Annotated in this window: 43 protein-coding genes, 1 tRNA gene and 2 riboswitches (1 of these 46 running past the window's edge); of the genes, 33 read left to right on the top strand and 11 right to left on the bottom strand. The window is 37.1% G+C overall.

From position 1 onward, the window contains the following. Positions 1–1,134 carry the 3' portion of a pyridoxal-phosphate-dependent aminotransferase family protein gene (locus FG383_RS00220; protein WP_142604840.1) on the top strand. Its footprint begins 141 nt before the window's first position, so the window shows 1,134 of its 1,275 coding nt (coding positions 142–1,275); its start codon lies off the left edge, out of view; the stop codon is at positions 1,132–1,134. A 79-nt stretch (positions 1,135–1,213) separates the two neighbouring features. Here FG383_RS00220 and FG383_RS00215 read toward each other — a convergent pair whose 3' ends face one another. Next, the gene (locus tag FG383_RS00215; RefSeq protein ID WP_142604839.1) at positions 1,214–2,083 is read right to left on the bottom strand and encodes an alpha/beta hydrolase; all 870 of its coding nucleotides are present in this window, start codon (positions 2,081–2,083) and stop codon (positions 1,214–1,216) included. Positions 2,084–2,624: 541 nt separating this feature from the next. Between FG383_RS00215 and allW (FG383_RS00210) the strand changes: the two genes are divergently transcribed. The 9 genes from allW (FG383_RS00210) to FG383_RS00170 all read left to right on the top strand — a co-directional run bounded on the left by allW (FG383_RS00210) (position 2,625) and on the right by FG383_RS00170 (position 16,512). Next, positions 2,625–4,070 (top strand): allantoin permease, encoded by a 1,446-nt coding sequence (allW, locus tag FG383_RS00210; RefSeq protein ID WP_221887493.1) that lies wholly within the window; start codon positions 2,625–2,627, stop codon positions 4,068–4,070. Positions 4,071–4,101: 31 nt separating this feature from the next. After that, on the top strand, positions 4,102–5,457 hold the full coding sequence (gene allB, locus FG383_RS00205) for an allantoinase AllB (RefSeq protein ID WP_142604837.1): 1,356 nt from the start codon (positions 4,102–4,104) through the stop codon (positions 5,455–5,457). Positions 5,458–5,499: 42 nt separating this feature from the next. Then, positions 5,500–6,834, top strand: a complete 1,335-nt coding sequence (locus FG383_RS00200; RefSeq protein ID WP_142604836.1) for an allantoinase — start codon at positions 5,500–5,502, stop codon at positions 6,832–6,834. A 104-nt stretch (positions 6,835–6,938) separates the two neighbouring features. Further along, entirely contained in the window at positions 6,939–8,591 is a 1,653-nt protein-coding gene (locus tag FG383_RS00195; protein WP_246096760.1) for a PucR family transcriptional regulator, read from the top strand. Between the two features lie 37 nt (positions 8,592–8,628). Further along, the gene (locus FG383_RS00190; protein WP_221887492.1) at positions 8,629–9,009 is read left to right on the top strand and encodes a Rid family detoxifying hydrolase; all 381 of its coding nucleotides are present in this window, start codon (positions 8,629–8,631) and stop codon (positions 9,007–9,009) included. 1,443 nt (positions 9,010–10,452) lie between these two features. Continuing rightward, positions 10,453–11,850 (top strand): NCS1 family transporter, encoded by a 1,398-nt coding sequence (locus tag FG383_RS00185; RefSeq protein ID WP_142604834.1) that lies wholly within the window; start codon positions 10,453–10,455, stop codon positions 11,848–11,850. Positions 11,851–12,189: 339 nt separating this feature from the next. Next, complete coding sequence (allW, locus tag FG383_RS00180; protein WP_142604833.1) at positions 12,190–13,659, top strand: allantoin permease; 1,470 nt, start codon at positions 12,190–12,192, stop codon at positions 13,657–13,659. An 81-nt stretch (positions 13,660–13,740) separates the two neighbouring features. After that, positions 13,741–15,096 carry an allantoinase AllB gene (gene allB, locus FG383_RS00175; protein WP_142604832.1) on the top strand — a complete coding sequence of 452 codons (1,356 nt, stop codon included), beginning with the start codon at positions 13,741–13,743 and terminating at the stop codon, positions 15,094–15,096. Between the two features lie 75 nt (positions 15,097–15,171). Then, on the top strand, positions 15,172–16,512 hold the full coding sequence (locus tag FG383_RS00170) for an allantoinase (protein ID WP_142604831.1): 1,341 nt from the start codon (positions 15,172–15,174) through the stop codon (positions 16,510–16,512). Between the two features lie 51 nt (positions 16,513–16,563). On the opposite strand, the gene FG383_RS00165 is transcribed toward FG383_RS00170, so the two are convergent. After that, complete coding sequence (locus tag FG383_RS00165; RefSeq protein ID WP_142604830.1) at positions 16,564–18,237, bottom strand: PucR family transcriptional regulator; 1,674 nt, start codon at positions 18,235–18,237, stop codon at positions 16,564–16,566. A 613-nt stretch (positions 18,238–18,850) separates the two neighbouring features. On the opposite strand from FG383_RS00165, the gene FG383_RS00160 reads away from it, so the two are divergent. The 10 genes from FG383_RS00160 (at position 18,851) to FG383_RS00115 (ending at position 31,524) form a co-directional block, all read left to right on the top strand. After that, complete coding sequence (locus FG383_RS00160) at positions 18,851–20,227, top strand: uracil/xanthine transporter (protein WP_246096759.1); 1,377 nt, start codon at positions 18,851–18,853, stop codon at positions 20,225–20,227. A gap of 234 nt (positions 20,228–20,461) precedes the next feature. Beyond that, the gene (gene allC, locus FG383_RS00155) at positions 20,462–21,721 is read left to right on the top strand and encodes an allantoate deiminase (RefSeq protein WP_246096757.1); all 1,260 of its coding nucleotides are present in this window, start codon (positions 20,462–20,464) and stop codon (positions 21,719–21,721) included. A gap of 56 nt (positions 21,722–21,777) precedes the next feature. Further along, a complete protein-coding gene (gene allE / locus FG383_RS00150) occupies positions 21,778–22,542 on the top strand; it encodes a (S)-ureidoglycine aminohydrolase (protein ID WP_142604829.1) in 765 nt (254 codons plus the stop codon). A gap of 24 nt (positions 22,543–22,566) precedes the next feature. Continuing rightward, positions 22,567–23,619 carry an ureidoglycolate dehydrogenase gene (gene allD / locus FG383_RS00145; protein ID WP_142604828.1) on the top strand — a complete coding sequence of 351 codons (1,053 nt, stop codon included), beginning with the start codon at positions 22,567–22,569 and terminating at the stop codon, positions 23,617–23,619. 47 nt (positions 23,620–23,666) lie between these two features. Continuing rightward, entirely contained in the window at positions 23,667–24,716 is a 1,050-nt protein-coding gene (gene allD / locus FG383_RS00140) for an ureidoglycolate dehydrogenase (RefSeq protein ID WP_142604827.1), read from the top strand. 191 nt (positions 24,717–24,907) lie between these two features. Further along, a complete protein-coding gene (gene fdrA, locus FG383_RS00135) occupies positions 24,908–26,653 on the top strand; it encodes an acyl-CoA synthetase FdrA (RefSeq protein ID WP_142604826.1) in 1,746 nt (581 codons plus the stop codon). Between the two features lie 68 nt (positions 26,654–26,721). Then, entirely contained in the window at positions 26,722–27,996 is a 1,275-nt protein-coding gene (locus FG383_RS00130) for a YlbE family protein (RefSeq protein ID WP_142604825.1), read from the top strand. Between the two features lie 114 nt (positions 27,997–28,110). After that, complete coding sequence (locus FG383_RS00125; RefSeq protein WP_185907798.1) at positions 28,111–28,890, top strand: oxamate carbamoyltransferase subunit AllH family protein; 780 nt, start codon at positions 28,111–28,113, stop codon at positions 28,888–28,890. A 36-nt stretch (positions 28,891–28,926) separates the two neighbouring features. Further along, the gene (gene arcC / locus FG383_RS00120; RefSeq protein ID WP_142604823.1) at positions 28,927–29,862 is read left to right on the top strand and encodes a carbamate kinase; all 936 of its coding nucleotides are present in this window, start codon (positions 28,927–28,929) and stop codon (positions 29,860–29,862) included. Between the two features lie 417 nt (positions 29,863–30,279). Next, on the top strand, positions 30,280–31,524 hold the full coding sequence (locus tag FG383_RS00115; protein ID WP_142604822.1) for a Zn-dependent hydrolase: 1,245 nt from the start codon (positions 30,280–30,282) through the stop codon (positions 31,522–31,524). A gap of 910 nt (positions 31,525–32,434) precedes the next feature. On the opposite strand, the gene FG383_RS00110 is transcribed toward FG383_RS00115, so the two are convergent. From FG383_RS00110 to FG383_RS00085, 6 genes are all read right to left on the bottom strand, one after another. Next, entirely contained in the window at positions 32,435–33,895 is a 1,461-nt protein-coding gene (locus FG383_RS00110; RefSeq protein WP_142604821.1) for a CoA-acylating methylmalonate-semialdehyde dehydrogenase, read from the bottom strand. Between the two features lie 29 nt (positions 33,896–33,924). Continuing rightward, the gene (locus tag FG383_RS00105; protein WP_142604820.1) at positions 33,925–35,124 is read right to left on the bottom strand and encodes an iron-containing alcohol dehydrogenase; all 1,200 of its coding nucleotides are present in this window, start codon (positions 35,122–35,124) and stop codon (positions 33,925–33,927) included. A gap of 147 nt (positions 35,125–35,271) precedes the next feature. Then, the gene (locus FG383_RS00100; RefSeq protein ID WP_246096755.1) at positions 35,272–37,044 is read right to left on the bottom strand and encodes a sigma 54-interacting transcriptional regulator; all 1,773 of its coding nucleotides are present in this window, start codon (positions 37,042–37,044) and stop codon (positions 35,272–35,274) included. A gap of 275 nt (positions 37,045–37,319) precedes the next feature. Next, positions 37,320–38,681 (bottom strand): FAD-binding oxidoreductase, encoded by a 1,362-nt coding sequence (locus FG383_RS00095; protein WP_142604819.1) that lies wholly within the window; start codon positions 38,679–38,681, stop codon positions 37,320–37,322. A 94-nt stretch (positions 38,682–38,775) separates the two neighbouring features. Continuing rightward, entirely contained in the window at positions 38,776–39,951 is a 1,176-nt protein-coding gene (locus FG383_RS00090) for an aminotransferase A (RefSeq protein WP_142604818.1), read from the bottom strand. A gap of 26 nt (positions 39,952–39,977) precedes the next feature. Beyond that, complete coding sequence (locus FG383_RS00085) at positions 39,978–40,715, bottom strand: IclR family transcriptional regulator (protein ID WP_142604817.1); 738 nt, start codon at positions 40,713–40,715, stop codon at positions 39,978–39,980. 393 nt (positions 40,716–41,108) lie between these two features. Between FG383_RS00085 and FG383_RS00080 the strand changes: the two genes are divergently transcribed. The 6 genes from FG383_RS00080 to FG383_RS00055 all read left to right on the top strand — a co-directional run bounded on the left by FG383_RS00080 (position 41,109) and on the right by FG383_RS00055 (position 47,479). Beyond that, positions 41,109–42,209: an ABC transporter ATP-binding protein gene (locus FG383_RS00080; protein WP_142604816.1), complete on the top strand. Its 1,101-nt coding sequence runs from the start codon at positions 41,109–41,111 to the stop codon at positions 42,207–42,209. 40 nt (positions 42,210–42,249) lie between these two features. Continuing rightward, positions 42,250–43,305 carry an ABC transporter substrate-binding protein gene (locus FG383_RS00075; RefSeq protein ID WP_142604815.1) on the top strand — a complete coding sequence of 352 codons (1,056 nt, stop codon included), beginning with the start codon at positions 42,250–42,252 and terminating at the stop codon, positions 43,303–43,305. A gap of 16 nt (positions 43,306–43,321) precedes the next feature. Beyond that, positions 43,322–44,224 carry an ABC transporter permease gene (locus FG383_RS00070; protein WP_142604814.1) on the top strand — a complete coding sequence of 301 codons (903 nt, stop codon included), beginning with the start codon at positions 43,322–43,324 and terminating at the stop codon, positions 44,222–44,224. Between the two features lies 1 nt (position 44,225). Beyond that, positions 44,226–45,008: an ABC transporter permease gene (locus FG383_RS00065; RefSeq protein ID WP_142604813.1), complete on the top strand. Its 783-nt coding sequence runs from the start codon at positions 44,226–44,228 to the stop codon at positions 45,006–45,008. Positions 45,009–45,058: 50 nt separating this feature from the next. Beyond that, positions 45,059–46,018: an L-lactate dehydrogenase gene (locus tag FG383_RS00060; RefSeq protein ID WP_142604812.1), complete on the top strand. Its 960-nt coding sequence runs from the start codon at positions 45,059–45,061 to the stop codon at positions 46,016–46,018. A gap of 300 nt (positions 46,019–46,318) precedes the next feature. After that, a complete protein-coding gene (locus FG383_RS00055) occupies positions 46,319–47,479 on the top strand; it encodes an iron-containing alcohol dehydrogenase (RefSeq protein ID WP_142604811.1) in 1,161 nt (386 codons plus the stop codon). A gap of 22 nt (positions 47,480–47,501) precedes the next feature. Here the strand turns inward: FG383_RS00055 and FG383_RS00050 are convergent, their stop codons facing one another. Further along, complete coding sequence (locus FG383_RS00050; RefSeq protein WP_142604810.1) at positions 47,502–48,503, bottom strand: LysR family transcriptional regulator; 1,002 nt, start codon at positions 48,501–48,503, stop codon at positions 47,502–47,504. Between the two features lie 137 nt (positions 48,504–48,640). On the opposite strand from FG383_RS00050, the gene FG383_RS00045 reads away from it, so the two are divergent. Further along, entirely contained in the window at positions 48,641–49,894 is a 1,254-nt protein-coding gene (locus tag FG383_RS00045; protein ID WP_142604809.1) for an MFS transporter, read from the top strand. Positions 49,895–49,944: 50 nt separating this feature from the next. Here FG383_RS00045 and FG383_RS00040 read toward each other — a convergent pair whose 3' ends face one another. Further along, positions 49,945–50,400 carry a GNAT family N-acetyltransferase gene (locus FG383_RS00040; RefSeq protein WP_142604808.1) on the bottom strand — a complete coding sequence of 152 codons (456 nt, stop codon included), beginning with the start codon at positions 50,398–50,400 and terminating at the stop codon, positions 49,945–49,947. A 57-nt stretch (positions 50,401–50,457) separates the two neighbouring features. Next, a tRNA-Val gene (locus tag FG383_RS00035) sits at positions 50,458–50,529 on the bottom strand. 188 nt (positions 50,530–50,717) lie between these two features. Between FG383_RS00035 and FG383_RS00030 the strand changes: the two genes are divergently transcribed. The 6 genes from FG383_RS00030 (at position 50,718) to FG383_RS00005 (ending at position 56,845) form a co-directional block, all read left to right on the top strand. Next, a complete protein-coding gene (locus FG383_RS00030) occupies positions 50,718–51,431 on the top strand; it encodes an EcsC family protein (protein ID WP_142604807.1) in 714 nt (237 codons plus the stop codon). A 320-nt stretch (positions 51,432–51,751) separates the two neighbouring features. Then, positions 51,752–52,018: a DUF1292 domain-containing protein gene (locus FG383_RS00025; protein ID WP_142604958.1), complete on the top strand. Its 267-nt coding sequence runs from the start codon at positions 51,752–51,754 to the stop codon at positions 52,016–52,018. A gap of 197 nt (positions 52,019–52,215) precedes the next feature. Next, the gene (locus FG383_RS00020) at positions 52,216–54,447 is read left to right on the top strand and encodes a YcdB/YcdC domain-containing protein (protein ID WP_142604806.1); all 2,232 of its coding nucleotides are present in this window, start codon (positions 52,216–52,218) and stop codon (positions 54,445–54,447) included. A gap of 82 nt (positions 54,448–54,529) precedes the next feature. Then, positions 54,530–54,859, top strand: coding sequence for a hypothetical protein (locus tag FG383_RS00015; RefSeq protein WP_142604805.1), 330 nt, complete (start codon positions 54,530–54,532; stop codon positions 54,857–54,859). A gap of 212 nt (positions 54,860–55,071) precedes the next feature. Continuing rightward, complete coding sequence (locus FG383_RS00010) at positions 55,072–55,716, top strand: GGDEF domain-containing protein (protein WP_142604804.1); 645 nt, start codon at positions 55,072–55,074, stop codon at positions 55,714–55,716. A gap of 412 nt (positions 55,717–56,128) precedes the next feature. Further along, positions 56,129–56,845: a 3-ketoacyl-ACP reductase gene (locus FG383_RS00005; RefSeq protein ID WP_142604803.1), complete on the top strand. Its 717-nt coding sequence runs from the start codon at positions 56,129–56,131 to the stop codon at positions 56,843–56,845. A 95-nt stretch (positions 56,846–56,940) separates the two neighbouring features. Further along, positions 56,941–57,048: riboswitch (SAM riboswitch) on the top strand. 83 nt (positions 57,049–57,131) lie between these two features. Beyond that, positions 57,132–57,310, top strand: a riboswitch (cobalamin riboswitch). The last annotated feature ends 361 nt before the right edge of the window (positions 57,311–57,671 follow it).

Here is a 57,671-nt window from a genome sequence, read left to right as displayed (position 1 = left end):
GAAACAATGGAAATGCTCCGAGCTGTATTTCAAACTGATAATCAATGGGCATTCCCGGTTGATGGAACTTCCAGAGCAGGTATCGAAGCTGTCCTATGCAGTATTATTGAACCTGGAGATAAGGTGTTAGTTCCAATATACGGTCGATTTGGCTATCTTTTAACTGAAATCTGCCAGCGTTATGGAGCAGAGGTTACGACAATGGAGGTTCCTTGGGGAGAGGTTTTTGACCCGGAAGTAGTTATCAAAAAGATACACGAGGTTTCTCCAAAAATTGTTGCCATTGTTCATGCTGAAACTTCAACGAGCTGCATGCAACCGTTAAAGGAAATTGGAGAAGCTTGCCGAAATGCAGATGTTCTGTTAGTTGTCGATGCTGTAGCATCATTAGGGGGAGTCGACCTCAAGGTGGATGAACTAAAGATTGATGCAGTTATTGGCGGTACGCAAAAATGTTTATCTGTTCCATCCGGATTAGCCCCAATTACTTATAACAATCGGATTGAAGAAGTGATAAATAAAAGGAAAAGTATTGAATTGGGTTTAAAAACGTCTCAGAGCGAGTTTTCGAACAATCGAATTATGAGTAATTATTTTGATTTAGCGCAGCTTCAAGATTATTGGAGTCCTGTCCGTCTTAATCATCATACGGAAGCGACAAGTATGCAATATGCTTTAAGAGAGGGTCTTCGTATTATTCTTGAAGAAGGACTTGAAAACCGATTTGCCCGTCATAAGTTAAATGAAAAAGCATTAGTTGCAGGAATTAAAGCAATGGGATTGGAATTATTTGGTGATCAAAAGCACAAGCTCCCTGTTGTTACTGCAATTGAGATACCTTCAGGAATTGATGGAGATGAGGTACGTTCCATGATGTTAGAAGACTTTGAAGTTGAAATTGCCAGTTCTTTTGGACCTCTTCACGGAAAAATTTGGAGAATTGGAGCGATGGGATATAGTTCCCGTAAGAAAAATATTCTTCATGTTCTTTCAGCATTAGAAGGGACGCTTATTCGTAAAGGCTTTAATGTTGATAGAGGAGAAAGCTTACAGGCGGCATTAAACGTATATGATGAATATAAACTACAGAATTTTGTCAATGTAAAAGTAGAAGCAGATAAAATAACTATTTAGAGCATGTAATATAGTTATAAATGAGTAACGAAAGAGGGTGTTCCACTAAAGTTAAGTGGACACCCTCTTTCGGTTTGGATCAATTGTCTTTTTGGAGGTGCTTTTTTAGAAACTGAATGACATCATCAAATGCATTTTGCACACTCGCACTTTGCCAATCTTCATCAAATACATGTTTGCCATTTGGAATAGTGATCAAGTGATTTTCTACGCCGGCTTTCGTCAATGCTTCGGACATGAATACCGATTGCTCGTATGGGACATCTTCGTCTATTGTTCCATGTAATAAAAGTGTAGGTGGATAATCCGCATTTACAGAATATAAAGGGCAAAAAGACTGAAGCTCTTTTATATCCATATCACTTATTTTTTCAATCCAATTACCATTTTGTCTTGCGTACAGATAGATGGCGTAACGTTTTTGAATCGGTCCAACGGTAATTACTTCATTTGATACGAGCATGTCAGCAAGTTCTTTTGGTACTGCTGTCATTTTTCGATAATGAGGGCTTGGTTTTAATGCCCATTCTCCTGTAATATCGCCGTACCCATAAAACGAGACAATGGCTTGTGGTTTTATTATATCGAATGTTCCAGATAAAAGGGCAAGATAGCCACCAGCAGAGCCCCCAATCACGGCTACTTTTTCTGGATTAAAGTCAAACTGTTGTGTACCTTCCTGCTTTAGCCAAGCAAGTGCATCTGAAATATCAGTAACGATCTCAGGAATTTTTGTTTCAGGTGCAAGACGATAATCAATCGAAAATACATTAAATCCTGCTTGCAAATAAAATTCTACTTGGTCAACTTTCATATCTTCTCTAGATCCCCAAAATAGACCCCCACCATGAATATAAATAATGACAGGAGCAAACTGTATAGAGGCGGGATAAAAATCTGCTTTTATTTCAAATTGTTCATTTTTTTTATAAACGACAGTTGTTTTCATTTGTTGTGACACACACCTTTTATAAAAGAGTAATTTTTTCCATTACTATCTAACAAGTCTTTGAAATCATTCAATTTTATGATTTATTTTTATTAAATTATATCATAAAAGTAAATTACCCTAAAGTAAGCAGTAAATTAGGAGAATTACTTATAAACGTTGAACCGCTCATAAACTCCTGTTCCGCTCACCATTTAATTAACTGTTGTACTTCTTATGGAAAAATAACAATTGAAACACCAAACAATAAGTATTTGTTGAAAGCGTTCGATAGATGTTTCGTCATCTATAAAAGGGTGAATTTAGGGAATGACTAATTGTTAAGAAATGATTCTACTATTAGTTGAAAAAATCATGTTGAAAAATCCTAAATCCGAATAGCTCAAAATAGTTTGGGGAAAACAATAGATATTGGTGGAAGTATGGGAGAAAGTGAATCGATGAAATATCGATAATAATATTAGGCCAGTTAGAAGAAAACCCTAGAAAAATTAGTTTTTATTAAGTTAACAGAAAAAAATATCTTTAGGGGGCGAGTCCTATAGAACAGGTAAAGACTCCACCAGATCAAGAACAAACTATTAGTAATGACTTAATGCCAATTAAGTCAGAGGACCGAAAGTGGGGTATGGGGAACTATTTTACCCTTTGGATGGGGTCTGTACATAACGTACCCGCCTATATAACAATTGGAGGTTTTTTTGCACTTGGGTTATCCGTTGGTCAAGTATTTTGGTCCATTATAATTGCAGCCGTCATTTTAGGGGCAATTTTATCTATAGGCGGACATGCAGGAACAAAGTATGGTATTCCCTCTTCTATGTTACTTAAAACATCATTTGGTACAAGGGGATCAATCGTCCCTGGTGTAATTAGAGGAGTCATTGCAGCGATTATGTGGTTTGGTTTCCAAACGTATGCAGGTAGTCTTGCAGTAACGATTTTAATCGGGAAACTGTGGCCTGTATATTTATCATTAGGCGGAGATTGGAATATCTTTGGTTTAAGTTTACCCGGGTTAATTTCATTCCTATTATTCTGGGTCGTAAACGTTGCGTTTGTTTATGGTGGAATGGGAATCTTGGGGAAATTCACAAAAATACTTTCTCCAATTATTTATATCGTGTTTGGGGGAATGGCCATTTGGGCTATTAATTTAGCAGGAGGCATCACTCCGATATTACAATATGAACCTAAAGGAATTGAAGGAAAGGAGTTACTCGTTTTCTTAGGATGTGTCAGTGCTCTCTTAGCAACATGGGCGGCTCCTGCTGTTAGTATTTCCGATTTTACAAGGGAAGCAGTTTCCCAAAAGGTTCAAACAGTTGGACAAATTACAGGAACTCTTCTTTCATACTTATTATTTGCTTTTGCAAGTATTGCAGTAATCATTGGTTCAGAAATTGCATTTGGTACCCCTATTTGGAACGTGCTTGATGTAGTAGAAAAATTTGATAGCAAATTTGCCATTGCTGTCTCCGTATTAACAATTTGTTTAACAACTTTATCAGTGAATATTACGGGGAATATCGTTCCGGCAGGTTATCAATTAGCATCACTGTTCCCGAAAAAATTAACATTTAAAAAAGGTGCATTTATTGCAGCGGTAGCAGGAATAATCATAATGCCTTGGAAGCTCATGGAAGACTCCACAAGTATTTTCGTTTTCTTAGGAGTCATTGGTGGGTTATTAAGCCCGGTACTTGGTATTATGCTTTCTCACTATTTTGTTGTTGCAAAAAAGCGTATTGATATGAATGGGTTGTATCGTTCAAATAACACTTATAGTTATCAAAACGGATTTAACATGCAAGCGATTATAACGCTTATCATTGCTGGGGTTATTAGTTTAATTGGTCAATTTGTTCCTGTCTTTAAGCCGCTTTATGATATGTCGTTCTTCACGGGGACAATAATAGCTTTCATTTTATATTCACTAATTGCTAAAAAAGGGGTATCTAATCCAGTAGAGGATGAAAGATCCTAACATTCTATTCAGTCGGGGAGGAAAAATAAGGATGTATGATTTAATAATTAAAAATGGAAATGTGGTATTTCGTGATGGTGTCCGCAAAGTCGATATCGGAGTGAAAAATGAAAAGATTACTTGCATAGCGGAAGAAATAACAAATGAAGCAAAAGAAGTTATTGATGCGAGTGGACAATATGTGATGCCTGGAATGGTTGATACACACGTTCATATTAGTGAACCTGGTCGAACTGAGTGGGAAGGGTTTGAAACAGGTTCAAAAGCAATGGCAGCTGGAGGTACGACAAGTTATGTTGAAATGCCACTAAATGCATTACCTGCAACGATTAATAAAGAAGCGCTTGATCTTAAACTGGATGCTGCGGTTAATCAAAACTATGTTGACTATGGTTTCTATGGTGGACTTGTACCCGAAAATCTAGATAAACTAGAAGAATTAGCTGATGCAGGTGTTCTAGCGTTTAAATGTTTTCTGTCCGATATTACAAGTGACATTCCTGGAGATTTTACTAATGTGGATGATTATACGATGTATAAGGGAATGCAAAAAATAGCAGAATTGGATGGCATTTTATGTATTCATGCTGAAAACCCATCAGTTACGTCTAAGCTTACGGAAGAAATGATCAAAGAAGGTCGTACATCTGCAGCGGAGTATGTGGATTCACGTCCAATTTTCACTGAAGTAGATGCTGTTCAGCGTGCCATTTTGTTTGCAAAGGAAACAGGTTGCAAATTACACTTAGTACACATTAGCTCGTCAGAAGCCGTTCAAGTAATTTTAAAAGCGCGTTTGGAAGGATTAGATGTCACGGTTGAATCTTGCCCGCACTATTTTGCGATGACTGCTGAGCAAGTAGCGGAAATTGGTCCAAAAGCAAAATGTCAACCGCCAATTCGAAAAGCAAAAGACCAAGCGAAATTATGGGACGAGTTATTGAATGGCAATATTGACTGGTTAACTTCTGACCATTCACCATGTACGGAAGACTTGAAGCAAGGAAATATATTTGAAGCTTGGGGCGGAATTAGCGGGGTTCAAAATAACGTTGATTTAATGTTTGATTTAGCTGTAAAACAACGTGGCTTGGCTGTTGAAAAGTTTGTTGATTTAATCGCATTTAACCCTGCTGGGCGGTTTAACTTACCTTATAAAGGGGAAATTGCTGTTTCTAAAGATGCAGACATTATATTATTAGATCCCAATCAATCCTATGTTGTGAGAAGAGAAGATCTATATTACAAAAACAAACATAGTGCCTATGAGGGCAGAAAAATTGACTGTCGTGTAACGAAAACGATTGTTCGCGGAAATATAGTTTTCGATTTACAAAAAGGGATTGTAGGGAAACCAATCGGAAAACTATTGTCTGCTGTAAAGTAAAATAGTTATTCGAACTTTTCTTAAAAAAGGAGCACGATTATCATGACAAATTACGATTTAATAATACGAAATGGTCACATTGTAACCTCGGAGTCAGTTGCCAAAGGAGATATTGCGATTAAGGATGGCAAGATTGCCGAAGTATCCATTAATGAAGGAATTGGTGCAAAAGGTGCTAATGAAATAAACGCAGAAGGTCTGCATGTTTTCCCGGGATTAATAGATTCTCATGTGCATTTTAACGAACCTGGAAGAACGGAATGGGAAGGCGTCGAAACAGGCAGTAAAAGTCTGGCTGCGGGTGGAGTAACGAATTATTTTGATATGCCTTTAAATAGTACACCTCCAACGATAAATAAAGAAAATTTAGAGTTAAAAAGAAAACTTTCTGAAGAGAAATCTGTTGTAAACCCAAACTATTGGGGCGGGCTAGTGCCGGAGAATATTGATAATTTAAAGGAACTTTATGACAATGGTGTCATTGGCTTTAAAGCATTTATGTCGCCAAGTGGTATAGAAGATTTTCATCATGCTGACGATGAGACGCTTTATAAAGGAATGAAAGAAATAGCCTCTATTGGTTCACTACTTGCTGTCCATGCGGAGAGTACAGTAATTTGTGAACAGCTCGCAATGAAGAAGTTGCAAGAAGGGAAAACATCTGCCCGTGATTTTGTGGAATCAAGACCAATTATCTCAGAGATAGAAGCTGTACGAAGAATTATTTCTTATGCTGAAGCAACAGGTTGTAAATTGCATATCGTTCATGCAAGCAGCAGAAAAGTAGTTCAAGTAGTGGAGGAAGCAAAACGCAGAGGCGTAGATGTGACAGTCGAAACATGTGGACATTATTTATCATTAACTGTAAAAGACTTAGAAGAAAAAGGGGGTTTGGCAAAATGTGCCCCTCCTTTACGAGATGAAGACGAGTTAGAAGATTTATGGGTGGCAGTTGCTAATGGTGAAATTGATGTTATTTCCTCCGACCATTCTCCAGCACCAGCTTCCATGAAGACGATTACAGATAATTATTTTGAAGGCTGGGGAGGTATATCTGGGGCTCAGTCTACATTTAATATTATGCTGACAGAAGGTTATGCAAAACGCAATCTACCTTTGGAAAAAATTGTTGTTTTAATGGCAACAAATCCTGCGAAAATCTTTGGTTTATCCAATAAAGGAGATATTGCGGTTGGATATGACGCAGATTTCGCCATCGTTAATTTAAATGAAAGCTTTAGACTAGAAAAAGAAGATTTGTTCTATCGCCATCAACATTCACCATATGTAGGTATGACATTTAAAGGAAAAGTAAAGACAACTATTGTAAATGGTGAAATCGTTTATGAAAATGGTTATTTTACTAAAAATATATAACAGTTGATATACTGTGGGCAATAAGAAATAATGGACTACATAGGGCTGAGGCATTTCTCGGCTCTTTTCCTAGTAGAGAGGAGGAAAGCTATGTGGAATTTCGTGTGGAAGATGTATTGAAATTAGCTTCGCTCAAAAAGGCAATTGTATTAAGCGGGGCTCAGTATTTGCATAAAGTTGTCAAAGGTTCAACTATTATGGAAGCTCCAGACATTACGGACTGGTTAATAGGTGGAGAGCTAATTTTAACAAGTTTATACCCTATTCGTTTTTTTAACGAGAATGAACAAAAACAGTTTATTGCAAAGTTAGCTGAAAAAGATGTTAGTGCATTAATGATAAAAAATCATCGTTTTGTAAATGAAATTCCTCAATCTATCATTGATGAAGGGGAAAAATGTAAGTTGCCGATTATCCAGATACCTAAAGAAGTCCCTTATGTTGATATTTTGTATCCTGTGATGGAAGAAATTTTAAATACTCAAGTAAAAAAACTTCAGTATTATAAAGAAATCCATGACCAGTTTACAGCTTTATCATTGGCTGATGAAAGTCCAGAAAAAATAATTGAGACATTGGAAAAGTTAATTGGAAATCCCGTTGCCTTATTTGATCGAAATTTCTTTTGCTTAGCTTCCACACTCCCTTATCTCACTAATTTCGAAATCGTTGAAAAAAATTATCACTTTGAACAAACAGAAGAGATGAAATTTCGGCATTACCGTCAAATTGTTAAGTATCTGGAACCAAAAGAGAAAATTGGACACCAAATAGTTGTTCCAATTGAAACGATTAATCATATAAAAACTTACTTATTAATCGGTGAAATGAATAAACCTTTGGAAGAGCTTGATTTTATTGCTGTTGAAAATGCTGCAACTTCGCTTTCGCTTGAATTTGTTAAAAGATTTGCTGTGGCAGAAGTAGACAAACGATTTAAAAATGATTTACTGGAACAATTAATTGAGGGAAAATTATCTTCGAATATTCTTTACCAAGATGCCAATTTAATTGGTTGGGATATAGAAGGAGCATTTGCAGTTGTTTTATTCAAAATAAGCAAAAATAATGAACTGATCTCTTCGAATCAAGTAAAACGAGGAATTTCCAATGGTAATGAAGAGACATTGCTTCACGAAGCTATATATCAGTATTTACCAAATGCGCTCATTGGTAGCAAAGGCGGTTTAAAAGTAGTACTTTGGAAAGCTAATATAGAAGATCAAGAATGGCTGATCAAAATAAAAGAAAAAGTATCTAGAGTCTTAGATTTGGTGAAAAAACAAGATAGCCAAATAATTATTCAAGTCGGAATAGGGACGCTATCAGAACATATAAATAATATTTCCGATAGCTATATAAAGGCTCAAGATGCGTTGGAATTTGGTGAAGTTTTAAATGGTAAAGAGTCTATTACATCTTATTCTGAATTAGGGGTCTTTAGGATGCTCGGTCAATTCACTAATTCCGAAGAGTTAAAGACTTTTATTCCGCCTTCTTTACAAATGCTGCTAAATTATCAACAAGCAAATAAAGCAGATTTGTTAACGACATTAAAAGTTTTTTTACAATCCAATCAAAATGCAACAAAAACATCTCAACTTCTTTTTATCCATCATAAAACAGTTGTCTATCGTATCGAACGAATCAAGGAAATTACAGGGATGGATTTTGATGATGCAGAAGAAATGTTATTAGTGCAAATTGGATTAAAAATTACGGAACTTCTTGAACGGGAAAAAAACAATAAGTACTAAGTTATATCAAAGAAAAGATTAGGAGTGTCATAGAATTATGAGAAAGACATATCGTGCAAAAAATGTAACAGCATCAGGGCCATATTCACATGCAGTAGAAGTAGATAATTTTCTATTTTTATCTGGTCAGACGGCAATGAATGGGGAGACAGTAGAAAACTTACAAGGAAATATCGCAGAACAGACAAAAAAATGCTTTACTAATTTATCTGAAGTATTAGAAGTAGCAGATCTAACATTTGATGATGTGGCAAAAGTAAATGTATATCTAACGGACATGAATAATTTTACTGCTATGAATGAGGTATATAAAACTTACTTTCATGAACCATTCCCAGCTAGAACATGTGTGGCAGTATTAGCATTGCCGCTAGGTGCGGAAGTAGAGATTGAAATGATCGCTAAGCGAAAAGCATAAGTAGTCCTACTTTATCTGCAAGCACTGGTAAATATTCCAGTGCTTTTTTTGTGGCTTAGGAAATTAAAAAAGTTTGAAGTGTGGATAACTTTTAAAAATCATAAGATTGAGATTTATAGTTTTGAGCGTAGTTTAGGGATAATGCGTCGTAGAGAGCTCTATAAAGAGGCCGCTACGTCGCTAACGCTCTTGCAGAGTCTCACGCTGTCGTGCAATATTCCAAAGTTATATAGTAATTAATTAATAAATTCCAAAGAATGGCTAAGGGCAATCAAAAAGCTATTGAAAGCAACTAATTTCAGTACGAAAGCAACTAAAATCACCATGAGAGCAACTAAATTGCCGATGAAAGCAACTAATTTCTTACAATAGCAAGTTCACTTGGATTGAGACAACCATGATTTCGATATATTATAGGAATAATATGCCTAAAAGCCCACCGAAAACGCCTGGCCGGCATCTAATAGACTAGTTTGTCGTGTTCAAAGGCGTGATTGTCGCGTTGGCAGTGGATAATGTATCGTTCAGCCGCTTATTGTTAATTTCGGAGACTGATAAGTTAGTATTTTCCATTGATTTTCGCTGCAAGGCGGCGACTCCAGTGGAGGCCAACAGAATGTTGGTCACAAAGGCGTTGCCACACGATGTGGCGTTCTTAGCCTTTGTTCCTCTGTGTGAGCAAGATGAGACTTCACACCGTACGCGCTAGCGCGGCGGTGAAGGCTCATCGCTCACCCCATGGAAAGCGTCCGACCTGCAGTGAAAATCCCAGCTGACACCTCATTCAACTCATTACTTCGCATTATCCTCATTATGCATTCCGTTCAAATTTGGATTTACTATATTGGGAAAGGGAAAGATGCTCAAGCGCTTTTGTTCTTTATTTAATTAGATACCAAAAATGTTGGTTTGATAATTTTAAATAATGGGTATTGAAAAATAACTGTATTGTATACCGAATATTATTAAAGAATTCTTCTTTGAGGTCGGGGGACTCATTCATTATATTTTGGAATATCCGATAAGTTGGAAAATTGTCGTTAAACTTTCACAAGATTCTTTGTAGGTTTTGTTAACTATATTGGAATATTTATATTTGGTTCCCTATATTTTCATGAAAAACTATTGTTCAATGTAGACAAAAGATTGTTCAAAGAAGCTGTAGTTGTTACAAATGTTATGCACTGTATATAGCGAGGACTTGTACATTTTGTTTAATAGACATAAAGACCTTCCTAATGTAACTATGTATAATGAGTATTGTTCTTAAAGGAAACGTTTTCGAAAGATAATTACTTTAATCTATTGTTACTCGAAATTATTTTACTAATTAAAGTGAAAATATAGTGGAATAATTAAATAGCAACAGATTAAAATTTTATTTTTCGTCCAAAATAAGCGTAGCTTTAAGTACATTACACGATAAAAAAAGGAGTATGACATATGTCTACAACAAATGAAAGTTACGATATAAAAGCTTCACAGATTGAGCATACTACGGCATTGGATGCATCACTACATCCAAAATCCGATCAGGATAGAACAGTCAAACCAAGAGACTATGTTTTCATGTGGATTGGCGATGGGGTTAACATTGGGAATATGACATTAGGAGCCAGTGTAATTATAGCGGGAGTGGCAACGCTAAATATCTGGCAAACAATGTTGGCAGCTCTAATCTCAATTGCAATCATTTCAACTATTTTTGCATTAAATGATCGACTAGGTTATAAGTCAGGTATACCATACGTTGTACAACTTAGAATGTCTTTCGGAACAAAAGGAACAGTTATTTCATCACTACTACGCGGTATACCTGCTATTGTCTGGTATGGTATTCAAAGCTGGATTGGTGGTACTGCATTAAATGAGTTTATAAAGATTGTTACGAGTGGATCTTTTGACAATGTTTTTGTTTGCTTTGTAGCCCTTCAACTAGTTCAGATTGTTATATCACTATTTGGCTTCCATGCGATTAAATGGGTAGAAACGGTTGCATCTATTGTGTTTATGATAGGACTTATTTATGTTTTTGGAATACTTGTATCTTCATATAGCACGGAAATTACCCAAACATGGGTACAAGCAAAAGGTTCATGGGGACTACCGTTCTTCGGACTTATTATGGTCTTTTTAGGGAATTATGCAGGGATCTTTGTAAGTGCTGCAGACTATTCTAGAGAGCTGAAAACAGGTATAAGTGATAAGAAGCGCGGAGCATTATACTTTGTTCCGATTACTATCTCTTATGGTTTTGTTATTGTCATTGGTGCAATGTTAGCTGCTGCAACAGGTATAACGAATCCTGCAATAGCACTTCCAGTGGTAATCGATAATCCTTATATTTCTGCGGGTGTATCTTTATTTATCGTCATTACAGTAATTGCGACAAACATGGTTGCGAACGTGGTTCCACCAGCGTATGTTATTACATTATTGACAAAATTAAAATATAAAGTTTCTGTTACAATTACAGGATTACTTGCTCTAGGTGCATTCCCTTGGTTGCTTGTACAGGAGTCATCAGCTGCAGGTCTTAATATGTTCGTTCTGATCTATTCAGCATTTTTAGGGCCAGTTATTTCAATACTCTTAGTTGAATATTATATTTTAAGAAAACAGAGAGTGGAGACTGCAGAATTGTACAATGAAGAAGGTTCTTATGCCGGATATAATCCAGCAGGATTGCTTGCGATGTTTATCGGTGCGGCAGCTGCCTTTGTAGAGGTAGAGCTTGCATGGATCATCGGTTTAGTAGTGGCAGGAGTAGCTTACTACCTTCTATCGAAATATGCCTTTAAGGGTTCAAGTTTCAAAAAAGGAACAATTTTCGAGAAATAAAAATATTTCAAGAATACCTCATCGAGAATATGTCTCCATGAGGTATTCTTATTGTTTGTTTTGAACAATTGATTGTTTGAAGTGGACATAATGGTACCCTCCCTTATTCAATGTACATAATAAAAGGTGATTCTTTTAGTTAACTATACTAAAGAAGAATAGCTCTTTATTTTGTATAATAAGATGTCAACAATTATGGTAATAACACTACTAAGGGTGAAAACAGCGATATTCACATATTGCCGATGAATCCTATTGTTAAATCGAGGACAAGAGTTACTTCAATGAAGGAAACCGAAATTCTCGATAGTTATTGGCATCATTATAGGAGGGTATATTTTGAAACATTTTAATAGAGAGAAAGCAACGGCTGACGGTTATAGTAATGATGTTTTGCCAACGACCGAAGTGGATCGCAATTGGGGCATAGGGAATTTTTTCACTGTTTGGATGGGCTCTGTTCATAACATTCCAAACTATGTTGCTATTGGTGGTCTTTTTGCTTTAGGGATGTCGGTAGGGCAAGTCTTCGGGGCTATAATGGTTGCTTCTGTAATCATAGCATTGATGCTAGTTCTGAATGGTCATGCAGGGTCGAAATACGGATTACCGTTTGCGATGTTGCTACGTTTATCGTATGGGCCAAAAGGAGCGATGATTCCTGGGGTTTTAAGGGGAGTTATTTCGGCGATTATGTGGTTCGGTTTTCAAACGTACGCAGGAAGCCAAGCATTATCCATTTTAATAGGAAAGCTTTGGCCAACGTATTTAACCTTAGGTGGAGATTGGAACTTATTGGGTTTATCATTGCCAGGGTTACTTTCGTTTTTAATTTTTTGGTTATTTAATGTTGCTTTAATATATGGGGGAATGGGGTTCTTAGGGAAATTTACGAATATCCTTTCACCGCTTGTTTATATTGTTTTTGGAGGAATGGCAATTTGGGCCATTAACTTAGCTGGTGGGTTTGGCCCTATTTTAGCGTATACCAACACGGGAGTCGCGGGAAATAAATTCATTATCTTTTTTGCTGCTATAACAGCAGTGACTGCAGCATGGGCAGCACCGATTGTAAACGTTTCAGATTTCACGAAGTTAGCGAAATCTACGAAGGTGCAAGCAATTGGACAGACTGTCGGAGTAATTGTGGCATATATTTTATTTGCGGTTGCGAGTATCGCGATTATTGTTGGATCAGAAATTGCTTTTGGGACACCAATATGGAATGTACTTGATGTTGTAGCTCGATTTGATGGGACGTTTGCAATTGCTATTTCCGTTCTTACTTTATGTTTAACAACATTATCGGTTAATGTTACGGGAAACATTGTACCTGCCGGATATCAATTGGCGTCTCTATTTCCTAAAAAACTCACTTTCAAATCAGGTGGAATCATTGCAGCGATCATTGGGATTCTGACTATGCCATGGAAACTGATGGAAAGTGCAACGAGTGTATTTACTTTCTTAAATATTGTTGGTGGGATATTAGCACCGGTTACGGGCATTATGTTAGCTCAATATTTCATCTTATCCAAAAAGAATATTGACTTGAATGCATTATATGATGCCAAAAAGGGTAAGTACCATTATACAAATGGTTTCAATATAAATGCGATTCTCACCACAATCATTGCAGGTGTTGTTTGTTTAATCGGCAATTTTGTACCCTTTTTAAAACCACTTTATGATATGTCTTGGTTTGTAGGGATCATTACAGCTTTTATCCTTTACACAGCGCTTGAATTTGCGCGTTCAAAAGGAACTATTTTAGAAAAAACTCCAGAATTAAGTGAAGAGAGTAGTTAACGAAAGAAATGGTTAAATTATTGTTTGGTTAAAAATGGTGAATTATATTATATTTTTTGATAGCTGAGAGGAGAAATTCAAATGGTATTTGATATAGTTATTAAAGGTGGAAATGTTGTATTGCGTGATGGTGTTTATAAAGTGGATATCGGGATTAAAGACGAAAAAATCTCTTGCATTGCTGAACAGATTACCGATGAGGCGAAAGAGGTTATTGACGCAACTGGACAATATGTTATGCCGGGAATGATCGATACACATGTCCACATTAGCGAACCTGGACGTGCAGAGTGGGAAGGTTTTGAAACAGGTTCAAAATCTCTAGCTGCTGGAGGAACGACTAGCTATGTGGAAATGCCACTAAATGCACTACCAGCAACTATCAATAAAGCGGCGTTAGATCTTAAGTTGGAAGCAGCTGTTAACCAAAACTACGTTGACTACGCATTTTACGGTGGACTCGTACCGGAGAATCTAGAAAACCTAAAAGAATTGGCAGACGCTGGTGTTCTTGCTTTCAAATGCTTCTTATCCGATATTACAAGTGATATTCCGGAAGATTTCGTAAATGTGGATGATTACACACTATACAAAGGAATGCAAAAGTTAGCTGAATTGGATCAAATTCTATGTATCCATGCGGAAAATGCGTCTGTTACATCTGGACTTTCTAAAGAGTTTGCAAGAGAAGGAAAAAATTCAGGAGTAGAATATGCAGAATCACGTCCTATTTTTACGGAAGTAGAAGCTGTGTCGCGTGCAATTCTTTTTGCTAAAGAAACTGGTTGTAAATTGCATCTTGTTCATATTAGTACTTCAGAGGCAATACAGACTATCTTGAAAGCACGTGCAGAAGGTGTAGATGTAACAGTTGAATCATGCCCACATTATTTTGCCTTTACTGCAGAGCAAGTTGATGAAATTGGTCCTAGAGCAAAATGTCAACCTCCAATCAGAAAAGCAGAAGATCAAGCAAAATTATGGGACGAGCTTCTAAAAGGGAATATTGACTGGTTAACGTCTGACCATTCGCCTTGTACAGAGGACTTAAAGCAAGGAAATCTCTGGGAAGCTTGGGGTGGAATTAGCGGTGCCCAAAACAACGTCGATCTTATGTTTGACTTGGCTGTTAAACAACGTGGATTAGCTGTTCATAAATTTGTTGACTTAATTGCAACGAATCCAGCTGAACGTTTCAACATTCCCCATAAAGGTGAAATTGCTGTTTCAAAAGATGCGGATATCATTTTAGTAGACCCTAACCAGTCGTATACGGTTAAAAGAGAAGACCTTTACTACAAAAACAAACATAGTGCATATGAAGGTAGAAAAATCGACTGTCGCGTAACAAAAACAATCGTTCGTGGAAACGTCGTATTTGATTTAGAGAATGGTATTGTCGGAGAACCAGTTGGAAAGTTAATTTCTGCTAACTAATTGATTAGTTCAGTCCCTTTGTCATTGTCGTACTTGTCAATGGCAAAGGTAAATACATGCTTGGAGGAATAAAAGATGTCTACATACGATTTAATCATTAAAAACGGAAAAATTGTTACAGCAGAATCCACTGTTCAAGGGGATATTGCGATTAAAGACGGTAAAATCATAGAAATTGGTCAATCACTTCAAGATTCAGCTGATCGAGTAATCGATGCAGAAGGACTTCATGTTTTACCTGGATTAATTGATACGCATGTCCACTTTAATGAGCCTGGAAGAACGGAATGGGAAGGGCTTGAAACAGGAAGCCGAAGCTTAGCTGCTGGTGGAGTTACAACTTTCTTCGATATGCCATTAAACAGCACACCGCCAACGATCAACAAAGAAAATTTAGATCTTAAAAAGGCTTGTGCAGATGAAAAATCGATTGTAAATCCTCGTTACTGGGGTGGGCTGGTGCCTGAAAATATTGCGGATCTAAAAGAACTACATGAGAATGGTGTCATCGGATTTAAAGCGTTTATGTCACCGAGCGGTATCGCTGATTTCAATCATGTGGACGATGAAACGATATTCAAAGGGATGAAAGAAATCGCTTCTCTTGGTTCTCGTCTTGCTGTTCACGCTGAAAGCACGGTTATTTGTGATCAACTTGCGGAAGAAAAGCAAAAGCAAGGTAAAACGACTGCAAGAGATTTTGTTGAATCAAGGCCAATCATTTCTGAAATTGAAGCTGTAAGAAGAATTATCTCTTATGCAGAAGCAACTGGCTGTAAAGTACATGTTGTCCATGCAAGTAGTAGAAAAGTCGTTGAAGTTATTCAAGCAGCGAAAGATAGAGGCGTTGATATTACAGTTGAAACTTGCGCGCATTATTTAGCTTTAACAGTAAAAGACCTTGAAGAAAAAGGTGGATTGGCGAAATGTTGCCCTCCGTTACGCGATGAAGATGAGGTTGAAGATTTATGGGTTGCGGTTGCAAATGGGGAAATTAATGTAATTGCCTCTGACCATTCTCCAGCTCCTGCATCTATGAAAACAATAACAGATAACTATTTCGAAGGTTGGGGCGGAATCTCCGGCGCTCAATCGACATTAAATGTTATGTTAACAGAAGGGTATTTCAAACGGAACCTTCCTTTAGAAAAAATTGTAGCTTTAACAGCGACAAATCCTGCGAAATTATTTGGGCTTGATAGCAAAGGGACAATTGCTAAAGGGTATGATGCTGATATAACAATTGTAAATTTAGATGAAAGCTTTGAACTTAAGAATGAAGATTTATTCTATCGTCACCAACATTCTCCTTATGTAGGTATGACATTTAAAGGGAAAGTCAAATCAACAATTGCCAATGGTGAAGTTGTATTTGAAAATGGAGAAATCACGGCTTCTAAAAAAGTGAACGCATAATAAAAGAAATCCCAAACCGTTTAAGGTTTGGGATTTCTTGTTGGTTAGGAACTAATCTTGCACTTGTCGTTGACTAAATGTTTCATCCTCTTCTTTTAGAATGGAGCCGATGATAAGGGCTACGCGTATTCGCAAAGAGTCAACCGGGTCGCGGAGGGAACAGTTAAGTACTTCCTCCGTTTTTGCTATTCGATATTTCACTGTATTCCGATGAACAAATAACTTTCTAGCTGTTTCTGAAAACTCACATTGGGCATCTAAGTAAACTTGAATCGTTTTGATTAGTTCCAGATCTTCCTTTGTTTTAGGATAGGCTAATGATTTTAGTGTAGTTTCATAAAGGGCTTTTAAGTCTTTACGAGGAAGGGATTTTAGCAATTCTTCCAAATCTCTTGTTTTGTAATATTTGATGAATCCTTTTAAGTTTTGTTCATATCCTGTTAATATCGCTTCTACAGCTTCATAATAAGCGGTAGGTATTTCTTTGAGCGATGGCACTGAATGGCTTACTCCGAAAGATAGAGTGAAATCTCCATGAAAGTTTGCTTGAACATTTTCTATGAATTTTGTAATCGTATTAATTTCTTCATCCGTATATTTCGGGAATTGTAAAATCATGGCGAAGTACTTTCCTTTTGTGAATAAAGTAGCTTCTAAATTTTCATTAATAATCTCATCTTCCAGCTGATCGTACACACTATTATGCAACTCTCCAACTTTTTTTTCGTAAAGCTGCAATGTTTCATATATTTCCCCTTGCGCATCGATTGTGCATACTACACAGACGTTCTCCATTCCCTTTTGAAGCCCATAATAATTCGAACGGCTAAATATTTCTTCGTCGGAATGGATTTTCATTTCGATTAAATCAGCAAAGAAGTTATTTTTTAACAATCTAGAGTTTTCTTCGATTGCTTGCTCTTTTATGATTGTAAACGAAATGACATTGCCTGCTTGCTCAATTGCCATTTGGGAAGAAGGGTAAGGTAAGGTGAGTGAATCGAAAATGACGAGCATACTTGGATATTGACGCTTCGTTTGGACTGGAAAAGTCGAAATGGTTTGATGTTCCCTTGACGGAATTGAAAAAGTCGTCCCTTCTCTTGCAACAGGTAAATCTTCTTTCACTTTCTGGAGTATCTCTTGTTTAATTTCCTGCATGGATCCTTTTGCAAAATCATGACTTTGAGCAATCTTTTCTCCCCTATGATTCAATAAAAGGGATGGACGTGCCAAAAGATAGCCTAATTGTTCTATTAGAGCACTTAAACTGTATCCTTTGATAAGCATATTGGAAAACTCTCTTTGTACATGCAAGGCATAATACAATTGCTCGGCCTCATGATCATTCAAATAATTCAAGATATGACGGGAAACTTCCCCCAATGTATGATTAGTCGGTAAATCAATAATTGGAAATGCAAGGTCATCGGCTAGTAATTTTACTTCGGATGGCAACTGATGAAAGAAGCGATTAATTTTGATAACAAGGCCAGAACAATTCATGGCATGCATTTGTTTGATTAACTCGCAGAATTTCTCCGTATCATCCTTAAACGCATATCCGGTTGAAAGAAGAAGATGGTTTGCAGCTAAAAAATTGATCACGTCAGGCGTATCGGATATATTTACGGATTGTACATTTCTGGTTAGACCACGATGGCCTGCAAGTACAACAGCTTCCTTCATGCCTTCCAATATAAATAAATCATTTATGGTCTTCATGCGAATACCCTCTCTATTTAAAGATTTCCATAAGAAAAATTTCTCTTGCTTCTATGCCGTTTATTTTACGTTAAAAGTAAACAAAAATCAAAGTATAAATTAGCCATATTAAACAATGACAATTTTAATCGATAGCTGTAGACTAGAATAGTTAAAGGTTAAAAGTAAAAGGATAGTCCCAACCAGTATTTTTAGACTCATGTTCATCTTAGGATGATGTATTAGCTCTAGATAAATTGGAAGGATTGAAAAACTTTGTCCGCAATCATGAAGGCTTAGAACCAAAGAAGTCTTTGAGTATTGTGCCGACAGAGGATTTGTGCTGTCTTTTTAGCGTTAGTGTGGAACGAACTAAACATTTTTACAACAGCTAAAATCTATTTGGCAGAACATGACCGAAAAGGACGAACGATATCGCGCAGAAATTTCTTCTTTAAGCGACGCAAAACAAGTTTCATACATCTCTTCTGCGGGTATGCGGTATGTAGTGGACAAACAGCAATTTGCAAGAAGTCCTTGAGGAGATGAAGAGATTTAATTATTCATCTGATTCACATACGTTCGTAGGTGTTCTAATAAATATTAAGGTTGCTGTTTATTCATAAAAGAAAAGGTGATTGTTATTAACGAGTTATTAAAATCAAGCAACTGGATTTCAGGGTTACAGTGGCTCTTTTTTATTTTTACAAACATAGTTGTCATTCCGATAACTGTCGGAACGGCTTTTGAGCTTTCGCCAGGCACAATTGTCAATATGCTTCAGCTTTCCTTTATCGTGACAGGATTGGCATGTATCGTTCAAGCGTTTTTAGGGCATAAGCGCGCAATTATGGAAGGGCAATCCGGACTATGGTGGGGTGTAATTTTAACGCTCTGTTCTACTGCTGTGGCACAAGGGATGCCTTTACCTATTTTGGGTGGTAGTTTAACGGTTGGAATTATCATTACGTCGATTTTGACTTTTTTAATTGGTATAACAGGTTTGGGACCTCGTATTGCCAAGTTATTTAAACCTGCCGTAATGGGCGTATTTATGTTTTTATTCGGATGTCAATTAATTGGTATCTTTTTAAAAGGGATGTTAGGCATTCCATTTGGTAACCAGGCTAAGGATGCACATATTGATGTGTCCATATCTTTGTTATCAATCGTAATAGCGATTATTGTCATTGTGATTAGTGTGAAGGCACCTTCAAGTGTTCGACGCTATGGTTTACTTATAGGTATTATCGGTGGTTGGATTATTTATGCGCTTATTTTCAAACCGGAAAATTCTATTAGTGAAGCAACCTCGTTTGGCCTTGAGCTATTTCCATTAGGGAAGCCTGCATGGGACATAGGAATTATCATGACGACAGTTATCGCAGGATTGTTAAACTCTGCAAATACATTTGGCGCTTTAAAAGGAACAGAAAGTATGTATCAGGTGGAAACGACTAAATCGGAATACAGAGCTTCCTTTACAATTACAGGTATTTTCACTTTTATCGCAGGCATTTTTGGGCTTGTTCCAAATTCACCTTACGTATCTTCCATAGGTTTCTTAAGCCAAACAGGAATTATAAAAAGAATTCCTTTTGTTCTTGGAGGATTTATGTTCCTAGTGATGGGTCTGATACCGCCGATTGGTCACTTTTTCTCACAGCTTCCATTAAGTATTGGTAGTGCAGCATTATTTGTCTCTTATTTACTTCTTTTAAATTCTTCCTTGAATTTCTTTAAACAGGTTGAGTTCAATACAGTCAATGTATATCGTTCGGCTGTACCGTTGTTTGTAGGTGTAGTCATTATGACCCTTCCTGCTACTTATTTCATTACGATTCCAAGTGTAATTCGTCCAGTATTGAGTAGTGGGTTATTAGTAGGGATCATTCTAGCTTTACTATTAGAGAACCTATTCAAATGGGATAAATACGGGAATGAAGAAAAAGGGAAGCAAAAGGATACAGCGAGCCCGGTTACTGATAAAACTGAGTTACAAATAAAATGACGAATATGATGATTTAGCACGTAAATCTAGAATAGCAAAAGTGGATAAATAAAATATCTATATTTATCTAAAAGTGCTAAAGACTATTTTAATAGCAAGGTTTAAAATGAAGAGTGGAGCTATAAGTTAATGAAAGACAATTCAGTGCATACTATCCGCATGTATTACAAACAATAGAAGCGTTACCAAACTAATTTTAGAAATTACATAGCGCAGAAAAGGATGGTGAAATAGGTGAACGAAGTAAAAGATATTGTACAACAGCTTGATAATTTAGCTGAAGAAACAGCTGGCAAGCTTGAATGGTTAGCTGGATTTGGAAAAGATCCGGAAGGTGGAGTTTCTCGTTTACTCTATACAAAAGAGTGGGTTGAAGGTCAACACGCTTTAAAAGAATGGATGGAAAACGAAGGCCTGAAAGCTCGATTTGATGATATAGGAAATTTATTTGGGACGTTAACAGGGAAAAACACAAACGAAACTGTTTTGACTGGTTCCCATGTGGATACTGTAACAAATGGCGGCCGTTTTGACGGCGCATATGGAATTGTCGCTGGAATTATAGCATTGAAATATTTGAAAAAACATTTTGGTCAACCAGTAAGAAACATCGAAATCGTATCGATGGCTGAAGAAGAAGGAAGTCGTTTTCCATACTCGTTTTGGGGTTCCAAAAACATTGTCGGCTTAGCCAAACGTGAAGAGATGGAAAGCATCAAAGACTTCGAAGGTGTTCCATTTGTGGAAGCGATGAAAAATGCGGGCTTTGGGTTCGCAGATGAATCAAAAGGTCCTCGCAAAGATTTAAAAGCTTTCGTAGAAGTTCATGTAGAGCAAGGAAGCGTTTTAGAAACAGAAAAAATAGCAATTGGTGTAGTAAACAACATTGTCGGGCAAAGACGGTATACGGTAGAAATAACAGGTGAAGCTAATCATGCAGGTACAACGCCAATGGGTTATCGGAAAGATGCTGTTTTTGCGGCGAGCCAAATGATTCATGAAATTATTTCGATGGCGAGAAAAACCGGAGATCCACTTGTGACGACGGTTGGAAAATTCGAAGCTTATCCGAACATCGTGAATGTTGTGCCAGGAAAAGTCATTTTCACAATTGATGTTCGTCATACTGATAAAGAAGCCATTATTTCTTTTACAGAACAAATGACAGCGAGAATGCAAGACATTTCTAAAGAACATGAAGTGGAAATGGATATCGATATGTGGATGGATGAAGATCCAGTTCCAATGGATCAAAAAGTCGTTGAACTTATCGAAAAACAGTGTAAACAAAATGGCCTTAATTATAAGCTAATGCACAGTGGTGCAGGGCATGATTCGCAAATTTTCGCTCCTGTTGTGCCGACAGCTATGCTGTTTGTTCCAAGTCTGAAAGGGATCAGTCATAATCCGGCTGAATTTACAGAGCCAGCAGATTTGGCAGAAGGTGTGAAAGCACTTATTGGTGCTCTTTATGAATTGGGCTATAAAGAATAACGCTGTGAATTCGATGTACAAATAAAAAATACAGGCAAACAAAGGAGAATGTAACAATGGGTTATCCTAAAGACTTACTTTCAAGCAGATCAATTATTAAACCAGGTCAATATGCTCTAATTGCACCAGAGGGGTTAGTAAATAATGTTATCCCTGGATTTGAAAATTGTAGAATTTCCATCTTAGGTTCACCGAAACTTGGTGCAAGCTTTGTCGACTATATTATCACAATGCATGAAGGTGGAAAGAACAGCCAAGGTTACTGTGGTGAAGAAGATGTACAATGCTTTGTTTACGTTATTAGTGGAAAAGTGAAAGCTAAAGCGGATGACAAGGAATACATCCTAGAAGAAAGCGGCTATTTATATTGCCCACCAGGCGTAACAATGTATTTAGAGAATATGGAATCAGGTGATTCTCGTTTATTCCTTTACAAACAAAAACACAACCCATTAGAAGGACAGAAGCCTTGGGTCGTTTCAGGACATGCGAATGCTATCGAGTATATGGATTATGATGATATGCACAACGTTCATCTTAAAGATCTTTTACCATTAGATCATGCTTTTGATATGAACTTCCACATTCTTTCGTTTGACCCGGCAGCTAGCCACCCATTTGTTGAAACCCATTATCAAGGGCATGGTGCATATCTGTTATCTGGAGAAGGTATGTATAACCTAGACAATGAATGGATTCCAGTTAAAAAAGACGATTACATTTTTATGGCGCCATATGTTCATCAAGCAGCTTATGCCGTTGGAAGAGAACCATTGACTTATGTTTATTCTAAAGACTGTAATCGAGACCCAGAACTATAATTTGGAATTTATGAGGTGTCAAATATGAGAATTACAAGAGATGACTTAAAAAGTCTAATCAAAACAAAGCTAAATAAGGCTGGACTTAAAGAAGAGCATGCAGAACAAGCAGCAGATGTCCTAGTATTTGCGGATGAACGTGGAATTCATTCCCATGGTGCCATGCGTGTAGAATATTATGCTGAAAGAATTGCTAAGGGAGGGATTAATACAAATCCTGACTTTAGATTTGAAAAAACAGGACCTTGTTCAGGGATTTTCCATGCTGATGGCGGAAACGGACATACAGCTGCTAAATTAGCAATGGATGAGTCCATTAAAATGGCAAAAGAAAATGGTATTGCTATTGTTGGAGTAAGAGATATGTCACATAGTGGTGCAATTTCTTACTTTACTCATCAAGCGGCACAAGAAGGTTTGGTTGGGCTTACAGTTTGCCAATCCGATCCGATGGTTGTTCCATTTGGAGGCGCAGAGCCTTATTACGGCACGAACCCAATTGCTTTTGCTGCACCAAGTACTGAAGATGGGAAACACATGACTTTAGATATGGCAACAACAGTTCAAGCTTGGGGAAAAATTTTGCATGCAAGATCAAAGAACGAATCTATTCCTGATACATGGGCAGTAGATAAAAACGGTGAACCAACAACAGATCCTTTTAGTGTGAACGCACTATTGCCAATTTCAGGACCAAAAGGTTATGGACTTATGATGATGATTGACGTCTTATCTGGTGTTTTACTGGGACTTCCATTCGGAAACAAAGTATCTTCCATGTACGAAGATTTAACTGCATACCGTAAATTAGGTCAACTTCATATTGTTATTAACCCGGAATTCTTCGGTGCCATTAACCAATTCAAGAACGATATTTCGCAATCAATGGATGACTTAAACAACATTAAACCTGCGCCAGGCTTCCAAAAGGTTTTATATCCTGGTCAAAATAATGACGTTGTAATTGAAGAATATAAGGAAAATGGTATTGAAATTGTAGATGATATTTTAGAGTACTTACGTTCTGATGTGGTCCATAACAATCAATATGATCATAAAGATCCATTCGCTAAGTAATTTTTTTAGCGCAAATAGGCAAAGACAAATTTAAGGGGCGATATGGGATGAGATTATCAAAAGAGCAATTGCATGAGTTAATTTCTAAAAAGCTTCATAAGGCTGGTTTAACAGAAGATCATGCTTCTGGAGTTGCGGATGTACTTGTTCATGCTGATGCAAGAGGCGTTCATTCTCATGGAGCAATGCGTGTTGAGTATTATGCTGAACGTATTGCTAAAGGTGGACTTAATAACAACCCGGATTTTAAATTTGAAAAAACAGGTCCTTGTTCAGCAATATTTGACGGTGATAATGGCGTTGGACACGTTGGGGCAAAATTAGCTATGGATGAAGCGATTAAAATGGCCAAGGAAAATGGAATTGCCGTAGTAGGTGTAAGAAGAATTGGTCATAGCGGTGCGCTTTCTTATTTTGTTCAGCAAGCAGCTGATGCCGATTTAGTTGGTATTTCCGTATGTCAGTCCGACCCAATGGTTGTTCCATTTGGTGGAGCAGAACCTTATTATGGAACGAATCCACTTGCGTTTGCTGCACCAGGAAAAGACGGTAAACATATTACTTTTGATATGGCGACTACTGTACAGGCATGGGGGAAAGTCCTTCATGCAAGATCGAAGAACGAACCAATTCCTGATACATGGGCTGTTGATAGCAACGGGGAATCAACGACAGATCCATTTAAAGTAAATGCTTTAATGCCAATTGCTGGACCAAAGGGATATGGACTAATGATGATGGTTGACGTGCTTTCCGGTATTCTGTTAGGTCTACCATTTGGAAACAAAGTATCCTCTATGTACCATGATTTAACTGAAGGTCGTAATCTAGGGCAACTTCACATCGTTATTAATCCAGAATTCTTTGCTGGACTAGGTTCTTTTAAAGAAGCTATATCTCAAACAATGCAAGATTTGAACGAAATCAAACCAGCTCCAGGATATAACCAAGTTTACTATCCAGGACAAAGAAGTGCTGAAAGAGAAGAAGCATATGAAAGAGACGGCATTGAAATTGTCGATGATATTTATGAGTATTTGATTTCAGATGTTGTTCATAATAATGCTTATGATCATAAAAGCCCATTTGCAAAATAATAGTAAAACGCTGTACAGAAGGGCGGCTTAAAAGATAGTCGCCCTTCTTGAATGGAATACAATAAATATACCAATATAATTTTTGGGATTTTTATTTGTATGCATTGCAATATTTCAATTACTTACGAATGTAGTAATTGTAGAAGTCATTCTTAGGTAAGTATAAAAAAGAAGAAGAGGTGCATTCAAACATGCTTTATACAATTGTAAAACAGAATTCCTATCAGGATTCAGTTAATTTAATGCTTCTTACGAATAAAATCTCCACAATGGAAGGCATTAACAAAGTTCAAATTATGATGGGAACTCCGTCTAATAAAGATATTTTAAAGGCTGCTGGATTATACACAGATGAACTTGAAGGTGCTGCTTCTAATGATATGTGTATCGTTGTTGATACTGACTCAGAAGAGAAAATCCAAGAAGTTCTTGATGAAACAGACAACTATTTAAACAACCAAGCAATCGCAAGCGGTAAAGAAGCTTTCGAAACTGTTCGTTCTTGGGATAAAGCGACAAATGCATTACCGGGTGCGAATCTAGCAATTATTTCTACACCAGGTCAATATGCAGCGGAAGAAGCTGAAAAAGCACTTGATAGAGATATGCACGTTCTTATTTTCAGTGACAATGTAACGGTTGAAGATGAGCGTCGTATTAAAGAAAAAGCACATGAAAAAGGTCTTCTTGTAATGGGTCCTGACTGTGGTACAGCAGTAGTTTCTGGCGTGCCTCTAGCATTTGCTAACGTTATGAAAACTGGAAAAATTGGTGTAATCGGAGCTTCTGGTACTGGAATTCAAGAAGTTACAACTGAAATCGACCGTTTAGGCGCTGGTGTTAGTCATGCAATCGGTACTGGTGGTCGTGACCTAAATGATAAAATCGGTGCGATTACAATGTTAGATGGTATTAAAGCATTGGCACAACATAGCCAAACAGAAGTTATCACATTGATCTCTAAGCCACCTGCTAAAGAAGTTCGCGACGAGGTTGTTCAATTACTTCAAAGCATTTCGAAACCAGTTGTTGCAATTTTCCTTGGGGAAGAGCCACATAACCATGAAGGCAATGTTTATTATGCTAATACACTTGAAGAAACAGCTGCGATTGCTGTTGATCTTGTGAAAGGTAACCCTATTAAGTCAAATTACAACAGCTTACAAGGTGAAGTACCTGCTGTAAACTTGAAGCCGGAGCAAAAAACAATTAAAGGTCTATACTCAGGCGGTACATTAGGTTACGAAGCAGCTACTTTAATTAGTAGTGGTCTTAACTATGATAATTCTGGTGCCCACGCGGAAGGATACCTTCTAAATGCAAATGGATTTGAAGTGATCGACCTTGGTGATGATATTTATACACAAGGTAAACCACACCCAATGATCGACCCAGATACAAGAATTCAATACTTCCAAAAAGCAGCACAAGATGAGTCAACTGCAATTATCCTATTTGACCTTGTTCTTGGATATGGTTCTCATGAAGATATGGCGGGCGCACTTATCCCTGGCATCGAAAAAATCCAAAAAGAATCACAAGCAAAAGGTAAAGACATTTACTTCGTAGCATCTGTATGTGGTACTGACCAAGACCCACAAGGCCTTGATGAGCAAAAAGCAAAATTAGCAGAAGCTGGAGTTATTTTACGCGATAGCAATAACCAAGCAGTTCTTACTGCATTAGCTATGCTTGATATTCAAATCGAAGAAGTACAAAAAGAAGTAGTACCTGCAAAAGAAACTGCAACAGTTGAAATTTCTGTTTCAGAAGCTATCCAAAAATTATTAACTGAAAAACCAAACGTAGTTAACGTTGGATTAAAGAAATTCACAGAAGCAATTACTGCTAACGGCGGAAGAGTTGTTCAGTATGACTGGCGTCCAGTTGCTGGCGGCAACCCAAGATTGCGTCAAGTTTTAAGTGTACTTCGTTAATCAAAAGAATTTATTTAAACTTCAGGTCGTAGAAATACACGACTTATGAATTTTTAGGAGGAAGCATAATGTACGGACAATTTAAAACAATTGATGAAGCAAACAGAGCCGTTATCGATAAAGTTGTATCAGGTGCACCATTTTTAGTGGATGTTGTTCCAGCGAAATCTGTTATTAAAGAATTAAATGAAAAAGTATTACTTCATGCAGGACCACCTATTAAATGGGAGAACATGACAAGCCCGATGCAAGGATCTTGTGTAGGAGCTACATTATTTGAAGGATGGGCATCTAACGCTGATGAAGCATTCAAGATGCTTGAAAATGGAGAAATCAAATTCATTCCTTGTCACCATGTGAACGCGGTTGGTCCAATGGGTGGAATTACATCTGGAAGCATGCCAGTTCTTGTTGTAGAAAATCGTGATGGCGGAAACCAAGCATATTGCACAATGAATGAAGGTATTGGTGCAGTTCTACGTTTTGGTGCCTACTCTGAAGATGTAATTAACCGTCTTGGATGGTTCAGAGATGTACTTGGACCTGTTATTTCTAAAGCGCTTAAAGTAAAAGGCGATGGATTAAACGTAAACGTTGCGATGGCAAAAGCAATTACAATGGGTGATGAGTTCCACCAACGTAATATTGCTGGTTCACTTATTTTCTTAAAAGACATCGTTCCATACATTTTACAAACAGATGTAGATGATAAAGATAAGCAAGACGTTATCCAATTCTTAGCTGATACAGACCAATTCTTCTTAAATATTGCGATGGCAACTACTAAAGCAGTAATGGATACAGCACGTGAAATCCAACATGGTACTGTTGTAACAGCAATGTGCCGTAACGGTCATGAATTTGGAATCCGTATTGCTGGTATGGGCGACCAATGGTTTACAGCACCAGTTAATACACCTCAAGGGTTATTCTTCACAGGATACGATCAAGACATGGCTTGTCCTGATATGGGTGACAGTGCTATTACTGAAACATACGGTGTAGGTGGATTCGCTATGATCGCAGCTCCTGGTGTTACACGCTTCGTAGGTGCTGGTGGTATGGAAGATGCAGTTACTACAAGTAATGATATGATGGAAATTTGTATCGATCATAACCCTAACTTCTCTATTCCAACTTGGGACTTCAAAGGTTCTGCCCTAGGAATTGACGCAAGAAAAGTTGTTGAAACTGGAATCGAACCAATTATCAACACTGGTATTGCACATAGAGAAGCAGGAGTGGGCCAAATTGGTGCAGGTACAGTTCGCGCTCCAATAGCTTGCTTTGAAAAAGCGATTGATGCATACGCTGTAAAACTTGGTCTAATCGACCCACAATAAATGTATAATTGCACTCTTTTTGGAGAGGACTATAGTTATCTAGTTCCTCTCCTTCTTTATCAAAAGGAAAATGGACACGTTCATAGCCGCTTTGCTAATGGATTTAACATTAAAATGGGCGATTCTCTTATATTTATTGGGAATAAGAAGAACGGTCTTCTGCCATTTGGAATTCATTTACGAGAAGAAAATACTTTTACTGCCGTTTCCTCTGTAAATAATGGAGATTCAGTTACTTGGAATGGAAGTACAAACTCCATTGAGTTACCAGGTGTAACCATCAGTATTGAAAAAGGCAAAAGTTTTAAAAATCAATTAACTACATTAAAAAGTGACACTATTTTTAAAGATAGTTTGGAACGATTTTGTTTGCAGTTAATTGAAATAGAAGACAGAACTGGATTGGATATTTCTTTGAAAGAATTTTTAAAGAAGTATTATGCATCTGACGAACAAAACTGGCTTGGTGCAGAAAGCTATTTGATCATGTTGATGGAAGCAGCTGAGTCGCGCGATGAAGGTTTAATAGAGAAAGTTCTTAGATACTTTCTCGGTAGAGGACAAGGCTTAACTCCTTCGGGAGATGATATGATTGTCGGGCTACTTGCTTTTGATGCCGTTTCCCATTTTCTTTCCGCTAGCTTTTATGAAAAAGTTTCCGAACTGATTGAAGGCGAATCGATTACTACCGATGTGGCAAGAGAATATTTACGGTATGCACTTAAACAGGAATTTAGCTCCACTGTTTCCAATATGGTCAATGCACTTGCAGACGGGGATGCTACTAATTTTGAGAAAGTCTTTCACGACTTAATTGGAGTTGGACATAGTTCAGGTTTGGATACGATATTAGGTATTCTGCTTGGAATGCTTACTTTTAAGAAACTAAAATAGCAATTGAAATAAATTAAGAAGTTGGAGAGTGTTTATATGAGTAAAGTCGTTCTAGCGATTGGCGGAAACGCAATCATTAAAGAAGGTCAAGTAGGTACGATTGAAGAACAACGACAAAATATTATGGAAAGCTCGGAGCCAGTTCTTGCATTAATGGAGCAAGGCCATACAGTTGTGATCACTCACGGAAATGGTCCACAAGTTGGTAATACGCTAATAAGAGGAGAAATGGCTAAATCTGTAATTCCCGAGTATCCTTTAGATGTATATGGTGCTGAAACGCAAGGTAACTTAGGATATTTAATCCAACAAACTTTTAAAAATAAAATGGCAGAACGTAATATCAATAAAACAATTGCTACAGTTGTAACTCAATCAGTTGTTTCAAGTGATGATCCTGCTTTCCAAAGTCCAACAAAACCAATTGGACCATTCTACTCTAAAGAAGATATGGAGAAAATTGTTGCAGAGTCAAACTTAACATTTGTTGAAGATGCAGGTCGTGGATATAGACGTGTTGTTGCATCTCCAAAACCAGTTAGAATCGTCGAAAAAGAAGCAATTGAAACATTGCTTAACAACGGTATTTCTGTTATTTCCACTGGTGGTGGTGGAATTCCTGTAATTGAAAATAACGGGAAAATCGAAGGCATCGAAGCTGTAATCGATAAAGACTTCGCAAGTGCATTACTTGCAGCTGATATTAGCGCTGATTATTTATTCATCTTAACTGGTGTTGAACAAGTAGCGATTAATTTCGGTAAACCAAACCAAGAAAATCTATTAGAAATGACGATTGAAGATGCACTTCGTTATTTGGATGAAGGTCAATTCCCTAAAGGAAGCATGGGACCAAAAATTGAAGCAGCGATTCTATTCCTTCAAAAAGGCGGAAAGAACGTAATCATTACTTCGATTGATAAACTGGAAGATGCAATTGCAGGAAAAACTGGTACACGTGTTGTAATGTAAGTTCAATATATCAATTACGCCTCGGCGTAATTGCGTCCAGATTTTTTCGAGCTCGCTGGAAAAGCTCCTCTAAAAAATCTGTGACATCCGCCGGAGGCTTTATCTTCGTTCAGCCGGAGTTTGAACACCCCCTGAACAGGAAAACAAAACCGCATTCATCTCGCCACCTATAGTGGTGGGAGTCTTCTGCTGAATGAAGATATATTTAGTCTGTCTATCACTACTTTCTATACAGAATGTAGCGGTAGGCAGTATTTTTATTTTTGCACATAAAGTCCTCGTATTATCTTTTCATCTAGTACATAATTGCAATAAGCAGTATGATTAGTTTTTTTAATACTTACATTATTAGTGACTGAAATACCCTGAAGATTTATAATAAGTAGTAACTACGACGATGAGACAGGAGATATCTCTATGAATAGTAAAGAAAGATATCAAATACTTTTTAATAAAATCAATCAATATAATTCAGGCGTTAAAGGAATGACAAGAGTTGCCTATACAAATGAAGAACAGGCATGTACACAAGCGTTTATGCGAATGTGTAAAGATGAAGGATTAGATATCCGAATAGATCCATGTGGAAACGCAATCGGGAGAAGAGAAGGCAGAATAAAGGGGCTTCCACCTGTATTAATGGGATCTCATTTGGATACTGTTTATCAAGGCGGAAAGTATGACGGGGTAGTCGGAGTTACTGCTGCATTGGAAGTTATTAAGCGACTGAATGAAAAAGGAATCGAAACAGATCATCCAATTGAAATTATTTCATTTGCCTGTGAGGAGTCTTCTAGGTTCGGTGTATCCACTTTAGGAAGCAAGGCGATGGCCGGGACATTTGATAAGGATAAAGTTAGGCACTTAAAAGACCATAATGGAGTTACATTGGAAGAGGCACTTTCTTTATGTGCACTTGAAATTGACAGTATTGAGCATGCAAGTAGGACAGACGAGGATATCAAGGCTTTTTTTGAATTACATATAGAGCAAGGTCCAGTATTAGAGAACGAAAATAAAAAGATTGGTATTGTTACTGGAATAGCGGCTCCGGTTAGATTTTCTATAAGAATAATAGGAACCCCTTCACATTCTGGTACAACACCAATGAATATGCGAAATGATGCGCTTCTTGGTGCATCCCAAATAGCCTTGGAGCTTGAAAAAATAGCAATAAATGAACAAAAATACGGAACAGTTGCTACTGTTGGTGTTTTAGATATTCAAGCTGGTGCGATGAATGTAGTGCCAGGAGAAGTAGAAATCAAAGTTGACATTAGAGGGACCTCATTAGAATCACGACAGCGCGTGTTAGATCATCTAAATCAAACGATTGAATTAGTGAAAAGAAACAGGCAGTTAGAAATCCTTAGTCAAGAAATAATCTCCGAGGAACCAGTATTACTGTCTACTGAAATTACTAATACAATGGAAATGATTTGTAAGGAACAGGATATACCATTTAAAACAATGCCAAGTGGAGCGGGCCATGATGCGATGAACATGGTAAAGCTATGCCCTACTGGACTTATCTTTGTTCCATCTGTAAATGGTCTTAGTCACCATCCAGATGAGTATACAGATCATGATGATATATTAATAGGTATCGATGTATTGGAGAAAATTGTAATTCATTATTCTAAGATGGATTCGAAAATTTAGGGAAATAAGTGAGTGAGTAAATAATTCTCACCTCAATAAATAAGTAAAGATAGAACCACTTCTCAAAATTAGAGAGGTGGTTATTTTTTTGTTTTGGAAATTTAAAATGCTATATCTGTGGATAAATTTTCACTTGTAATGTAATTAAGTTTAGTCACTTTTTAATCGAAGGCAGTATAGGGGGATACTGCGCTGTATATTGCTCTATTAGGATCCACTGTGATTTCCGCTGCAGGACGGACGCTTTCCGTGGGGTGAGTGATGAGCCTTCACCGCCGTGTAGTTGTGAAGTCTCATCTTACTCACACAGAGGAACAAAGGCTAAGAACGCCACATCGTGTGGCAACGCCTTTGTGACCAACCTCCTATTGGGCCTCCTTCGGAGTCGCCGCACTCCAGCGAAAATCAATGGAAAAACACTAATTTATCAGTGTCCGATATTAACAATAAGTGGTTGAACGAGACAATCTTGCCTTGGAACACGACAAATTAGTCGAGCAGATGCCAGCCAGGCAAAATCGGCGGGCTTTTCGTCATATTATTTCTATAATATGACGAAACCATGGTCGTCTCAATACAAGTAAACTTGCTATTGTAAGAAATTAGTTGCTTTCATCGGCAATTTAGTTGCTCTCATGCTGATTTTAGTGGCTTTCATACTGAAATTAGTTGCTTTCAATAGCTTTTTGATTGCCCTTAGCCATTCTTTGGAATTTTGCTCGAAGGTGTGAGACCCTGCAATAGCGTTAGCGACGTAGCGGCTCATCACTCGACCGGTGGAGCGGTCCCTTATTGAACTTGCGACATCCCATTAATATTAAACATCCAACTCCGGAGCCTGACTGTTATCTCTATGTAAAGAGAGAAAAGAAACCACGACTGAATATCATGGTTTCTTTTCGTCAAAATATTAAACCCACTTTGTAGTGATCACTTTTTTCCGCGTGTAAAATTGCACTCCATCTTTACCATTGGCATGCAGATCTCCATAGAAAGAATCTTTCCATCCAGAGAATGGGAAGAAAGCCATTGGAGCGGGAACGCCAATATTTACTCCTAACATACCTGCATCGATTGTTTCCCGGAACTTGCGAACACTTCCACCATCATTGGTGAAGATACAAGCACCATTCGCAAAACGTGATAGATTGCTTAAATCAATTGCCTCTTCCAAGTTTTTTACTCTAGAAATCGACAATACTGGCGCAAAAATTTCTTCCTGCCATATTTTCATTTCTGAAGTTACATGATCAAAGATAGTAGGTCCTACAAAATATCCCTCTTGTTTTGCAGCTTCATCTAGACGACCATCACGGACAAGTTTAGCTCCTTCTTTTTCGCCACTTTCGATAAAGCCAAGTGTACGAGCTTTATGATTGTCACGAATGACTGGTCCAAGGAATATCCCTTCATCCAATCCGTTTCCAATCTGAATTTGGTTCGCTTTTTCTGTAAGTAATTTAATAAACTCATCCGCTATGGAATCTTCTACCGCTACGACAGAAGCTGCCATACAACGTTCTCCAGCAGAGCCAAATGCAGCATTCATAATTTGAGTTGTCGCATTTTCTAAATTCGCATCACTCAAAACGATGGAGTGATTTTTTGCTCCTGCTAGTGCCTGAACACGTTTCAAGTTATTAGTTCCTCGTTTGTAAACATACTCAGCAACAGGTTGAGAACCAACAAAAGAAATGGCTGCTGTTTGTTTATGATCCAATAAACTATTTACTACATCATGTGCTCCATGGACAATATTAAATACGCCTTCTGGTAATCCTGCTTCTTCCAGTAGCTCTGCCAAGCGATTTGCAAGTAATGGCGTTCGTTCTGATGGTTTCATAACAAAGGTATTTCCAGTAGCAATAGCCATTGGGAACATCCAGCAAGGCACCATCATTGGAAAGTTAAATGGTGTGATCCCAGCAATAACCCCGATCGGATAGCGATATATTCCAGATTCCAACTCGGTGGCAATCGATGGAAGTGATTCACCCATCATTAATGTTGGGGCACCTGCAGCGAATTCCACATTTTCAATTCCGCGCTGCACTTCACCGTATGCTTCCGCAAAATTTTTACCGTTCTCTATCGTGATTAATCTAGCAAGGTCGTCATGATTGTCTACTAATAATTGCTGATATTTAAATAGAATACGGGCACGTTTTGGAACGGGGACATCTTTCCAAGTTTTGAATGCTTCTGCGGCAACCTCAATAGCATAGTCTGTATCTTTTGTCGTTGAAATTGGGACATGGGCAATGACTTCACCTGTTGCTGGATTATAGACTTCAAGTGATTGATCAGTATTTGCCTCTATCCATTTACCACCTACATAGTTTTTTAGTACTTTTAATGTTGTTTGTGTCAATGAAAAAACCTCCTAATAAATTTTCTGTTTTATTTTGCTACCATACTTTCTGAGCTGAATTGATAGTCGAAGCAGACTTCATAAAGTTCTTCGATTTCTTGTTTGGTAGGTACTTTTGGATTGTTATTTGGACTGCCACTTGCCAATGCATCTTCTGCCATTTTGCTAATTGCATTTTTAAATGCCTCCGGTTGAATACCCCAACCTTTTAAATTAGGAATCTCTAGTTCCTGACAAAGTTTTTTGACTTCGTATACAGCAAGCTCAGCAGCCTCTTTATTGGAAAGGTTACCGCAATCAGGTTTAAATATTCTAGCCAAATCAGCTAAGCGTTCAATACAGGCATCTATACTGAATTCAAGAACAGCAGGCAGTAGCATGGCATTGGATATACCATGTGGGACATGAAATAATGCACCGATTGGTCTGGACATCCCATGGACAAGACAAACAGATGCATTGCTAAAAGCCATTCCAGCTTGGAGAGATCCTAGAGACATTGCTTCTCTTGCATCGATGTTTTTCCCATCTTCAAAGGTAGTTTTTAAGTTTTTTACTATTTTTTCTATAGCGGAGAGTGCAAGCATATCGGTCATTGGCTGTGCCTTTTTCGATAAATATGCCTCTATTGCATGACTTAGTGCATCAACACCTGTAGCTGCTGTAACACCCTTTGGAGAAGAGAGGGTCAATAATGGATCGACAATAGCAACTTCCGGCATAAATGTGGGTTGCTTAATCATCATTTTTACGTCATTGGTTGTATTCGTAATAATGGTGACATCTGTTGCCTCTGAACCAGTTCCGGCAGTTGTCGGAATAGAAATATGGGGGATGGGTTGCTTATCAGCAAGCTTTTTGCCACCCATGTAATCCCCTATGTAACCACCATTGGTTGCTAACACTGAAATTGCCTTTGCTGTGTCAATACAGCTTCCTCCGCCAAGGGAAATGACTACATCGCAGTTTTCCTTTTTAAAAATTTCAAGTGATTCCGCTACATAAACATCTGTTGGTTCAGAGTCAACTCCAGTATAGGAAGCACTTTCAACTTTCATATTCAAAAGCAAATTTCTACATTCTTCTATATAACCTAGTCTTTCCATCACTTTATCACTGATGATTAATGCTTTTTTCCCTCTGGCTAACGTTTCCTCACCCACTTTTTCAAACGCTTTTCGACCATAATGAATTGTTTGTGGCGTACGAAAAACAACATGTTTGTCCAATTAAATTACCTCCCATTCTTTTCATAGATTAATATGCAAGAATGATGCCAAGTTATAGAACGCTATATTGTAGGGGCTCATATAAAAAAGTGTAGCTAATGAGCTACACTTTTGTAGAAGATGTTGCTTTTAATCTACACTGAAGGATTACTGCAAGCCGTGTTTTTTTAACTTTTTGTATAACGTCGTACGGTGAATTCCCAGTTTATCGGCTGCTTTTGATTTATTTCCTGCTGACTCTTCCAATGATTGTACAATCATTTCTTTTTCTTTATTGTCCTCTTCTTTTTTCAATTGATTAATGGGAGATAGAGTAGGAATAGGAGAAAAATGCTGACGCTTAATATAATTTGGAAGATGGTGTGAATCAATTATATTTCCCTCTGTTAAGATCACTACCTTTTCAATGATATTTGCAAGTTCCCGTATGTTTCCATACCATTCATAGCCCATTAAAGATGAAATTGCCTCACCTGTAATTTCTTTTTCCGCCATCTCATATTTTTTACATATGTCTGTCAAGAAATGAGCAATTAGAATTGGAACATCCTCCTGTCTCTTTCTCAGCGGTGGGATAGTAAGTTCAATTACATTTATTCGATAATATAAATCCTCCCGAAAAGTGCCCGACAAAACCATTTCCTTCAAATTCCGATTCGTTGCTGTCACTACTCTTGCTTTTAATTGGATTTGTTTAACACCTCCAACTCGTTCAAACATCTTTTCCTGTAAGACTCGAAGCAATTTTGTTTGCATCATTTGCGGCATTTCACCAATTTCATCTAGAAATATTGTGCCAGATTCAGCCAATTCAAATTTGCCAGGTTTTCCACCTTTTTTTGCACCAGTAAAAGCACCTTCTTCATAGCCAAATAACTCTGATTCAAACAAATGTTCAGGAATTGCACCACAGTTTACACTTATAAAAGGACCTTGATTGTAATGACTAAGATCATGAATGCTATGTGCAAACATTTCCTTCCCTGTACCGCTTTCTCCCGTAATTAAAACTGTCGCTTCCGTTTTAGCCACTTTTCTCGTCATACGTTTAAGATTTGCAACAGATTCACTTGTACCAATGATTTGTTCTATAGTTGAATTGCTTACTTTTGTATTTTGAAAAAGCTTTTGACTGTTAATCTTCCGGTTCTGTACAGTTTTTTCAAGAAAACGTTCATAAATTCGGTAAAGCTCTGTCACACCTTCAAAAATCAACATGCCAACAGCTCCAACCAACTCTCCGTCCTTCCACAATGGGATACGGTGAACTACCATTGGTTGGCCTTGAATATATTGAATGACACCTCGTTCTGAAATTCCAGATTTCACTGTATGATGCAGATTAGTATTGTCGATAACTTCCGAAACAGGACGACCAATAGCGTCTTTTTTATCTACACCTATAAATCGACTGTAAGCTTCATTAAATTCAACAATAATTCCATCCTTATCAACAACTGCTACACCCTCATAGGCACTGTTTAGAATGATATCCAATATGTCAGTAGTATGTAAGTCTTGATTAATTCCTTCTATATAAATAGAAAGACCTTTCATAATTTCATTCTTTGTTAACATTCCAACCAATATATGTTCCTTATTCACAACAAGAAAGTATTGATAAGGTAATTTATAAATATCCAAAAGGGAATCATCCGAACAAATAATAGAAAAATCTTCTCTAGACATGTACTTGAAAATGGGTTCGTCGTGACCACCATGAATAAATGCATCCAATAACATTCTGTTCGTTATAATTCCAATAGGATTCTTGGAATCTCCTAAAATAGGAAGACAATCTACATTCATTTTTGTAAGTGCTATTGCTGTATCCATAACTGAATCACTTAATCTAGGAGTATTTGCAAGTTGTAACATCCACTTATCTACAACTAACTCCTGTAACTTTCTTTGCAGCAAATGCTCACCCCGTTTCACTATATCGATAGACTAAACATCTATTAGTATACCTGTTTTTCACGAATTTAGAATAGTCTGATCCATTAGGAGGGATTACATCCTTCACAGATGCTCTCGAAATCCCTAAGAAAAAAAACAGCTATATTGTCTTTCCTGTAAATTTCTAATAATCTACAAAAAAAATATGCAGTCCCACAACTTTTCTACATTGTGGAAACTGCATATTATATCTAGTTTGTGAATTACCGAAATGAATAGAGAAAAGTTGTCAAACTTTAATCTTCGAAAAAAATTTTCCCAGGATTTAATAATCCTTCAGGATCGAGCATTTGCTTCATTTGTTTCATAATAACTACCGCTGCACCATGTTCTCTTTCTTGGAATTTCCTCTTACCAAGCCCGACACCATGTTCACCTGTACATGTTCCACCAACTTCGATGGCTCTTATTGCAAGTGCTTCATTCGTATACTCCGCCTTTTCTAATTCACCCTCCACATTTGGGTCATAAAGGACAATTGTATGGAAGTTCCCATCGCCGACATGGCCTAACACACCACCGCTCAATCCGCTTTCATCAATTAATTCACGCGCATATTCAATAAGTTCTGGGAGTCTTGATATGGGGACACACACATCTGCTCCTGTATTGGCCATTCCTTTTACATGTTGGTATGCGTAAGCCATTTCATGACGTGCTTTCCAAAGCTCGATCCGCTCCTTAGAATCGCTTGCGACATCCCAGTTTTCGCAATCAAGTTCCCGCATTAATTGTTCTACAAGCCTTGCCTCTTCTTCAACCGAAGTCTTCATGCCTGCAAATTCAAAAAATAGGGAGTGGGCAACTGGAAGGTTATAGTCTCCATAGGTATTCACTTGTGAAATACTATCTGCATCAACTAGCTCCATGCGCATCACGGGAATACCACTTTGTAATATTATTTTAGCTGCTTCTGCACATGCTTTCGGTGTATGAAATGTGCACCGTGCAGCAATAGTATGTTCTGGAATACCATGAAGCCGTAAAGTAATTTCAGTAATGATACCTAATGTGCCTTCGGATCCAGCAAATAGGCCGTTTAAATGGTAGCCAGAAGATGACTTTTTAGCATGTGAACCTGTATGAATTACTGTCCCATTAGCTAACACAACTTCTAAATCGAGTAGTTGATCCCTCATAGACCCATAGCGTACGGCTGTTGTGCCACTAGCATTCGTGGCCACCATTCCACCAATCGAAGCATCTGCACCCGGATCGATTGGAAACATCAAGCCGTGTCGATTTACAAATTTATTTAATTGTAATCGTGTGATTCCCGGCTGAACAGTAATCTTTAAATCTTCTGGTGAAAAGTTTACTACGTTATTCATATTTTCGAAGTTAATAGAAATACCTTTATTTACTGGAATCGCTTGTCCCTCTAAACCCGATCCAGCGCCAAATGGTGTTACGGATACATTATTCTCCCGTGCTACTTCCATAATCGCTTCAACGTCTTGTCGTCCAGTGGGAAAGCAGACAACATCCGGTTCTACTGGTTGATGAAAAGATTCATCGTGGCTATGACGGAACAATTCGTTTTCATTTTGGCTAACTTTATCGTTTCCGAGACGCTCTTTGAGTTTGTGAATAAACATCCTAAAACACCCTCTAATTATTATAATTTCTAATAAACAGCTTATAAAACCACTCTAAATCCATTATTCTTTCCAATATTAGAAGTACAAAAATCTATAAAGTCAGTGATTTAATGGAAGATAAAAAACGTTCGATTCCATCTAGTCCTTTTTCCAATTCTTCCATTGATTGAGCAAACGATATTCGAATATATCCTTCTCCAAAGTGAGAAAATGCATTACCAGGTATGACGGCAACTTTTTCCTGCTCAAGTAGTTTCATTGCAAAATCTTCTGAAGTTAAACCTGTATTTTTGATAGAAGGAAAAATATAAAATGCACCTTTTGGTTCAACGACCTCTAACTCCATTTTTTTAAGACGATTATATGCATAATCTTTTCTACCTTTGTATTCTTTTTTCATTGCGATTATTTCTTCTGTAAATGTACCTTGTTTCAATGCCTCCACTGCAGCATATTGACTGATAGTGCTTGCACAAACAGAGTTAAAAGAATGTACCTTATAGAACTGGTCGATTAAATAGGAGGGAGCGAATGCAAAACCGATGCGCCATCCAGTCATGGAATGTGATTTTGAAAGACCGTTGATGATAATTGTTTTATCTTTCAAACTTGGAATGGATCCTATAGAAAAATGTTCTTCATCGAAAACTAATTCACTGTAGATCTCATCAGCCAAAATGAATATTTTTTTATCCTCAAGTAATTGACCAATCTCAAGTACTTCTTCTCGAGTCAAAATAGAGCCTAATGGATTATTCGGGTATGGCAATACAATACAGCGAGTTTTGTCAGTTATATGCTTTTCTATTAAAGAGGCAGTCATTTTAAAATCATTTTCTGTCGTGTCAACAAACACAGAAACACCATTACATAATTTTATGAGTGGGTCATATCCCGGATAGACAGGAGCAGGTAAGATTACTTCCGATCCTTCTTCAAGGATTGTGCGGAAAGCGATGTCTAAAGCTTCACTCGCTCCAGTTGTGATGATTACTTCATCTTCCGGATTATACGATAAACCGTAAAGATTTTGAACATAATCACATGCCGCTTGGCGCAATTCAAATAATCCTGCTGTCTCTGTATAGGCAGTTTTATTTTCTTCAATCGCTTTTATTCCTACTGTTTTAATATAGTCAGGTGTTGGAAAATTAGGTTGCCCAAATGTCAGGTTTACAATATCCGGTGAGCGGTCTATCTTATTAGAAATTTTACGTATTCCCGATAATTCTATATCTTTCACATTTTTATTTAGTAGATTAATCATTTTATCTTATCCCTTCTGAAGTTAAATTAGTTTTGATAACTCATTTTCCACGAAATTTTATTCCCTGTACTTACTACCTCCTCAATTATTGTTTTCAATTTCTCCTCTGGTAAGTTGGAAATATTTATTTTAATACTGACAGCACCAACAACTCCTCCGGAATTATTAAGTACAGGTGCTGCTATAGTATAAATACCGTCATTTCGATCATCCTGATTTAATTCGTAACCATTCATTCTTATTTTGTCTAAAAGCTCATTGAATGCTGCTCTCTCTGAATCTTCTATTACTTCCTTTAGTAATTTCTCTACATCATTTGATGGCATGTGCGCCAACATAGTTAAATTAGCTGCTCCTATATGTAAAGGTGTCCTATTGCCGAGTTTGTCATGGGCACGAATCGTTTGATTTACACAGTCGATTCGTTCAATGATAATAGATTCTTTTCCAATTGGTTTGCTTAAATACACAGTTGCATCCACATTCCGCATTAAGTTTTCCAATTCTGGTCGTAATAAGCTTACATAATCTAGCGTGTCATAAACGATTAGACCATATTCAAGCCATAAGGTACCGAGTCCATACTGCTTGTGTTGTGGATCTTGTTGTATCATTTCATGTTTAATCATCGCTTTAAGGATACGATGTATGGAACTGGTAGGAAGGTCACATTCTTTCGCTATTTCCGTAATCGAGAAAAATCTGTTCGGATCGTGTTTGATCAATACTTTTATTATTTTTAGAGCTCGATCTATAGATTGCATACAAAAACCTCCTTTTTTTCATGGATAAAAAACTAATAACAGCAGATAGATAAATAGTTATAAATTGTACTTATTATTTTCTGTTACACAATGCAAGTAATTATTTGTAGTAAAGGGTATCCTTAATTAGTTTTTTACAAAATAAACATTAACAACACTTATAAAAGTTAAAATATTCAAAATAAAATGAATTGACAATAAATTTAATTTTAATTATATTAGAAACAGTTCCCACTAGCAAGAATTAAATTTCACTAGGTGGAAAGGGTGATAGGGAAAATCGTAGGGGTGGAGTTTGTTTAAGAAGTTAGGGTGACATATTAATAGAATTTGAGTTAATAAAAATCCAATTAGTTAAATTAAATTTGTATTACACAGACAGGAGGTACATGTATGACATTAGGCAACAGTTTATCGGTTGTGAATGCAACAAAATATTATAAGAAATTTAAAGCAGTGGACGATGTAAATTTGACTGTGAATCAAGGAGAATTTCTCACAATACTAGGGCCCAGTGGTTCAGGAAAAACCTCTTTACTAAAGTTAATAGCTGGATTTGAACAATTAAGCAACGGATCTATTATGTTGAACCATCAAGATATTTCGAACAAAAAGCCTTATGAACGACAAATAGGTATGTTATTTCAAAATTACGCTCTTTTTCCGCATATGACTGTTTTCGATAATATTGCTTATCCGCTTTCTCTTCGTAAAATGGCCAAGGAAGAAGTTAAACAGAAAGTGGAAAGTATTCTTAAACTTATTCATCTCGAAGAATATGCACAGAGATATCCAGAGCAGCTTAGTGGAGGGCAGCAACAACGAGTAGCTTTGGCCAGAGCAATTGTCTTCAATCCACCACTGCTTCTTTTGGACGAACCCCTTGGCGCATTAGATAAGCAATTACGCAAACAGATGCAGTTAGAGATAAAGCAAATTCAAGAACATGTTGGTATTACTACAGTCAGTGTAACGCATGACCAAGAAGAAGCATTAACGATGTCTGATAAAATTTGCGTGATGAATAAAGGAAGAATTGAACAGGTTGATAGCCCTGAAATGTTATATAAACAACCTAAAAATCGCTTTGTTGCAGAATTTATCGGTGAAATCAACTTGATAAAAGGGCAGGTTGTAAGCGTAATAGATGGAAATGCGATGGTTAAGGTGAATGAGGACATGAGCGTTCATATAGAAATGAACAAAGACGCTTCAAAAGAAATGAAGAATAAGTCAATGCTTATTGGTCTTCGTCCAGAAAATATTCAGATTGCCAGAGATCAAACCCAGTTCCACAATACGATTCGAGTGAGAGTATTAGAAACCATTTATGTAGGAGAAGCAATAAATATAAAGACAAAGATGGATACAGGAGAAGAAATCATGGCGAAAATTCCTGCACACATGTCTGAAATGATTGTAAAAGGTGAAGAGATTCTCTTAGGTTGGAATAGTAAGGATGCATGTTTAATTCCTGATGAAACAACTATATAACTATTAAAAATAGAAACTAGAGAAAGAGTGGGATAGTTACATGCCAAAAAAATTAGGATTATTGTTGGTTGCATTTCTAGTAGCACTTATCGTTGCAGGTTGTGGTGGAGAAGCAAGTGGTGATTCGGATAAAAAAAATAAAGAGCTAGTTGTTGTAGATTGGGGAGGTCCATATACGGAAGTCCATAAGAAAGTTTCGTTTGAACCATTTGAAAAAGAACATGGCGTCAAAGTTACTGTCGTAACACCACCTGATATTGGTAAATTAAAGGCTATGGTACAAAGTGGAAATGTTGAATGGGATGTTGTCAGCGTTGGTAACGACTTTGCAATTCGTGGTGGGGAGGAAGGGCTTCTTGAAAAGTTAGACTTTAACGTGATTAGTACGGAAGGTCTACCGGAAGAGCTTGTACACGATTATGGAGTACCAGAAAATATGTTTTCAACGGTAATCGCTTATAATACGGAAGCTTTTCCGGCAGATCAACAACCTAAAAATTGGGCTGACTTTTGGGACACTGAAAAGTTTCCTGGTCCACGTGGGTTATACAAAGATCCTATGTGGACACTAGAGGCTGCGCTTCTTGCTGACGGTGTAGACCCAGCAAATTTATACCCTTTAGATGTTGATCGTGCCTTTGCAAAACTAGATGAACTAAAAGATGATATAAAAGTTTGGTGGACTGCTGGAGCTCAACCACCAGAACTTCTTGCAACGAACGAAGTTCCACTAACAAGTGCTTGGAGTGGTCGTATCACGGTAGCAGCCGATCAAGGAGCACCGGTAAAAGTAGATTTTAATCAAGGATTTATGATGTCTAACTCTTGGGCGGTACCAAAAGGCGCTCCAAACAAAGAGTTGGCAATGAAATTTATAGCATTCACTCTTGCACCAGAGCAACAGGCGGGTCTTTCTTCTCAATACGATAATGGACCGGCAAATACGGATGCAATCCCTTTGTTATCTGAGGAATCGATAAATCGTTTGGGTCTATCTTCTGAGCAACAGGAACAACAAATTTTTGTGAATAGCGGATGGTGGGTTGAAAACTATGACAAAGTGAACGAACGTTTTCAACAGTGGCTGCTAGAGTAGTAATGGGGGTGTAGATATGATTGAAGTGAAAAAAGAACCAAGGATACTTGCTCAGCAGGTATCTTTTTCCCATCGGTTAGCAAGAATCTCGGGGTTACAATGGCTTCTTTTAATTATTCCATTGGGATACATTATGATTTTAATGGTTTTTTCCATGGCGGATTTTTTCAAACTGAGTTTATTTAATGAAGATGGATTTACATTAGAGTATTTTCGTCATATTTTTTCAACGGATATTTATCTGAAAGTGCTATGGGTAACGCTAAAAATAGCCCTTCTTGTTACATTTTTTTCGTTAATTGTCGCATATCCTCTTGCTTATATGTTAGTCAGAACAACATCTAAGTTATGGAAGAAGATTATATTAGCCTCTGTTTTGATTCCTTTTTGGATAAGTTTGCTAGTTCGAACATTTGCTTGGTCGATTTTACTGCGTAAGAACGGGGTTATTAATATGATTCTAATGGAAATGGGGATTATTGATCAACCACTTGAACTTATCTACAATACGACTGGAGTAGTCATTGCTATGACTCATATACTTCTTCCATACATGGTGTTAAGCCTTTATTCTGTTATGGAAGGAATTGATCAAAAATTACTTCTAGCTGCACAAAGCATGGGAGCACGTCCATGGAAAGCTTTTACACAGGTTTTTTTACCATTGTCTATTCCAGGCGTTCTTTCCGGTTCTCTGCTCGTGTTTGTAATGGGAATAGGATACTTCATAACACCGGCATTATTGGGCGGATCCAAAACAACTATGATCTCTATGTTGATAGAAAGTAATATTAATACAACGTTGAATTGGCATTTGGCTTCGGCATTAGCCCTCGTACTATTTATGGCAACTTTGATTTTGTTATTTATAGCGCTCTTGTTAACAGGAAAAAACCCGGTATTAAAGGAGTTGGAATAAGATGTGGCTTAGAATAACAGTAGGACTTATTATTATTGTCTTAATTTCACCTATCTTGGTGGTTATACCTATGTCCTTTTCTTCCTCTAGTTTTTTTGAATTTCCACCGCCTGGTTACTCGTTAAAATGGTACGCTAGTTTCTTTAATAATCAAGAATGGGTAATTGGTTTGTTGCGTAGCCTTTTCGTTGCTTTGTTTACTTCCATTTTAGCGACTATTTTAGGAATTATGGCTTCACTTACTGTTACTAGATTAAACTTTTGGGGAAAAAAGCTGTTTATGACTTTAATGGTGGCACCGATGATTATTCCAGTAATTATTACCGGGGTTGCTCTCTATCATTCATTTGCTCCGCTAAATTTGACAAATAGTTTTATCGGCTTGATTTTGGCACATTCAGTTTTAGCTATTCCCGTTGTTTTTGTAACTGTAACAGCTAGTTTAAAAGGAATGGACCGTAATCTAGAATGGGCAGCTTTGGGACTAGGGTCCACCCCTATAGGAGCTTTTTTTAAAGTAACTCTCCCTTTGATACGACCTGGAGTTTTATCAGGAGCTTTATTTGCTTTTATCATTTCCTTAGATGAAGTAGTTGTAACTATGTTTTTGGCTGGTTCAAAGACAAAAACATTACCGATTGCTATGTGGGAAAACCTACGCATTCAAGTGGACCCGACGATGGCGGCAGTTTCAACGATTCTCATTGTATTAACTATTTCATTATTTGTATCACAAGAACTGGTTTCTGCACGTAAAGCACGTCTTAAAAGGAAATTCCAATAATTGGAATATAAGAAGCAAAAGGTTGTTAGAACAATTAATGGGGGAAATATATGGCTAATAAAGTTAATAGAGTTGCAGTAATAGGAACAGGATTTGTTGGTTCAAGTTACGCATATGCTTTAGTTAATCAAGCTATAACGGAAGAACTGGTACTAATTGATATGAATAGGGAGAAGGCAGAAGGAGAGGCTATGGATTTAAACCATGGCAAACTTTTTTCTCCCTCCTCTACGAAAGTTTGGCAGGGAGAATATCGTGATTGTAAAGATGCAGATATAGTATGCATCACTGCTGGAGTAAGTCAAAGTGAAGAGGAAACTCGATTAACGGTTGTTGAAAAAAACACGAAGATAGTCAAGACTATTGTTGAAAAGGTGATGGAATCTGGTTTTGATGGAATTTTTATTATTGCAACAAATCCAGTAGATATCATCACTTATGCAACATGGAAGTTTTCAGGACTTCCGAAAGAAAGAATTATTGGTTCTGGAACGTTATTAGATACAGCTAGATATCTATTTATGCTAGGTGAGTATTTTAATGTGGACGTAAGAAATATTAATGGGTATGTAATTGGCGAACACGGCGACTCACAGTTAGCTGCATTGAGCACTACAACTATTGGCGGCAAATTATTATTGGATATTGTAAATTCTGATAGCAATTATAATAGGAAGGATATCGAAAATATTGTTGTAAATGTACGTGATGCAGCAATTCATATTGCAGAGCGCAAGGGGTCGACATATTATGGAATTGGTATTGGATTAGCCAAACTAACAAAAGCTATTCTTAAAAATGAAAATATCATTCTACCAGTGTCAGCATACTTGGATGGCGAATATGGACATCATGATATTTATGTAGGTGTGCCATCGATTATAAACAGGCAGGGCTTGCGAGAAATTATGGAAATTGACTTAAATACAGATGAAAAAGAAAAATTAGCAGCATCCATTAATATTTTGAAGGCTGTAATGGAACAAGTATTTATCGGCAACACCAAATAGGTTGATTGATATTGTTCGAAGTTAAAAACAAATATACACATTCTGCTATGCAACATTTATTGGAAAACGACCTCCAACACATTTTAATGTTGAAAGGTCGTTTTTTTTATATCTATTCCATATTGTATTGAACGCTAGGTTGATAAAGCTTCTATCATATCATGGTCATTTTATTTGCGAAGAGTGCCAGTTAATCTCTATATAATATTATACAAATTTAAATAATCTGAAAAATTATCTATAATGATTGCTCTACTACATGTATCATAAAGTTAGTTCTATAAAATAGGAGGGGTATAAATGAAGTCTTATAACTATTATTGCTCTACCCATATTCAAATGGGGATGGGGAAGGCAAGGCAACTGCCGGAAATGTTGCAATCCCACGAAATTGGCTCGTCAATTCTGATTGTGAGTGATCCTGGTGTCGTTCGCGCTGGACTAGTTGAGCCGATTAAGAGTGCCCTTGAGTCATCTGGTTATCGTACATATTTATTTGATTCCATTCAACAAAATCCTCGAGATACAGATTGCTTAGCAGGTGCAGAGATATTTCGTGATTTTGTTGCGGATGCTGTAATTGCTATTGGCGGTGGAAGTGCTATGGATACAGGAAAAACCATTGCACTGTGTGGACCAAATGGTGGGACACCCACTGACTATGCGGACGGTTTACGCCCATACACTAATATTGCACCAATTATTTGTATCCCAACGACAGCAGGTACGGGGTCAGAAGTGACTCGCTCCGCTGTTATTACAGAGATATCAACCCATCGAAAGATGACGCTCAAACATGCTTCCTTGAGACCAATCTTGGCTGTGCTTGATCCTGCATTAACATTCAGTGTTCCATCTACTGTTACCGCTGCAACTGGCGTAGATGCATTAGTTCACGCAATTGAAGGATACACATGTAAAGTAACAAATCCTATTTCACAAGCCCTTGGTGCTAAAGCTATGCAAACGATTGTTTCCGCGTTACCTATTGCTTTCCGAGATGGACAAAATGAAGAGGCTCGTCACGACATGTTAGAAGGTAGCTTACTTGCTGGATTGTGTTTTGGTTCTGCGGATGTGGCAGCAGTTCATTGTTTAGCGGAAGCGCTAGGTGGGCTTTACGACACTCCTCATGGTGTAGCTAATGCGGTCTTCTTGCCACATGTGTTACGATTCAACGCAGTGGAAAACAAACAAATGCATGCAACACTGGCACGATATATGAAATTTGCAAAGGATTCGGACACAGAAGAAATGGCTGTCGAAAAACTCATAGAAGGGATAACATCCTTCACAGAGGAACTTGAGATTCCTAAGTTAAAAGACTTGCCGGGTGTACGGGAGGAAGATTTCCCACGGATCGTGGAATTGGCGGTACAGAACAGCTCAACACCGAGTAATGTTCGTTCCATTACATCTGCTGATTATTTACAAATTCTCGAACAGGCTTACTCTAATTAATTTCTACAGAAATCACCACTTCTCATATCCCGGGAAGTGGTGATTTTTCGATGTTTTGGAAACTTGCTATTTTAAGAATTGGTTGCTTTCTATGAGGGATCTGTTGCCCTAAGCCATTTATTGGATTCAAACTTGACCAATCTCTTGCATGTTTCAACGTAATATCGATAAACATTGCTAGAGCAGGGGAAATCCACTTGTTTTTGTGATAAGCAACTTGAGAGCAAATTGGATAAAAGTCCCCATCACAAGGAATAACTTTCAACTTCCCTTCCTTGACTTCTTCATTTACTGTTGTTAAAGGTAGACAAGCAATACCTAGACCACTCATTACGCAACGTTTCATCGCTTCGACACTCCAAAGTTTCATCGTGTGGGAAGGTATGATTCCCCGGTCTCCAAGATATTCTTCAAACATCTTTCGATAACTACATTCTTCCTCGTTCACTATCAAACACTCGCTTAGCTTTTGATTTTCATAGCTTTCATCTAAAATATTCAGCGAACAGTCAGGGCTTCCGACAAGGACAATGGGTTCGGCTAATAATGTATGGATGATTAAATCTGCATCCTGCAACTGGGGCAACATAAGAAATGCAATATCTGCGCTGCCACTAAGTATTGCTCTTTTGTTATCTCCGCAAGTGGCGTTACTTAGACTGATGCTTACATGAGGAAACTTCTTTCTATATTCTCTTAGTATTGGTTCTAGCCGGTATACCGTTAAGGATTCAGGAGCCGAAATCTTTAACTCTCCTCTTATATCTTCTTCATCACTAGTAATACTTTCGATCTTACCATAAGTATCTAAAATATCTTGTGTATAAGGCAATAACTTCTTGCCAACATCGGTCAATTTTAGTTTCCGACCCATCCGATCAAATAGTGGTGCACCTAAATGTTCTTCCAGCGTCTGCATATGAGAAGTCACGGTGGATTGAGTGTAACCTAAATGCTCTGCAGCTTGAGTGAAGCTTCCTGTTTCAATGACCTTTTTAAATGTAACAAAATGACGTATTTCCATTAATTCACCTACTTTTATTTTATTCTTAACTAAATAGTATCAGAGATATCAATAGATAACTTCATGAATTTCAATTTTACTGATAATTGAATATGGGTTATTGTTAAGAAAAGTATCCAAAGAGTGAGGGGAATGTTTTGAAACGTGTACACTATGGTTGGTTTATTCTTGCTGTAACATTTTTCTCCATTATTGTAGCGGGAATTACGATGTCATCATCAGGGGTTTTCATCACTCCTTTCGAAAGTGAGTTTGGCTGGGATCGATCGGTTATTGCGATAGCCTTTGCGATTAGTTTGTTTTTATATGGCATCTCTGGACCATTTATGGCGGCATTACTTAATGTGATGGGTTTACGGAAAATGATGATGATTTCTATGGCCACTTTGCTGGCCGGTATGCTACTCACTTTCATTATGCAGCAAGCGTGGCAGTTAATCATTATTTGGGGAGTCATTATTGGGCTAGGATCTAGTCTCTTTTTAACTGTATTAAGTCCGTATGTGGCGAATCATTGGTTTGAAAAAAGAAGAGGTCTTGCAGTAGGAATTTTAACCGCAAGTACAGCGACAGGGCAGCTAATTTTACTTCCCGTCTTGGCGTCTATTATCCAAAATTATTCATGGCGCCCAGCAATGGGATTAATTTTGAGTTTGAGTATTATTATGTTAATCATCATCTTTTTCTTTATGAAAAACAGCCCAAAGGATGTTGGACTTCTTCGATATGGGCTGGAAGAAGAAATAGAAGAGAATGAGGAAGGGCCAAAAGAAAATCCTATTGTAATTGCATTCAAAGGTTTGCTGAAAGCGATAAAAATGAAGGAATTTTGGTTATTAGCAGGTAGTTTCTTTATTTGTGGTTTTTCCACGAATGGTTTATTTGGTACGCATTTTGTTTCATATTGTATTAGTTTTGGTGTTCCGTTGGTTACAGCGGCTTCGCTTCTTTCGTTTATGGGATTATTCAATTTGATCGGGACTACTTTATCTGGTTGGCTATCGGATCGTTTTGATAATCGTTGGCTATTATTTACCTACTATGCTTTAAGGGGGACCTCCCTTGTACTACTTCCTTATGCATTAAAGGAAGGGAACATGACTTTACTATTTGTTTTTTCCGTATTTTATGGATTAGATTGGATTGCTACTGTGCCACCAACGATTAGTATCTCTAGACAAATTTTTGGCGTCAAGCAAAGTGGTGTCATTTATGGATGGATTTTTGCAGCTCATCAGGTAGGTGCAGCAGCTGCAGCTTATGGAGGAGGGCTTATTTATCAATTTTTTAACTCTTATACTGGGGCCTTTCTTATGGCAGGAGTTTTCTGTTTATTAGCAAGCTTTTTTGTTATTTTTATAAAAAAACAATACTCTGGTCGATTGGCGTAAACAAAAAGGACTTTCATCAATAAAATAAATTGGTGAAAGTCCTTTTTCATTTAATTCAATTGCTGAGATAGACGGATCATATCTCTACACCAAATACCATTTTCAAAAATATCCTCTTTATAATGTCTCGTGAAAAAATCACGATCAACACCGGTAATTCGAAAACCACATTTTTGATACAAAGCAAGTTGACCTATACTGGAATTACCCGTTCCTACCTCGATAGTTTGATAGCCCTTTACTTTTGATTTCTGAATCGCATCCAAAATCAATTGCTTTCCAATACCTTTTCCTTGTTCATTATCGGAAACAGCGATATTTACCAATTCAATTGTTTCTGTACTTTTAGGAAGCAATACATAAACTCCTATTATTTCTTTATTGTTTTCAGCAACATAGCATTCTCCTGTATTCAAATATTCCTCTATTAATGTTAGGGAAGGATCAGCCATTAACAATAAATCAATTGGAGGTTCTTCATTACTATTCAATTTTCGAATTTGCATTTGTATTTCCCTCCTAAATAAAGGCACACTCCAAATGATGGAATGTGCCTTTGCGTATGATCTGAGAGGGATTCGAACCCCCGACCCCGTCCCTGTCAAGGACGTATTCTCCCGCTGAACTATCAGATCGTCATATGTCTCTTCCGCTATTATATATGTTTGATATAAAGAGTACAATACTATAAACGACCATTGGTCTATAATAAACTCCACTACGGCTTTAGATGTATTTGTAAACGCTTCTAAAGTCCATTTAATTAAATTTCTGATGGTCTATACTAAAAAGTAAAAAGAGAGTGTGGTGAAAGGAGGGGCATATGGTGGATTATACAAAAGAAGTAGAGCAACAACTTTACTTTTGGAAGCATAGAATGACAAAAAAATCTGGCATCATAGGCCGAACTTCTAAAAATGTACAGAACAAGATTAACGGGCTTATTCCAGAAAAGTTTCATCAAGTAATGACAGAAAGTATCAAAAATATGGTGAAAGCAACGCTAGTAGGCTCGAACATGACAACGAAAAAACGGTTACCATTAGAAATAAGTCTTTATGAGCGTGACGAGCTTCTGAAAGAAAAACTTTCTATCTTTAGAAAAACGGCTGTTATTGAAGGTGCCGGAACAGGGGCAGGGGGAATACTTCTTGGACTCGCTGATTTTCCATTACTATTATCGATAAAAATGAAATTTCTTTTTGAAGCTGCTGCTGTTTATGGGTTTGATACGGAGGATTATGAAGAGAGACTTTTCCTTTTGCATATTTTCTTATTAGCTTTTTCAAGTGAGGAAAAAAGAAAAGATGTATTAGTTATTATTGAAAATTGGGAACAACAGAAACATGTGATTGCCGATATGGACTGGCGAGAGTTTCAACAGGAATATAGGGATCATATTGATTTAGTTAAAATGTTTCAGTTACTACCTGGCATTGGAGCAGTTGTTGGGGCGTTCGCCAACTATAAACTGCTTGACCAGCTTGGAGAAACAGCAATGAATTCGTACCGGTTACGGTTATTGAACACTATCTAATTGACTTTATTTTTAAAAATGTTTTATTAAAAAAATTCTAACTAAATGTATGGTGAAGTATGTCGTTTGATGGTATAAACTAATTTAGTTTAATAAGGCATTATAAGAAATTATAAAAAGCAATCTGGAAATGAAAAGGTTTAAGCATGTGGAAAATAATGGACCGAACATCAAGAGGAATCTAAAAGAAATTTGCACTTTTTTTATTTTTCTTTTGTTTATGTTTTGCTAAAAACCGATCAATAGTAGATAATTCGTATGTAAGTTAAAAAGGGAACTTTGAAAAATTTTATGAGGAGGAAATTAGAATGGAAGAAAATATGAGTGAAATTGAAGTAGGTCAAATTTTTACGGTGCTAGATGAAGATGACCAAGAGCAAGAAATGGAAGTGCTAGGGTTATTAACAGTGGAGGAAGTTAAATATGCTGCTGTTGGTTTTGTGGAAGATATTGAAGGAGAATCGGAAGAGGATATTGATGTATTCTTTTTCAGATTAGATGATGAGGAATTATCTTTTATCGACACGGACGAGGAATTTGAAAAAGTATCTTTAGCATTTTCAAAAGCGGAAACAGAAGCAGAATAGATGAATGAAAAAGAAGGAAGGGCTTAAATAAAGCTCTTCTTTTTTTGATGCATGTTCTCTTTGCAACAAACATAGAATCTATAGAATTGTGCATGAGCACCAAGAAAGGAAGAGAATAACAGAAAAAGATAATCTTTTGTTCCCAATTTACAGAATATATTGTACAATTTAGAGACTACGAGTTTAGGAGGATTATTTTGGTTAAATTAAAGAAAATTGGAATTGTATTAGCTTCATCTGCCTTATCTTTTGGCATGTTTTCTTCTGTTGCAAGTGCTTCAACCAATGGAGTGGGGCAACAAGAACAAGTGCAAATTCTAGTCGCTTCAACAGACAACGTTTTTACGAAAAATGATTTAATTAAGAAGTTTCATGAGTTATTTCCTAAGAAGTTCGATTTTTTAACAAGTAGTGACTTTCATATGGGTGGTTCTCATATTTACCCTGATGATGATACAGTACGTTATGATTTATCTTTCACTAAAACGATTGATGGGAAACGATTGTACGGAAGTGTTGGATTTGTTGGAGAAAAATTAGAAATAGAGCAATTTTACTATCAGCCAACTGTTGAAAAAGAATCATTATTTCCCGCAAAAGTATCAAAAGAAGATGCCGAGAAAATAGCAGTTGATTTTGTAGGGCAGTTTTTGAACGGAGAAAAATATGAGTTAGAACCAAATGTTTACAACTATTACCCTCAACAAATTTTAACAGAACCGATTCGCTACTCCTTTTCTTTCGCTCGTACGGAAAATCAAGTACCTATTGCTGACAAAAGAATAGAAGTAACGGTTCTTGGAAACGGGGAAATCGTTAATTTTTACAGAAACCCTACGAAAGCAGGAGCGTCTACATTCGACGATGTGAAACAAATTAAAGATAAAAAAGAGATTCTAGAACAAATAAAAGAAAGTCTATTTGCTGATTTGCAATACCAAGTGAATACCGATTATCAAACAGGTGAACGCAGTATTCAGCTAGTCTACCAACCTGTAGCAAAATGGCAAGGTGTGCACGCATCTACAGGTAAGTGGCTAACTGCAAATGGATACGTAGAAGAGATCCCAGAGAAATCGAAAATCGAAAAGCTAGCAGCGAGTCCGTTACCTCCAAAACAAAAAAATATTACGGTGGAATCCGCAAAGAAAATAGCGGAACAATTCTTAAATATTAAATCGGATAAAGTTAAATTTACGATTTCATCAATCGATGAGATAGAGAATTATAACGGACAGGCTGTTATTAGTATCCAATATATGTATAACTATGGGAACAGCGGAACTGGATCAAGCTTAGAAATAAATAAAAATACTGGTGAAATTACTCAATACCATGATATAACTAGCCATCTTTTAGAACAAATTGGAGAGAATCCTAAAACAGAGAATCCACTCTCTAAAGAAGCAGCGCTTGCTCAAGCGGTAAAATATTTAAAAGAATGGGCTCCATCCCATCTACACAATTATGCTATGCCTGTAGATGAGCCATATATTGAAGAAAGGCTAGGTACTTATCATTTCAATTTCCCAAGAATCGTAAATGGAATTGTTGTAATGGGTGACCAAATCGGAGTAAGTGTTGGCACGGATGGTTCGTTAAACAGCCTTTATGTCAATTATCAAGAAGTAGAAAACTGGCCATCTATTGATAAAGTTATTTCTGCAGAAGACGCAGAAGCTAAATTGAAAGAGGCATTAAGCTTAAAGTTGAATTATATGAAGCAAGGAAGAGATGAAGACAATCATCACTATGATTTAGTATATTCTCCTATCTTTAACGAAGATCCATTTGGTTTCTTAGACGCGAATACAGGGGAATGGAAGAACAGTTATGGTGGAAACAGTACGTCTGTCATTTCCCATCCTTCAGCGGGAGAAGAACTTAATTATCTAATTAATGCTAAAATCTTAGACATTAAAAATAAGAAAGACTTCAATGCAGATGCTTCTATTTCAAAAGGGGAAGCTTTAAAAATTGTGATGAATTCCCTCACTTATTTTTACTCGGGTAGTTATTATGGCGGTAGAGACAATTCGCACCAAACATTTGATAATATAGATCCTAAACACCCATTATATCAACCGATAGAACGTGCGCTTGAAATGGGCGTTATTAAACCAACGAGTAAGAGTTTTGATGTTGACTCTCTAGTTACACGAGAAGAAGTAGCGGCTTGGTATATACGTGTTCTAGGTCTGGAACAAGCAGCTAAACATAGCGATATTTATAAACTAAACTTTGCCGATGCAAATAAAGTGAAAAAAGAATATACAGGCTATGTTGCTCTAGCAAGTTCCATGGGATTAGTAGAGACGGATCAAAACAAGTTTAACCCTGCTCAAGAAGTGACGTATGCAGAGCTAGCAGTTTCAACGATTCGCTTAGCGCATGAATTGTCCGAAAAAAGAAATGGCTTGTATTATTAACTTTAAAAATTAAGTTTAAAAGACTTCCACCATGTATTTATTCATGTGGTGGAAGTTTTTACTATGATTAGGTGGTGATCGTGTGAGAATAACTGTTGGCATTCTTTCTGCTTTATTTGGAGCAATATTGACAAGTATAACTATTAATTCTCATAGCATGATAGAAGCAATTATTTTCCATGCTTATGGAGTAGTTTTTATCGTATTAGGACTAATACTTATAAAATATAGGAAAAACAAAAAAGGAAAAATATATGCCAGACCGATGGGGATAGCAATTGTTATGAGTATATTTGGGATTGGAATGATACTCAAGCCGATACTAACCTCAAGTAGTGGATTAGTAGGGGGGGGAATATTTTATTTGATTGTCGGTTTGATTTTGGCATTGGTAGATTATTTGGAGGAATAGTACATCATCCAGTGTTTTCAATGAAGTATTAATCAAATTGCTTCAGCGCTGTTTCATAATACTTTGGACGGAATGTTTACTAGCGTTATAATAAATATTCTTTTTAATAATCCTATTAAGCTTATGATATGGAAAGAGAAAGTGAGTTGATGCACCTTAGTTCATAGTGTAAGATGGTTTTTGTGAAAAAAAACATATCGAAGGTGAGTTATATGCAATATCATGGAAGAATATTTTCAGTTGCTGTAGTTATACTTTTTAATATACTTCGTTATTATTACTATCATCAGTATTTAGCATTACCTTTTAAATGGAACTTCTTTATTTTAACTTTTATTTTTTTGACGATAGCTTGGTGGTGTGGAAAACAATTCGATTCGGCAAAATATTATTCTGAAAGGGATCCATTAACTAATACATATAATCGGAGAACATTAGAGCAGAACTCCCGGAAAATTATGAAAAAATGTGATAGAGAAAAACATTCTTTGGGCGTTATTATGTTGGATCTTAATAACTTTAAGGAAGTAAATGATCAATATGGTCATCAAAAAGGCGATGAATTACTCGTCCAAATCGCGTCTAAATTAACTAAATTTGTAAAGAAAAATGATTTGGTTGCACGGTGGGGCGGCGATGAATTTGTTATTCTAGTATCCAATATAAAAGAAGACTTCGGTACCGATTACACACAGACCTTATTAAAAAAATTAAAAGAACATAATTCCAGTGAGTTTTCTTCCATTGGAGCTTCTATAGGATATGCAGTTTACCCTAGGGATGGGGATAACTTACAAAAGTTAATTCAAATTGCAGATGGTGGAATGTATAAAGAAAAACGATATAGTGATAAATAATTACTTGGTGAATTTATCCTTTTTCTATAAAGACTTTAAACTATAAATGTTCAATTTGTAAAAAAAGAGTAAACAAAAGCATCGAAGCAGAAATGTGCTTCGATGCTTTGTCGTTTTAACGAAGAAAGATTTCCTGTTCGCCTTCACTATCGATTATGACAAACACTAATGAATTGTCACGTTCTGAAACTGGCATTGGTACTTGTGCATATTAGAAATCTTCTTCAAAAACGAGTCTAAATACCGTGATTTGCCAAAATAGAAGAGTGAAATGGGAAGTAGGAACTGGTTTGGTTATATATAGCCAGTTACTGGATAAAATGAAAAAGCAGATTAGTATACATTTCAGATAGGTGACGGTAATCTATATAGAGAATGTACATAAATTTTATTAAAAAAAGGAGAGAAAAAGATGCAAACAATTACAGGGAAAACGGCCCTTATTACAGGGGCAGGTCGCGGGATAGGAAAAGCAACAGCTATCGCATTTGCAAAAGAAGGTATTCATGTTGGACTTTTAGCGCGAACGATTGAAAATTTGGAACAGGTTGCAGCCGAGTTAAAAGAATTCGGAGTAAAAGTTTCCATAGCAACTGCAGACGTTGCAAATATGGAATCCGTCGATCAAGCGGTAGCTAAAATTAGAGAAGAACTTGGTTCCATTGATATTTTAGTGAATAATGCGGGTATCGGTAAATTCGGTAATTTCCTTGAACTAGATCCAGAAGAGTGGGCGAAAATTATTCAAGTAAATGTCATGGGTACATACTATGTAACAAGAGCGGTATTGCCAGAGATGATTGAAAGAAAAGCAGGGGATATCATTAATATTTCATCTACTGCCGGACAAAAAGGGGCACCTGTAACAAGTGCTTATAGTGCATCCAAAGCTGCTGTTATCGCTTTAAGCGAATCGCTTATGCTAGAAGTAAGAAAGCATAATGTTCGTGTCGTTACGTTAACGCCAAGCACGGTAGCAACAGATATGGCAATCGAACTAAATTTAACAGATGGCAATCCAGAAACAGTAATGCAGCCAGAAGACATCGCAGAATTCATGGTTGCTCAGCTTAAAATGCATCCAAGAATCTTGCTTAAATCGGCTGGATTATGGTCAACAAATCCTTAAATCTGAAAATGAAAAGTTCTTTTTCGAAAAAAAAGTATTGCAAATTTTTAGATAATGAAGTAGAGTTGTAAGCAACAATAAAAATTTAATAGTTTTTCTTATCTAGAGAGGTTTAGGGACTGGCCCGATGACACCTCAGCAACCGCCTGTTATGGCATGGTGCTAATTCCAGCAAGTCGATGAAATGACTTGGTAGATGAGGAAAAGACTTATTCATACGAAGAGTCTGCTCCTTTAATAATTATCAGGAGCAGACTCTTTTTTGTCTTTAGAATCACAATATATAGCATGTAAACGATACATTGGTACCATTATGGTTTAAAAGGGAATTCGGTGAAATACCGAGGCTGTCCCCGCAACTGTAAGTGTGGACGACTGTTGAAACAGCCACTGCGAGCAATCGTGGGAAGGCCAACAGAAGGGTGAAACACGAGCCAGTATACCTGCCTTTTTATCGTATGAAGCAACACTTTCTTCGGGGGTTGAGAGGTGGGGGCGAAAGACGGTTTTCATCGTATCGGTGGATTAGTCTTGTTGTTTCCCACTTTTAACTTTGAGCGATGGCTCAGCCGAAGATGGCTGGGACATCGCTTTTTTGTTGCTTAGAAAATAATAAAATTCAATATATGTGGATAACTATTTGCATGAAAAATAAGTAAGTTTATCCAATTCTTAAAATCGAGCGCAGTATAGGGATACTGCGTGGTAAAAGACCTATTAGGTAACCGCTATGATTTCCGCTGCAGTCGAACGCTTTCCGCCGGGTAAGCGATGAGCCTTCACCGCCGCTTAGGCGGACGTTGTGAAGTCTCATTATGCTCACTTA

The organism is Psychrobacillus soli (assembly GCF_006861775.1).
Taxonomy (GTDB): Bacteria; Bacillota; Bacilli; order Bacillales_A; family Planococcaceae; genus Psychrobacillus; species Psychrobacillus soli.
Note: the sequence above shows the minus strand (reverse complement) of the source record. Positions and strands in the feature narration are given on the sequence as shown.

Excerpts from the sequence above, each read along its gene's own strand:
- FG383_RS00115 (WP_142604822.1), top strand. The coding sequence starts at position 30,280 with ATGAATAGTAAAGAAAGATATCAAATACTTTTTAATAAAATCAATCAA.
- FG383_RS00215 (WP_142604839.1), bottom strand. The coding sequence starts at position 2,083 with ATGAAAACAACTGTCGTTTATAAAAAAAATGAACAATTTGAAATAAAA.
- FG383_RS00170 (WP_142604831.1), top strand. The coding sequence starts at position 15,172 with ATGTCTACATACGATTTAATCATTAAAAACGGAAAAATTGTTACAGCA.
- FG383_RS00050 (WP_142604810.1), bottom strand. The coding sequence starts at position 48,503 with ATGGAAATACGTCATTTTGTTACATTTAAAAAGGTCATTGAAACAGGA.
- allB (WP_142604832.1), top strand. The coding sequence starts at position 13,741 with ATGGTATTTGATATAGTTATTAAAGGTGGAAATGTTGTATTGCGTGAT.
- allD (WP_142604827.1), top strand. The coding sequence starts at position 23,667 with ATGAGATTATCAAAAGAGCAATTGCATGAGTTAATTTCTAAAAAGCTT.
- FG383_RS00165 (WP_142604830.1), bottom strand. The coding sequence starts at position 18,237 with ATGAAGACCATAAATGATTTATTTATATTGGAAGGCATGAAGGAAGCT.
- FG383_RS00095 (WP_142604819.1), bottom strand. The coding sequence starts at position 38,681 with ATGTTTATTCACAAACTCAAAGAGCGTCTCGGAAACGATAAAGTTAGC.
- FG383_RS00040 (WP_142604808.1), bottom strand. The coding sequence starts at position 50,400 with ATGCAAATTCGAAAATTGAATAGTAATGAAGAACCTCCAATTGATTTA.
- fdrA (WP_142604826.1), top strand. The coding sequence starts at position 24,908 with ATGCTTTATACAATTGTAAAACAGAATTCCTATCAGGATTCAGTTAAT.
- FG383_RS00010 (WP_142604804.1), top strand. The coding sequence starts at position 55,072 with ATGCAATATCATGGAAGAATATTTTCAGTTGCTGTAGTTATACTTTTT.
- allB (WP_142604837.1), top strand. The coding sequence starts at position 4,102 with ATGTATGATTTAATAATTAAAAATGGAAATGTGGTATTTCGTGATGGT.
- FG383_RS00075 (WP_142604815.1), top strand. The coding sequence starts at position 42,250 with ATGCCAAAAAAATTAGGATTATTGTTGGTTGCATTTCTAGTAGCACTT.
- FG383_RS00185 (WP_142604834.1), top strand. The coding sequence starts at position 10,453 with ATGTCTACAACAAATGAAAGTTACGATATAAAAGCTTCACAGATTGAG.
- FG383_RS00060 (WP_142604812.1), top strand. The coding sequence starts at position 45,059 with ATGGCTAATAAAGTTAATAGAGTTGCAGTAATAGGAACAGGATTTGTT.
- FG383_RS00005 (WP_142604803.1), top strand. The coding sequence starts at position 56,129 with ATGCAAACAATTACAGGGAAAACGGCCCTTATTACAGGGGCAGGTCGC.
- arcC (WP_142604823.1), top strand. The coding sequence starts at position 28,927 with ATGAGTAAAGTCGTTCTAGCGATTGGCGGAAACGCAATCATTAAAGAA.
- FG383_RS00030 (WP_142604807.1), top strand. The coding sequence starts at position 50,718 with ATGGTGGATTATACAAAAGAAGTAGAGCAACAACTTTACTTTTGGAAG.
- FG383_RS00085 (WP_142604817.1), bottom strand. The coding sequence starts at position 40,715 with ATGCAATCTATAGATCGAGCTCTAAAAATAATAAAAGTATTGATCAAA.
- FG383_RS00080 (WP_142604816.1), top strand. The coding sequence starts at position 41,109 with ATGACATTAGGCAACAGTTTATCGGTTGTGAATGCAACAAAATATTAT.
- FG383_RS00125 (WP_185907798.1), top strand. The coding sequence starts at position 28,111 with ATGGGCGATTCTCTTATATTTATTGGGAATAAGAAGAACGGTCTTCTG.
- FG383_RS00065 (WP_142604813.1), top strand. The coding sequence starts at position 44,226 with ATGTGGCTTAGAATAACAGTAGGACTTATTATTATTGTCTTAATTTCA.
- FG383_RS00190 (WP_221887492.1), top strand. The coding sequence starts at position 8,629 with ATGAGAAAGACATATCGTGCAAAAAATGTAACAGCATCAGGGCCATAT.
- allE (WP_142604829.1), top strand. The coding sequence starts at position 21,778 with ATGGGTTATCCTAAAGACTTACTTTCAAGCAGATCAATTATTAAACCA.
- FG383_RS00070 (WP_142604814.1), top strand. The coding sequence starts at position 43,322 with ATGATTGAAGTGAAAAAAGAACCAAGGATACTTGCTCAGCAGGTATCT.
- FG383_RS00090 (WP_142604818.1), bottom strand. The coding sequence starts at position 39,951 with ATGATTAATCTACTAAATAAAAATGTGAAAGATATAGAATTATCGGGA.
- FG383_RS00025 (WP_142604958.1), top strand. The coding sequence starts at position 51,752 with ATGAGTGAAATTGAAGTAGGTCAAATTTTTACGGTGCTAGATGAAGAT.
- FG383_RS00200 (WP_142604836.1), top strand. The coding sequence starts at position 5,500 with ATGACAAATTACGATTTAATAATACGAAATGGTCACATTGTAACCTCG.
- FG383_RS00055 (WP_142604811.1), top strand. The coding sequence starts at position 46,319 with ATGAAGTCTTATAACTATTATTGCTCTACCCATATTCAAATGGGGATG.
- FG383_RS00130 (WP_142604825.1), top strand. The coding sequence starts at position 26,722 with ATGTACGGACAATTTAAAACAATTGATGAAGCAAACAGAGCCGTTATC.
- allD (WP_142604828.1), top strand. The coding sequence starts at position 22,567 with ATGAGAATTACAAGAGATGACTTAAAAAGTCTAATCAAAACAAAGCTA.